Below are 57671 nucleotides of genomic sequence, written 5' to 3'. Positions count from 1 at the left end.
TCATATCCTCATTGGAATTGAAATCGTCGATGAATGTATCGAACTCGGATATAAATTCCGGCGTCCAGACGTTCATCGTCTGATTGGGAACATCGACGGTGAGGAGGACAATTCCGTCCGCATCTGTATCTAGTGTGAAATTATTATATTTTGCCATTGTCTTGTTCTCTTTTTCTCAGGCTTAAACGCGTTCGATGATTGTAGCTGTGCCCATACCGCCGCCAATGCAGAGCGTGACGAGGGAGGTTTCCTTATCCGCGCGTTCCAACTCGTCCACCATCGTGCCGAGGATCATAGCGCCTGTCGCGCCGAGGGGATGACCCATCGCAATCGCGCCGCCATTCACGTTGATATCGGAGTGGTCGATGTCGAGCGCCTGCATGAAGCGCAGGACGACCGCCGCGAATGCCTCATTAAGCTCATAAATGTCAATATCATTGACGTTCATGCCCGCGCGTTTCAGCGCTTTCTGTGCCGCAAATTCAGGCCCGGTCAGCATGATTGTCGGCTCTGACCCAATAGAGGCCATGGAGCGAATGCGAGCGCGAGGCTTAAGGCCTAACCGCTCGCCCGTTTCCTTGTTCCCGATGAGAAGCGCAGCGGCTCCGTCCACGATGCCGGAGGAGTTGCCCGCATGATGGACGTGTTTGATCTTTTCGACTTCCGGATAACGTTGGTTCGCAACATTATCGAAACCAAAGTTTTCACCCATCATTTTAAAGGATGGATTCAGTGCGCCCAGCGACTGCATATTTGTCTCAGGACGGATTGTTTCGTCATGATCAAGGATTGTCATGCCGAGAATGTCTTTCACGGGAACGATGGATTTGGCAAAGCGGCCTTCATCCCAAGCGCGTTTCGCACGTTTGTGGGACTCAACCGCATAGGCATCAACATCATCGCGGGAGAAACCGTGCTTCGTCGCGATCAGGTCAGCAGACACACCCTGCGGCACGAAATAATTCGCAATCGCGACAGCTGGGTCGGTTGCCATCGCGCCGCCATCTGATCCCATCGGTACGCGGGACATATGCTCGACACCGCCGCCAATGGCGAGGTCGCATTCTCCCGCCATAACTTTTGCTGCCGCAATGTTGGAGGCTTCGAGACCGGAGCCACAGAACCGGTTGACTTGAATGCCAGACGTTGTTTGCGCGTAACCCGCTTGCAAAATAGCGGAGCGCGTGATGACCGCGCCTTGCTCGCCCACTGGGGAAACGCAGCCCATCGCCACATCTTCGATTTCCGCAGAATCGATCCCGTTGCGATCCCGTACAGCTTCGAGGACTTGCGCCGCGAGGTTGACCGGAGTCACCTCATGCAAGCTACCGTCGGATTTTCCTTTGCCGCGCGGTGTGCGCACGGCGTCATAAATATAGGCTTCGGTCATGGTGTTTCCTCTTGCGATGGTCGCCGACTTGTTTGCGTTGGCTTAAATACGTTTTCTGCGGGCAGGGGCAGGCAAAAGGCCGAACACCCTGTATTCAGATATAGGGTGCAGTTAACGTTCACGTTAACGTAACGCAAGGGCCGATGCGTCAATTTGGTGTGATTGAAACCAATAAATTGTCGAGGATTATATATATGGGCCGGTGAGACTGCCGCCCATAAACCTTGACACTCCGCACCCATCGTCTATCTCGCGCGACACGTTAACCCGATGGCTGCGGACCGTTTCTCCGCCGGCATCCCAAGGGCCCTGATAGACGGGCCAGGAGTCATAAAATGCACGCTTTCCGTTCCCACACTTGCGGTGAACTCCGCGCTTCCGACGTTGGATCAACCGCCAAACTCTCCGGCTGGGTCCACCGCAAACGCGAACATGCCAATGCGCTGTTCATCGATTTGCGCGACCATTACGGCATTTCCCAAGTTGTCGTTTATCCGAATGAAGAGTTTTACGAGACGGCGAAGCGTTGCCCGTCCGAATCCGTTATTACTGTAACGGGTGAAGTCCTTGCTCGCGATGCAGAAGCCGTAAATGCCGAACTCGCCACGGGTGAAGTTGAGTTACGCGCCCAAACATTCCTGATCGAGAGCCAAGCCGACCCGTTGCCGTTGCCCGTCTTTGGCGAGCAGGACTATCCTGAGGAAATCCGCCTCAAGCATCGCTATCTCGACCTACGGCGTGAGACCTTGCACAACAACATCATCCTGCGTGGACAGGTCATCAACTCCCTGCGTAGCCGTATGATCGCGCAAGGCTTTACCGAATTTCAAACACCAATCCTGACGGCGTCATCGCCAGAAGGCGCGCGGGACTTCCTCGTACCGTCCCGCCTGAACCCGGGTAAGTTTTACGCCCTCCCGCAAGCGCCGCAGCAGTTCAAACAGCTGCTCATGGTCGCGGGCTTTGACCGTTATTTCCAAATCGCGCCGTGTTTCCGCGATGAAGATGCGCGCGCCGACCGCTCCCCGGGTGAGTTCTACCAGCTCGATGTCGAGATGAGCTTCGTGACGCAAGAAGATGTCTTCCAGGCGATCGAACCCGTCATGGCGGGCGTGTTTGAAGAATTTGCCGATGGCCGTAAAGTCCAGACGCCATTCCCACGCATCCCGTACAAGGAATCGATGGAAAAATATGGCTCCGACAAACCGGACCTGCGTATTCCGTTTGAGCTCACAGACGTCTCCGAATTCTTCCTCGATGAGAGCAAGACGGGTTTTGGTATCTTTGCGAAAATTACAAAGGGCGGCGGTAAGGTTATCGCCATTCCCGCACCGGGCGCGACGGACAGCCAGTCCCGTAAATTCTTCGACTCCATGGATAAATGGGCGAAGAAAGAAATGCAGGCCCCCGGTCTCGGCTATGCGCGTTTGCGCGAGGAAGACGGTGCCGTTGTTTCGCAAGACCCTGCGCTCAAGAATTTTGAGCCGAAATTGCTCGCCGCGCTTCTCGACAAGATGGGCTTGAAAGCTGGCGACGGTGTGTTCTTCTCGGCGGGTAAAAAATCCGCAGCTTACAAACTTGCAGGTGCTGCGCGTAATAAAGTCGCCGCAGACCTCGGTCTAATCGACGAAGACGCCGGGTTTAAATTCTGCTGGGTCGTGGATTACCCGATGTATGAGTGGGACGAAGATAATAAGAAAGTCGATTTCTCGCATAACCCATTCTCGATGCCGCAAGCCCCCGAGGGCAAAACGGCTATGGACGTGTTATTGGAAGCGGATACGGATGAGAAGAAACTCGACATCCTCGCCTATCAATATGACATCGTCTGTAACGGGATTGAGCTGTCTTCCGGCGCAATCCGGAACCACAAAGCCGACGTCATGTATAAAGCCTTTGAAATCGCGGGTTACGGCCCTGAAGTCGTGGACGATAAGTTCGCGGGCATGATCAATGCGTTCAAATTCGGCGCACCTCCGCATGGTGGGATCGCACCGGGTGTGGACCGCATGGTCATGCTCCTCGCGGGCACGGACACCATCCGCGACGTCATCCTCTTTCCGATGAACGGCAATGCACAAGACCTGATGATGAACGCCCCAGCGGAAGTTGATCAATCTGCGTTGAAGGAATTGAACATCAAGACGGTCGCGCCTGCGCCGAAAGATTAGATAAGATTTATCTTTTTTGGGTTCCCGGGCTTTACCCGGGATCCATGCGAGGGCTTTACGTTTATCTTGATGCTTGATGGGGACATCGATGTTACGGTTACAACCTAATAATTTAATTCAATTTTGAGAGTTTATGCGAATGGGTCCCGCCCCCAATCAAGTTGAGGGTAAAGTAGCCCGGGAATATCTACCGTTCCAGTGCCATCTTACTCTGCACCAAATCACTATGAATACGCTGCAACCGTGTCCGCAGCACCCGGTCATTTGCGCCAGTCGCTGCGAGTAAATTCTCAACATCGCTAATCGCGCGGTCGATCCGCCGTGCGGCGATGTCCAATTCCGCGCTCATTCCGCTATGGTCATGCTCTGCGGTTTCGCTTTTCGCGCCTTCGCAATAGGGGACGGACATGCCGACGGGCAAACGCGTTCGCATGTCGCCGCAAGCCGTGTCCAACTGTGCCTGTTTCAAACCCTGTGAGGTGAAGAGGTCCGCACCCGACAAATCTGCACCATCAAGAACGGCATCGGATAATATCGTTTGGTCAAACCTCGCGCCCTTAAAATCTGTATTCGTAAAAACCGCACGGGAAAGATCGGCGCGGCTGAAATTGGCCTCTGCGAATTTCGCATCCGGGAGGTTGGCTTCGGTCAATGTCGCATCTTCTAAAATCGCGCGGGGCATTTTCACGCCTGCGCCTTGGACGCGGTACATCAGGGCACTGCGGAAATGCGCGCCGGACAGGTCGGAGTTATCAAGCCGCCCGCCGGACAAATTAGAATTATTGAACGAACTGCCCGCCATATTGGCATTGTTCAGGTGAACGCCGTTCATGGACTTGTTGGACAGGTCGCAGCCTGCGCAGGACCCGCTGCTCATCTGGATGCGGGCATCCACGCGAATCTGCGCAGTGGCCGGTGTGGCGAGAAAGGCCAGCGGTAAACTGCAAAGAAGGATTTGTCTGAGCTTTGTCATCGACATGTTTTACCGCTTGCAAGTCGCGTACCCCAATTAAAATAGCTGTAACCTTTCGATTCAATGCAGTTGTGTGACCGCGAAGCCACAATACGGGGCTCAATATCCGCGCTTTGGCGAAACCACATCCGGCATTTCATCCGTGTCCAGAAAGGCGCGGATATTTGCTGCGGCAATCGGCGCAGCGGTTTCGGGGCGTGTAGTGGCTGCGACATGGGGTGTGACCGTGACATTGGGATGCTGCCAGAAAGGATGAGCCAAGGGCAGAGGCTCTTCGCGGAAGACATCCAGCACGGCGTGACCCACCCCTCCGCCATCCAGTGCCGAGAGGAGGGCGGCATCATCAATTAGCCCGCCACGCGCGACATTGATGAGACTGGCCCCCTGTTTCATTTTCGACAGAAAAGATGCATCGACCAGATTTTCGGTCGCGTCCGTCAGGGGCAGGAGCAGCACCACCATATCCGCGTGGGAGAGAAGGCGGGTCAATCCATCCTCGCCGGATAGACACGTCACGTCCGCAATGTCTTTTTGCGAACGTGCCCAACCCCAGACCTCAAACCCATTCATGGCGAGTTGCTTTGCCGTGACTGTTCCGATTTCACCCAGTCCCAATACACCAATGGTACGGCTTTCCGGCAGTGGCACAGTGTGTTGAACCCATTCTGCATGGGCTTGCTGTTTTGTATATGTCGGGAAATCACGATGCAGGGTGAGCGCAGCGGTTGACACATATTCCGACAGGGTCCGCGCCATATCCGGATCAACCATTCGCGTCAGGCCGATATTCCGCGCAGCGCATTGGTCGACAATGCCGTTTACGCCCGCCCAAAGATTTTGCGCCCAGACGAGGTTTGGAAGGGCGTCCAAATCGTCAGACTTCGCATCGCCCAATACGGCAAGTGTCGCCGTGGCCTTTTCCCTTTCAGATAGGTTGCGCAGAGGACGCAGCGTCAACTCGGGTGCGGCCAATGTAAAAGCGTCAATCCAGACGGCCTCGCGCGCTTGCGAGAGTTGGTGGAGAAATGGAATAAGGGTCATGTTGGGCTCTTAAAAAATCGGTTGCGCTTCGTATACTCTGACAGTTCCGGCCATAATGCACCCACATTCGCGCTTTACCGAGGGGAGTGCGGGGCTTACTACGCCCTTAGATATTTTGCTTCCGGAGTCGGGTTTTGGCCTTTTTCAAACGTCTATTCACATGGTGGAACGGATCCACACTCGGTACGCAGCTGCAAATCCGCACCAAAGCCGTGAAGGTCGGTGAGGATGAGTATGGCAACCAGTATTTCGAGAGCACAAAGCTGGCCTATGACGGGCGGACCCGTCGCTATGTGACCTATTCGAATTATGCCGAAGCGTCGAAAGTCCCACCCGTCTGGAGTGGCTGGTTGCACCACACTTATGACGAACTCCCCGAAGATATCGATATCAAAGTGCATGGTTGGCAGGAAAGCCACATCCCGAATCTGACCGGAACGCCGCTGGCCTATAAGCCCAAGGGCAGTCTGGATCGCGGCGGTGTTCGCGATAAAGTTGCGGCGGATTATGAAGCCTGGACACCGGGCGATTAGATCATGCGCGTCGCTCTCGCTATTTCCCTAACCCTTATGTCCGGCGTTGCCGCGCAAGCTGCCAATATCAAAGGCACGGCGGTCGTCCTCCGCGCGCTTGATAAAGTCACGGCGACCACGGAAGATTTCACGGTCGAGATTGGCGACAGTCTCAGATATGGCAGCCTGACCGTTGACGCTGTGCATTGCGAAAAACGCCCACCCGAAGAATTACCCGAAACCTTCGCCTTCCTGAAAATCCACGAGGCGAAACTTGACGGCAAGGGCGATCAGTCCGAACCGGAAACTGTCTTCTCCGGTTGGATGTTCGCGACTCGCCCTGCGCTCTCCGCACTGGATCACGGGGTCTATGATGTCTGGGTCATCGGTTGCAAAACGCCGGAGATTAAGCTGCCGGACTTTGATCAGTAAGGCTTTGCGCTTTTAATCCTGCGAAAGTTATCAGCGCTCCCGCAATCACCAGATTTTTAAAAAACAGGCTCAGTTCCAGCGTTCGCATGGGGTCTTCCAATTCCCAGAATTTGTGAAAAACAGCATTGGTTGCCAAGGTAAAGAGGGCCAGCGCGATACAAGTCGCGATGAAGATCTGTCGCCCCTTCCCGAGAAGCAGGATAAGCCCACCGCCAAATTCCAGCGCGATGACGAGGGGGAGGAGCCCTCCGGAAAGACCCGCGCCCTCCATCTGCGAGATGGTGCTGCTATAAGACGTGAGTTTGTTCACCCCCGCCAGAACGAAGAAAAGCCCCGTCACGAACCGACCGGTCGCGACGGAGAGTTGGGGGAGGTTCATTCTTGTTCTGCCGCATATGTTTCATTGGCGAGTGCCACGACGCGTTCCGTCGCGCCGTCTAGGAAGGGCGCAATATCGGATTTCACAAATCGGGCGACGAAGGGCCGTTTGAATCCCGCATCCGGTTTCAGGGAGTAGCTCCATTGCAGGCGTGTCTGTTCGTCTCCTACGACCGTGTACCTTTGTGTGCCGAGGATGTAATCGACATTTTGTCCGGCACCGGACGTTATATTCCAGATCTGATACTGGAAAATCTCCGGGGTATTTTTGACAACCCGCTCTAACACGAAATGACCATCTGCGGTTTTGACGCGGCGGACCGCCCCGACTTTCGGCCAATTATCATCAAGGTAGACGGTCTCGACCGGTTTCTTGATATTTTCCGTCTCCTCCATCGCATTGACGAAATGTGTATCCGACTCCAACCAAGTGCGCAGCCAATCTCTTGGCGTTTCAAAGACAACGTCAACTTCATGGGTGGCGTAACCCTTATTCGTTATGTCCGGATAGGACGCGACATCAGCGGGTGGAACGGCAGGTGGCTCAACCGTTCCGCAGGCGGCCAAGGACAGGGCCGCAACGAGAATAAACGATTTTTGAAGGACTTTACGCATGGGGCATAGCTCTCTAGAGTTAATACGAATATCGCATTATATATTACGAATTTCGTATTAAGTAAAGGCATAGGCATCATGCAGAAATCGAATAGGTCTGATGAGGAACGACTTCTGGAGGCCGTGAATACATTGCTGAACCTGTTTCTTGTGGACGAAACCCAGTTCTCTCCGGCGGAAGGGCGGATGAAGTATAATCCTGTGGACTTTCAATGTTTGCGCTATGTGGATCAGAATCCGGGGACAAAGGCGGTGGATATTGCGCAGTCATTAGGGGTTGCGTCGACAACTCTACAAAGTGCTTTGGACCGGCTCGTGAAACAAGCATTAATGGTCCGCGCGCGTCATAAGGAAGATGGTCGCGCCCGCGCCTATCACCTGACGGCAACTGGTCAATCATTGCGGGACGCTATTCACAGACAGGATATCGTCAATATGGGGGCAATGCTGGCCGCGGTGGAGGCCGACAAACGAGATGTGGTTCTGGAACAATTGGACCGCGTTGCGACTGCATTAAAGGCGAAGGTAGATTAGTTCAGTCCAGTGAGTATGTGATTGAGGAGTGCGGCGAAACGCGGCTGCGCCTGTTTCACAACATCCCAAATTTCGACTTCATCGACAACGCCCTGTGTGCCGATATCGGTGACCACAGGATTGACGATGAGGCTTAAAGCCAAGATTTTCATGTCCAAATACCGTGCCATGACGGCTTCGTGGATTGTCGACATTCCAACCATATCCGCGCCGAGCATCCGTAGCATGCGGCCCTCTGCTGGCGTTTCGAAATGAGGTCCGGCCAGGCAGGCATAGATGCCGCGTTTGAGTCGTCCTTCCGGGCCCTTATTAGCGAGGTCGAGTAAAGCCTCATGATAGGTCTGTGTCAGGTTGACGAAGGGTGAGCGGTTCGCATCCTGTCGCCCGACCAATGCGCCTTGTCCCGTCAGACCCGGGAGATAGATATGATCGGACAGGGCGATGATCTCACCTGGTTTGTAATCAGGGTTCAGACCGCCGGAGACATTGGTGAGAATGATTGTTTTTGCGCCGAGGGCATTTGCAACCTCGACGGGGAAGGCGGCGTCCTGCGGACTGTGCCCTTCATAGAGATGGAGACGGCCCTGAAGGATGACGACTTTCTGTCCGCGGTGTTCGCCAATGTGTAACACGCCTTTATGGGCCGGTGCTGTTGATTGGGGGAACCCGTCAATTTCCGCATATGGGATGGAAACGCCGTCGAGACCCTCCGCATAATCGCCAAGACCGGAGCCGAGAATAACCGCGATATCCGCAGTGAGGTCTGTTCGCTGACGAATACTTGCCAGCGCGCGGTCCAGCCGCGATTTAAACATCCACAGCCTCTACGAATTGGGCGTGTTCCTGAATATACTCATAACGCAATTCAGAGCGTTTCCCCATCAATGTCCCGACGAGGCTCTCTGTCGTTGCCATTTCATCCGCGTCCAGCGTGATGCGGGCGAGGGTGCGGGTGGCGGGGTCCATCGTGGTGACTTTGAGCTGGGCGGGGTTCATCTCGCCGAGGCCCTTGAACCGTCCAATTTCGACTTTGCCCTTACCCGTGAATTCAGTCTGCATGAGCTCTTCGCGGTGCAGGTCATCGACAGCATAAATCGTCTTATTGCCCTGCGTCATTTTATAGAGCGGCGGCATCGCCATGTAGAGACGGCCCGCCTCGATCAAACCGGGCGTGTAGCGGTAGAAGAAGGTGATCAGCAGCGCCGCAATATGCGCCCCATCCACATCCGCATCGGTCATAATCACAACGCGTTCATAGCGGAGATCATCAAGATCGAATTTCTTACCGAGACCCACGCCCAGCGCGACGGTCAGGTCACCGATTTCGGCATTGGCCTGAATTTTCGCCATGGTCGCAGACTCAACGTTCAGGATTTTACCCTTGAGCGGCAGGATCGCCTGCGTTTTCCGGTCGCGCGCTTGTTTAGCCGAACCACCCGCGGAGTCGCCCTCGACGATGAAAATTTCCGTATCCTCGGATCCCTTTTGCGAACAATCGGCGAGCTTGCCGGGCAGGCGGAGTTTTTTGGTTGCGGACTTCCGTTTGACGTCGCGGGCCTTCCGGCGTTTGACGCGTTCATCCGCGCGTTCAATCGCCCATTCAAGGAGCTTGGTGGCGTCCTTCGGAGAGCTGGCCAGCCAATGATCGAACGGATCGCGCATGGCGGTCTCTACGAGGCGGGAGGCCTCGGAATTAGATAATCTGTCTTTGGTCTGGCCCTGAAATTCCGGCGACTTGATGAAGACGGAGACGAGGGCGCCTGCGCCAAACATCACATCATCCGGCGTCACATGGCTGACCTTCTTGCCCATGCCCGTCAGATCGGCATAGGCGCGAAGGCCCTTCGTGATGGCTGCGCGTAAGCCCGCCTCATGCGTTCCGCCGCCGGGGGTTGGGACGGTGTTACAATAGGACCGCACAAAACTATCCGCTTCGCCATAGCCTTCCGGTGACCAACTGATCGCCCATTCGACGCGGCCGTGACCGCTATCTTTTTTCGATTTGCCAGAGAAGATTGTATCCGTGATCGTGGCCTTCTTGCCGAGGGTCTCGGAGAGATAATCCGCCAACCCGCCGGGGAAATGGAAGACGGCCTGTTCCGGAATATCCGGTGAGTTCTTCAATTTCTCCGGTGCGCATTTCCAGCGGATTTCTACGCCAGGTTGGAGATAGGCTTTGGCGCGCGACATATTGAACAATTTTGCTGCGCGGAATTTCAACTGCTTGCCGAAAATCTCTGCATCTGGATGGAAGCGGAGTTTGGTCCCGCGACGATTATTGATCGCGCCCATATTCTTGATCTTGCCAATCGGCTTGCCGCGTTCGAATCGCATGGCGTGGAGTGTCTTGTCCCGTGCGACTTCGACTTCCAACACGTCGGACAAGGCATTCACAACCGACACGCCAACCCCGTGTAGGCCGCCTGATGTCTCGTAGGCCTTATTCGAAAATTTCCCGCCGGAATGGAGCTCGGTCAGGATGACTTCCAGCGCCGATTTCTTCGGGAATTTCGGATGCGGGCCAATCGGAATACCGCGCCCATTGTCAGAGACGGAGAGATAACCCTCCGCGTCCAGCTCGACCTCAATGCGGGAGGCGTGACCGGCGACGGCTTCATCCATGGAGTTGTCGATGACTTCGGCAAAGAGATGATGCAGCGCTCGATCATCTGTGCCGCCAATATACATACCGGGGCGCAGGCGGACGGGTTCGAGGCCTTCCAGAACTTCAATGGAACTGGCGTTATAGCTCTCAGAGGCGGCATCTTTCTTACCACCGAACAGGTCTTTTTTCTTTGCTGTAGCCATGTCGCGCAGGTCGTTCCTAAAGAAGTTCAAGTGGCAATATGCGGGGTTTGAGTCGCCCTGCAAGGCGATTCGCATCCGCTTTTACAGCTTATCCCAGATTATTGGCGCCGGGTCAGGATGTTCACCCTGTTGAATATCGGTAAAGAGGATGTCTGCCGCAGATTGGACGCTGTTTTGAAGCTGTTTGATGAGCTTGGGTTGAACCCGGTCAGTTATAAGGCTCTCGAACCGGTTCGGTGTTTCGGCCAGCGTTCGACCTTTTAGACCCAGTAACCGTTCCCAAATCTGCAAATCGCGCCATGCGTCCGCAGCTGGCGCCAAATCGTTAGGGGGGAGTTCGCCTAAGACGGCATAACTGGACAGGAGGAAGTCCGCTTGCATCAATCCGCCTTCGCGTAATTTGCTGCGCCAGACGTCCGGCGGTGTGTCGGTGATGCGTTCCGCGCGGATGCGTTGATACATGGACCATGCGTCAGATAGAAATGCGTCGCGGTTTCTGGGACGGGTCAGGATTTCGGATTTTATCGCTATAACCTGCTGACCTAAATCTGTGTCACCTGCCACAATGCGAGCGGGGGCGAGGGCAATATGTTCCCATGTGTGGGCGCGGTTCACGTGGTGGTCGTAAAAGGCGGAGAGTTTGACCGCGGGCGGCCCGGACCGACCCGATGGGCGCAAGCGCATATCGAGTTCGTAGGCGATGCCCTCGCGCAACTTCGTCATTAGTGTCGTTCGCAACCGCCTGACGACCTGTGCGGACAGGTCCGGATCACAATCATCTGCAAAAAGAAAAACGAGGTCCAGATCGGATTCTGGCGCCATTGTCGAGGTCCCCATTTTTCCGAGGCCCAGAACTGTCAGGGGAATATGCTCGACTTCCAAGTCATCCGCGACGATACGAATAGAAAGAGTAAGCGTCAGTTCCGCGATGGCTGTCAGTTTGGCTTGTAAAGCAGCGGCATCACTCTCGCCGTTCAGGAAACGCGTATAGGCGCGGAAAAGTTGTTCATTCACGAAACGGCGGAGGGATTCCAGCCGACGCTCATAATCCGGTGAGGAGAGAACAAAGGCGGATTGTGCCTCCAGCGTTGCAGCTGCAGGCGATAGGAAGATATCTATAATGTGTGGCGATTGCCGCAGAATTTCTGTCATATGCGGACTGTGCAGAAGCGGCGTCACGAGCGTATCAAGGAGATTGGGGTGTCGTGCTAAGAGTGTAAAATATTGCTCGCTCCGTCCCAATTGTTTCAGAAACGCATCAACCGTTTGAAACGCATCAGGGCTGTTCTGGCGTTGAACACGCGTCACCAATTTGCGCCCCAGCTCCTGAAAATTCCGGCTGATGGCGGGGGCTATTCCGTGGTTGGAAAACCCCTTGCTCCAACTTCGCGCAATCTCTTTGGACGTGCCTTCCAGTTCGGCAAGATCGACGGAGGTGGATTCCGTTTTTGCCGTCTCGAATAATTTGGAGAAAACCGCATGTGTGCTTTGGCGACGCTTATAGATATCAGCATCGAAGTTTTCGGGATAGTTCAGGAGGCCGAGTAGATTTTCCTGATCCTGTTCCGCGGGAACAATGTGTGTCTGTTCATTATTAAGCATTTGCACAGAATTTTCGAGATCGCGGAAATGCGCATACCGCTCCAATAAATCCGCCACAATTTTCGAAGGTAGCAGACCTTCTTCGCGCAATTGTCGCAAAGCTTCGCGCGTATTTGTCGTGCGGAGTGCGGGGCGTTTGCCGCCATGCACCAATTGCTGCGCATTGGCGATGAATTCGATTTCGCGGATGCCACCGCGTCCAAGCTTGATATTAAATCCGGCCGCTTTTGGTGTGATCGGGGCGGGCGCTTTTCGCTCGCTCTCCAAGCCGGGATGTTCATCATTAATGCGCGATTTCAGCGCCGCCAATTCGTCCAGCATGGTAAAGTCCAGGTTGCGCCGCCAGATAAACGGCTCCAGGGCAGCGAGGAAGTCTTCTCCTGCGTTCTTATCTCCGCCGACGACCCGCGCCTTCATCAAGGCGAGGCGATGCCACGGTAAGGCGCGGAAGAAATAGAACGTCTCCGCCTTGGTCGTACTCATCGCCAGTCCCGTGCCGGAACTTTCGGGACGAAGTCGCCAATCCACCCGCCAGACAAAATCCGGCGCGTGGCGAGGCTGCAGGATTTGCGTCAGGTTCTTGCAAACTTCAGACGCAATATAGGCCTGACCTTTTGTGGCCGGTACGGGCAGCGTTTCGGGATCGTAAAAGGCGAGGAGGTCGACATCGGAGGAAAAGTTCAGATCTAGCCCGCCCAGTTTGCCCAGACCCAGAATGAAAAACCCTGATGGTGTGCCCTTGGTTAGACTTAGGCGATGTCGTTTTGAGGCGATCTGCCAGGCCAGAACGGATGCCCGGTCAATCGTGGCATCGGCAAAGCCGCTCCAGATGCGACCTGCCTCATCGAAACCCTCAAATTTAGTCTTTGCAAAAGCCAGTGCAAATCGGGCTTTTAACTCGGTTAGGTCATCAGCAGAAGCCTGCGCGACTTCAGCTAAAATATCCGCGCAAGTTCCGGGCCTCGCGAAACGGGTTGCGAGACCGGAGAGGTAGTCGCTGTGGCGCAGATGCGCCGACACGCTAGAACAGCAGACGGATAACGATGCGGCCCGTATGACGAATAAATCCGTCCCGAATGTCGCTGTCGAAATCGAACCCGATAGATGAGTATTCGGACCCTGCCGCAACTGTGAAGCCGAGGAGAATCCCTTCATCCGGGAAGGCAAGACTGCGCAAACGTGCAAGCTCAGAGTCAAACACTTCGCCATCTACGTTTTGCAAACCCTGGAAACGGAATGCCGTTTCTACCGGATCAGAGATGAACTCGTTACGGTAGCCGACGCGCACAGATGGACGAATCCATGTTCGCTTACCCTGGAAGTTGGCCCCGAAATCAATCATCGCCGTTGCCGACGCCGTATCTGTTCTGCGGCCATCAACACGAGTCCGGAAACCCTGTGTTCCTGTTTCTGTATGACCATATTCATTGAGATATAGGTAATCGAGCGAGGCACGGGGTCTGACCCAATATTTCTCTGAAAGAGGGATCATATAACCCGCCCTCAGACTGGCATTGGCGAGGAACCCGTCCCAGTCGCCCTGTGCAACACCCAAGAAATCTCCGACGGAAATCCGGCGGTTTTGTTCGAACTGGTTATAACCGATACCGCCATAGGCATCGATGCTTAAGCCACCGCTTTCGAACCCGGCATAGGTGCCGAGCGTGTAGGTGCGGACGTCCAATGGATCATCAATGCCAACGACATCTTCAACTTCCGTGCTGGAAAAACCTGCACTCACACCCACGGCGTGGAAGGGCCCAAGGGCGGTATCCAGACCTGCGGTAAAGCCGAAACCTTCCCCGCGATATTGCTCTGACAAGCCGGCAAGTTCACGGTCCGCAAAATAGAAGAACTCCTCCAGCCAAGCGCCACCAGATTTATCAGGGGAGCGACGGGTGGTGTCCAAGTGAGAGCCGACGGCCCCCACAGCGCCGTCAACATTGGCGAGAACGAATTGTTTTGCCGCGCCCGAAAACTCAGGAAGTACTTGATTGATCGCGGCGTAGAACTCTGCGGATTCTGTAATATTGGCAAAAGCATTACCCAGCTCAGGCGTTGCAGCGAGAGCTTGGAAGGCGGCGCCGGCCTCAAAACTACGATTAGCTCCTTCACCAACAAATTGACCAAAGGCCGCAGCTTGGACCGAATCTAAGCCAAGGCCACCATTTTCGAGAGACGCATTCGGATCGCGCAAATCCAAGGTGATGACCAATGTATCTGTGCCATCCAAACTCAATTGAGAGTCAAAAAGGAACGGCGAGACACCACCGCTCAAGCCAGCCAAATCACCAATCGTGATATTGCCTCCTGTTGCGAGCTCAAAACGCTGGGTGTCGCCACCCGCATCATTGTTCAAAATGGAGCTCAGGATCGGATTAATGGTCGCGCCCGACTCGAACGTAATCTCGCCATCGGAGATCAGCGTAGAAGCCCGGCCTAATGCACCGTCGACCACGGGCCGATAGGTTGACCCATCGCCGAATGTCGCGCTTTCAATATTGATGTCTTCCGCAGATCCGAGCGCAAGCGTCGCCGTGTCTGTGACCGATAGTGTCAGGCTGTCCGTGTTCGTCACCTCGCCGGAGAAAAAGGCATTGCCCGACAGTGTCAGCGTATCATTACCACCGCCAAAGTCGAGATTACCTTCAATGATTCCCGCATCGGCGATCAGCGAGTCATTCCCGGAGCCGAGATAAATATCCCCGGCCACGCGGGATGTGACGCCTTCAATGTCAGAGGCCGTCTGCGTAAAAGTAAAATCCTCGGTTAGGGCACTGACATCTAAGGCGATGAGGTCGAAATTTGTTTCTTCCAAGTCAGCTTGATCAGAGGAGGATCCTAAAGACGCGATAATACCATTATTTGTGACAGATCGTAGCGTACCTGACGCATCGCGGATGGCAACGGCTTGTCCGTCCCGTCCAACCACAACAGCCGTAATTGTCCCGCTATTGACTAAATCTGTAACGGACGCATTTTCACCGATATCAATGCCGACAGCCAAAAGTTCGCGCGGGGCGAGAATATTGTCACGATCAAAAAAGACTTCATCGATTGCTTCAGAGGCGGTTGCGACAATGACGCCGCTATTATTGATCCGTTCAACAATTGCGTTGTCTCCAAGAACGAGGACACGTGCCGTACCATCACCCTCTGTGCCCTCGCGTTCAGTTGCGGCCCGGAAGGACGAAGCTGTCAGGCTTCCGGAGTTGCTGAGCCCACCCGTCAGAGTCGCATTCGAAATAGAAACAGCCGAGGCGTCAATATCATCGAAAAGTCCATTCGCCGCGATGGTGCCTTGATTGATGAAGGCGAATTGTAAGTCTTCGTCAAAATCCGCATCTTCCGGATTGGTGATCTCTGCGATCAATCCAACACCTATTGGATCACCATCGCGTCCGATAATAACAGCGGGTGCGCCGCCAAATTGTGAAATGGAGCTGCTGGACGTCGTTGTAAAAAGCTGGTTTCCATCATCATCAAGGACGGGGTCACCTGCGGCATCGACGACTGCTGACTGACGCTGACGCAGGAAGATACCTTCGGAGACGTCGCCGCTAATGCTGAGGGCGGAACCAGCTTGTGTGAGATCTTCTGCGCCCAGGTCTTCGCGGCCGGATGTTGTATCGCTGCCGCTAAATCCGGGGCGCGTGTTGAAGCGGAAGCCCGTTGCCGAAATGCTGCCTGCATTGACAAAGCCGCCCTGAATATCTGCATTCACCGCATAACCTTGCGCATCTTCACCGCGCGCTGTGATAACCGCGTCATTGATAAGGTCGCCTGTCACGCCGGACCCGATATTCACACCGACAGAGCGATCACCCACGATATTAATGGATCCGTTTGTCGCAAGATTGCCCGTCAGGCCCTGCATCATCATCGGCGTGTTTTCGAGATTGATGGCGTAGCTGTCATTCCCTTCGACAAGAATACTAGACGTTCCCGTGAATTCTATATTGCCCTGAAAAGGTGACGCGCCCGAGATCAAAATACCCGTGCGACCAGAGCCTTCGGCGACACCGCCATCCGTAAACGGGTCATCATCCGTGTCCGTGGGGGTAAAATCCTCCGTCAAAGAGACAGACCCCGTTTGGATATAGCTGCGATCTTCACCGCCCTGTAATTCGACCCCAACGGAACCTGCCGCACCCTCTTCGATAACGACATCGCCGCCATTGCGCAGGGCGTTGGAGGAATCAAGAACGACAGCGGGATTGCGGTTATCAGCATCCACGGCACCTGTGCCCGTGATTGTAGGTCTGCCTTCAGTCACATCTTCGGTGGCGGGGTCATCACCAAGAATGACGTCAGACGGTCCGCCGTCAGGCCCGGCGGTCGAAGTGCGGATTTGCTGGTCCGTATCGTCTTCGATAACGACCTGCGCGTGGGCAGTTGTGGACAGCGCCCCGATCAGGGCGAGTGTCGCTGTACCCTGCAGGGCGAGGAGCTTAAAATGGCGCATGCGTGTCGTTTCCCGCGAATCTATAGGCCTCGCACAGCTGTCGCGGCACGAAGTTTCAGATTGGGTTTAACGAAAAGGGGCGTGGGGGCCAATGAAAACATGGCAATTTTACAGTCAGACACATGGATTGCCTTCAACGGGTGAAACTGGCACAGGCGCGATCATGACTGATGCTGATAAAAATGCGCCCAAAAAGGCTATTCCGGCCAAAACATTTGCCATTTTCGGCGGAGTTTTACCCGCCATTATGGTGGCGCTTGATCAGCTCTCTAAATGGGCGACGACGCGCTTTTTCGATCAACCGTTAAATGTATGTGAGATTTCAAACCCCAATTTCACGCATGAACTCTCTCCGGTCATGGATTTATCACTACTTTGCAATCGCGGCATCAGTTGGGGGCTGATGCAGGGTGATTCCTCAATTAAGCGCTGGGGCCTTACAATTTTCGCTTTCGTGATGGTTATTCTCCTTTTGAGCATTCTGCGACAAACTCATGACCGTATCGGGCGTTTGGCGCTCTCATTCTTTGTGGGCGGCGCAATTGGTAATGCGATTGATCGTCTGTTTTTCGGGGCCGTCACGGATATGATCGATTTCAGCGATATCGGCTTCAATTATGTTTTCAATGTCGCGGATAGTTTCATCACGATCGGGGTGATGATGCTGTTCCTCAGCATGTTTCTCGAATGGCAGGCAGAGAAAGCCGCCGCGAAAGACTAGGCTGGCGCCAGCCTAAAGATTTGGTCACATCCTGTTTTGGTGACTTGGCGTCAGGGATTTTGCGGGCTAGACCGCTTGAAAGTTTAAATACGGGATTTGTTGCTATGCGCACTACCACAGTTCTGACATCGCTTGCTGCGACCGCTCTTATCGCGACGGGTTGTACTTCCACCTCCCGCGCGCTGGGTCTCCAGAAATCCGCGCCGAACGAGTTTAACATCCTGACCAAAGCGCCGCTCGTCGTGCCGCCGGAATTTAACCTCCGCCCGCCCGCAGTTGGGGCATCTTCGGCTGAGAATAATTACAGCCAACGGTCTGCACGTGAAGCATTGCTGGGTGATATTGATGACGCGGAACCCAGCCGGGGTGAAATTGCGCTCATGGCGAAAGCTGGTGTGAACCGCGCAAACCCTGAAATTCGCCTTGAAATTGACGGAGCGAATTCCGTTGAACGTAAGAGCGGCGGATTCGCGAACCGCATTCTCTTCTGGCAGAATGGTCAGGTCGTGGACGCGCAGGGCAATCCCGCACCGCTGGACCCTGAACAGGAAGCGCGTCGTCTCGAGTCGGTCAATTCCGCGACAGGCGGCGGTCAGGCTGAAATCACACGCCGTCCGGGCGGGGCGAAATTGCCGGGTCTCTAAGCCCTCAACAAATCGCAGTTGCTCCACTAGCCCGCTGAGAAGCGGGCTTTTACATTTATAGGCCATGACAGCCGTCCCCCACATGATTCGCCGCCTGCCGGCGCAGACCGTCAACCGCATCGCGGCGGGCGAAGTCATTGAGCGTCCGGCTTCTGTCATCAAAGAACTCGTTGAGAACGCGCTCGACGCAGGCGCGACGCAAATCGATATTCGTTATGAAGACGGGGGCCGCACGGTCATCACCGTGACCGATGACGGGAAGGGGATGGATACGGCCAATCTCTCCCTCGCGGTAGAACGCCATGCGACGTCGAAATTGCCCGATGATGCAGACCTCCTGAATATTGCGACCATGGGATTTCGGGGCGAGGCCTTACCCTCGATCGGCTCTGTCGCGCGGCTCTCCCTGACCTCGCAGACTGAAGCGGATGACAGCGCGTGGGAGTTGCGGGTCGAAGGTGGCGCAAAAGCGGAGCCACGTCCCGCGCCAAGGTTCGGCCTGCACGGCACGCGGGTCGATGTGCGGGACCTTTTCTACGCCACGCCCGCTCGCTTGAAATTTTTGAAATCCGAACGGTCCGAGTCGATGGCAATTTCCGATGTCGTGAAACGCCTCGCTATGGCCAATCCCCATGCAGGCTTCACCCTGTCCAATGGCAACAGGACGAGCCTCCGCATGACAGGTACGCCGCTGTCAGAGGATGGCCGATTAGTCCGTCTGTCCAAAATACTCGGCGATGACTTCGGTGCAAATGCGGTCTCTGTCGATGCGGAACGCGAAGGAGTCATCCTGTCGGGTTTTGCCGGCCTGCCAACATTTTCGCGCGGGAATAGTGCGCATCAATATCTCTTTGTGAATGGCCGTCCTGTGAGGGATAAACTCCTCCACGGCGCCGTGCGGGGCGCTTATCAGGATTTTCTCGCGCGAGACCGTCACCCCGTCGTCGCGCTCTATCTCGACCTCCCGCATGAGCAGGTCGATGTGAACGTCCATCCGGCCAAATCCGAAGTCCGTTTCCGCAATCCCGGCCTTGTGCGCGGGATGATTGTCAGCGCCCTGCGCAATGCCCTCTCGGATGCCGGTCACCGCGCTAGCACAACGGTGAGCGATTACGCGCTAGGCCGCATTCAGACGGAACAACAAAATTACGCCTATCAAGGGCGATATGGAGGCCCGCCCAGAGGAATAGGGAGAGGCTACGCCCCGCCGCCCTTCACCAATGATCCGTCGCTGCAACCGTTAGTCGATGGCATGTCAGGCCGTGTCGAAGAGACCGCCGACCCGTTTACGCCAGTCCCCTACGGCGAACCGTCAACACCTCCACCCAATTACCCGCTCGGCACGGCGAGAGCACAACTCCACGAAACTTATGTTGTCGCGCAGACGCAGGACGGTATCGTCATCGTCGATCAACATGCCGCCCATGAACGGCTCGTCTATGAAGAGATGAAGAAGAAAATGGAGGGGCAGGGCGTTCCGCGTCAGGCGCTCCTCATCCCCGATATTGTCGAGCTCGGCGAAAGTGACTCCGCGCGGATTTTAGCGCGCAAAGACGAACTCGCCGAAATGGGACTAGTCATAGAACCCTTCGGGCACGGCGCGATTTGCGTCCGCGAAACCCCGGCACTGCTCGGCGAAGTCAATGTCCAGGGATTACTGCGCGACATGGCCGACGACCTCGCCGAATATGACGAAGCGCTCAGTCTGAAAGAACGGTTCGAACATGTCTGCGGCACGATGGCCTGTCATGGCAGCGTGCGGGCAGGGCGGAGACTAAACGGCGACGAAATGAACGCACTCCTCCGCCAGATGGAAGCGACCCCGCATAGCGGGCAATGCAATCACGGGCGTCCGACTTATGTGGAACTGAAACTGGCCGATATTGAGCGGTTATTCGGGCGGCGGTAAGATTGTGGGGCTGTTTTCAAGAAAGAATTTGAAACTCGCCATCACTGATTATGGGCCGATGCTGTTCGGCCTCCGCATTCCCGGATTTATCCGCATTCACATCCGTTACATTTTCGGAAATCCTTTCGTCTGGGCGGTCCTGTTTCTCGCGCCTTTCGTCATCGGATTATTCACAGTTTCCAGTTTCGCGCGGAATGTCCTGAAGTTCGAGATGAATGGCTGGCAGGTTTTCCTGACGGTCCTTTTTCTTATCGCGCTGGCTTTTTATTTCGCGGAACGAAACCGAACCTTCCGAAAAATCTATGTCCGGGCCATTCCGGCGATGATCCTGATAAACGGCGTTTTTATCTATATTTTTGATATCGAGTCACTCTTTGGCGGATTAGTCGTGTTTGCGATTTTGGCGCTTCTCCCCGCATGGCTCCTCGGCAAACTCTCCATGGGGATGGGTTACCGCATGTTGAGCAATGGCGCGGATCGGCACTACCGCCCCGGTCGTGATCTCTACATGGCGGGTCAGTATGAGCAGGCGTTTCTGCATCTCGAACACTCCGCAAAACGCGGCCACATGAAAAGTCTCTACCTCATCGGCCACGCCCATGAACACGGAAACGGTCGAGACTTAGACCGCGTAAAGGCCGCGAGATTTTATGACAAAGCCGCGAAGAAGGGCTACCGAAAAGCCCAACCCGCCTATGAAAGATTATTCGAAGACTTCACGCCGGAAGAGGTGGCGGCGTTTGAGACTGATTTGAATATGTCCGGGGTGAATGATTTGTTTTGAGGGTTAGGGTTTTTTGTTGACCATGAAATCGTGCTAAATTGTTTCAATGTAAACTAGAGATCAAAAACGTAATTTTTTCCACTACATGTCAACTCTCGCGTTAATCGTATAGGTTCACTATCGACAATCAATCCTTTAGGACTCAATTCCCTCTCAATGGTCATCTTACCTTTGGCGGTACATATTGATCCAACCGCTGGGAGTGGCTCTTTGATAACTTCAACGCAGGGAAGGCGAATTACTATGCTTTGATTGCGCTCATTTCTTAATTCCATGTCCACATAAGTGTAGAGAACACCACAATGCGGTAAAGTTGGAGTCATTGATATGACCTCTGACTGTTTCAGCGCCCACGCATCTCCTTCGGAAACTTGTGAGCATCCAGCCAAGGCTATAGCGGCCATCAATAAATGAGCTGCGTTAATTGGAGATCTCCTTTTGTTTATGATTTTGGTCGATCTTAATTCGGCAACATAAGTGTGTTCGCCCTAAAGCTTAGCGTCAGGGTCGCTGCTCAATTTCTTTACGTACAGCCTGCGCAATAAAGGCGGACCGCGTCAGTTTCCTCTGCTTCGCCGCATCATCTAAACTTTCCAATAATCCTGCATCCATAGTCACATTCGCTCGGACCGTACGGCCCAAGATCGACACGAGTGGAACAGCCAAAATGAAAGCGCCTTCGGAAATGTCTTCTTCCGCAAGGTCGCGAATAGTTTCTATTTTTGAAGGTTCGGGCAGGGCTTCATATTCGGCGGAAATGGCGAGGGCTTCCATTGCGTTGGGAAGCAAGTCTTCCAGTTCGTCTGCCGCGCTAAAGCAGAGCGGCACATCCGGGAAGTGGATACCGTAAGCGCTATCCGGGTCTTTATGTACGATGCCGTAATAAATGCTCATTTTAATTTGGCTTGGCGAAGAATGGCTCTGACCGTGCCGGTCGGTAAATCCTTTTTCGGATGTGGTACCGGAATGGGGCGGTCAAAGTCAGGATGCATAAAGATATGATGCGACCCTGAAATCCTATCTAATGTCCAACCGTTCTCCTTGAGTAACTTAATTAGCTGCCTAGAGTTATTTTTCATAATGTTTCACATTTGTATTTTAAAAGCGCGGCGCATGAGTCAATCCTTTCAGCCCTGTTAGTGGCTGGTTCCTTTAAGGATGGGTATATGATGTGAACCGCTACGCTCTCTGTGTGTATATATATGCGTATTATATCTTCTTAGTCAATCCCAAAAATAAAACCCGCGCCGCGCCCCAGGTCTTGTCGTCCAGCACCTCATAGCCGCGCGGGTCTATTTCGGCTTCCGCGCCTTCTTCCAGAATCACGACGCCGCCCTCGGCCAGTAAGGCTTGCGTTCTGATCCGTTCCAATACTGGGCGCCAGAGGCCTTTATTATAGGGCGGGTCCATGAAGATGTGGGTGAATTTCCCGCGCAGGTTTCCAGGGGCGATTTTCAGGCGAGTGGCGTCATAGCGGTGGAGGCGGGTGATCTCTGACAGACCCATTTTGTCAATATTCTTGCGAATTGCAGCGCGGGCTTTGGGCTCCGTTTCCGCGAAGAGGCAGAAGTCTGCCCCGCGCGAAATGGCTTCCAAACCGAGCGCGCCGGAACCTGCAAAAATATCGGCGACAATCGCACCGTCGAGGGAGGGCGACCATGTCGCGTGTTTGAGGATATTAAAGATCGACTCGCGCGTTTGATCGCTGGTCGGGCGGGTGGTTTTTGTGGGCGGAGATTCGATGTTACGCCCGCGTAAACGACCTGAGACAATTCTCACTTTTTCCCCCGTCCCTGACCGCGTGGCGCGTATTTTCCCTGAAACTTTCCGCCCGGTTTGCCGGTCGCTTTGACCCGCGGCTTGCCTTTGGATTTCGCGAATTTCCCGCGGCCTTGGGGTTCGGCCTTTTTCGCGCCGGATGTTTTTGTCTCGCCCGGCTTTTTCTGGAACCGTTTCGCACTCGCATGGCTGCCGCGTTTCGGGGCGCGGGTCTTCGGTTCAGGCAGGTCTGGAAAATCCATCAGGTGACCGAGCTGTGTCTGGATAACGCTATATTTGACTTCATCCGTCTCGCCCGGATTTAACTCGCCGAGCATAAAGGGACCGTAACTGACTCGGATCAAGCGGTTCACTTTCAGGCCGAGATGTTCCATCGCACGGCGCACTTCGCGGTTTTTACCCTCGCGCAGGGTGACCGTGATCCAGCTATTATCGCCACTCGTGCTGTCGAGAACGGCTTCAATCGGTCCGGTCATGATGCCGTCAATTTTGATGCCGTTTATCAGGGAACTGAGCTCCGCCTGCGTGACCTTGCCATAGGCGCGGGCGCGGTAGCGGCGGGAAAACCCGGTGGAGGGATGTTCCAAATGTCGCGCGAGTTCGCCGTCATTCGTCAGGAGCAAAAGGCCTTCGGAGGTGATGTCCAAACGTCCGACGGAGATTACACGGCCCAGCTCTTTTGGCAGACTGTCAAAAACGGTCGTCCGGCCTTTCTCGTCCTTGTGCGATGTCACGAGCCCGTCAGGTTTATGATAGCGCCAGAGTTTCGTGTGGACCTTGCCGCCAACCTCTGCATCGTCAAATTCGATCCTGTCCTTCGGGCCGACTTTCGTGGCGGGCGTGTCGATGACCTTGCCGTTCACTTTGATGCGGCCTTCCGCGACGAGTTTTTCCGAATCCCGGCGTGAGGCGACACCTGCACGGGAGAGGAATTTAGCGATACGTTCTGTTTGAACCGTGTCAGTCATAAGGGCTTTCTTGACGGCGAGGTCGGGTCGGTTGATAGGCAAAATTATGACCGATGATATCCACTATATGCGGCTTGCGCTGGCGGAAGCCAAGGGCGCAGCCCGTCGCGGCGAAGTGCCCGTCGGCGCGGTGCTTGTCAACGCGGAAGGCGAGGTCGTCGCGCGGACGGGAAATGCGCCGATTTCGATTTGTGACCCGACGGCACATGCGGAAGTGCTGGCACTGCGGGACGGGGCCTATGCCACAGGGAATTATCGTCTCGGCGGGATGACGCTCTATGTGACATTGGAACCCTGCACGATGTGCGCAGGCGCGATTTCCAATGCGCGGATTGCGCGGGTGGTTTACGGCGCGCGTGATGCGAAAGGCGGCGCGGTGGAAAATGGCGTTCGTTTTTTTGAACAGCCGACCTGTCACCACAGGCCGGACGTAACGGGCGGCGTTTTGGCGGATGTGTGTTCCGATCTGTTGAAATCCTTCTTCCGCGAAAGACGGCGGACATGAAAACGAACCTGCGTGAAACCATGTCTGCCCCGGTGCTTTCTGACGCAGAGCAGGGCGAGGGCGCAGTCTGGGTTGGCATTGTCCTCGGGACGATCGCGGCGGTGCTCTACTCGCTGAAAGCCGTCTTCGTGAAACTTGCCTATCTGCCGACGGAGGGTATCGAACAGGTCCCGCCGATTACCTTGATGATGTTGCGTCTCGGTTTCTCTTTCCCCGTCTATCTCGCCATTCTCTGGTGGGTTTGGCGGCGGACGGTGATAAAACCGACTGGCCAGCAAATCGGTCTCGCCATGTTGGCGGGGGTCTTGGCCTATTACCTCTGCACGCTGCTCGATTTTACGGGCCTCCAATACATCACCGCACAGTTGGAACGGTTGCTGCTCTTCACCTATCCCGCTTTTGTCATCCTGTTTGGCGCACTGTTCTTTGGCGGGCGGTTGACGGGGTCGGGCATTGCCGCCGTGGCGCTGGCCTATAGCGGCTTGGCCGTCGTGTTCCTCGGCGGGGATATCACCGAAAGCTCGAACCTTTGGTTGGGTAGCGGTTTGGTGCTGGCGTGCGCCATGTTGTTTGCGTTGTTCCAACTCATCGCGAAGTCCTTCATCGACCGGATTGGCTCCTCTCTTTTTACCTGCCTCGCCATGCTGGGTGCGGCGACGGCGATTTTCTTGCATTTCACGATCGCGGCCCTGACGACGGATGGCATTGTCGCGGCCTTCGACCTGCCGCCGCGTATTTACGCCTTGGGCCTGACGATTGCCGTCTTCTCGACGCTCCTGCCCAGTTTCTTTATGAACATCGCGATTGGCAGGATTGGGGCGCAGAAAGTTGCCATGCTCGGCATGTTCGGACCGCTGGCGACGATTATTGCGGCGATCCTGATCTTAGATGAACCTTTCGGAATTTGGGACGGTGTCGGAACACTCGTCACGATTGCGGGGATTGCGCTTTACATGCTCGTCAGTAAATCAAAGCCGCGCCAGACATAAATCGCCCCGACCCCGGTGACGAGGATTCGCGTGTATTTTCGGAAGCCGACATCCGAGAAATGCTCCAGCAATGACGTCCCGATTTTCGTGCCGAGGATGACCGCAGGCACAGCCGCTGCGAAAACCCACCACGGCGGAAGGCCCGCGAAATCTCCGAGGAGGAAAAGCGGAATCCCGAAATATCCGATCTTGACCAGATGGCTTGCAAACATCGTAACGGCTTTCGTTGCGACAATCGCCTTACGGGTGAGGGCGGTTTTGACGTAGAAGAAATCCAGCGCCGGACCGGCCACGCCCGCACTCAAATTCAATCCCATGACCATGGCCCCGCAGAGTATCGCATGGGACGGTTTCTCCGCATCCCCGGCCAGCCAGCCACGCGGCAGCCAGAGCAGGAGCGGGAGAAAGCCCAGCGCGAGAAAGAGCTGCGCCTTGTCCGGTTTAAAGGCCAGCATCAGCATAATCCCGACCGCGGGCACAGCACCGACCAATTGCCAGCCCAGAATATCCCAGCGGATATGTTCACGCAAAATGGCGGAGCGTGACCCGTTCGAGACCGACTGCACGACGCCGTGGACCACCATCGCCGCCGACACACTCATCAGGCTGGCGATGACGCCCATAAAGACGAGCCCGCCAGCCATACCGAACAAGCCGGAAATCACGGCACACAACCCTGCCGTGACTATTATCAAAATTCCCGAATTCATTAACGTTTTGCCTGCTTTGTTAAGACCCGCTTAACCACGTCATGGTTACCAAAACCTTATGTGGGATCACCCGGGCTGGGCGATTCGAAGATTATGCTGAGGGTTGATATGCGTCTGTTCAAGAAAGAAACTGTGGCACCGAAAACGGATGTTCGCCGCACGAGCTCGCCTTTGGTCGCCAAAGTCACAAAGGGCACAGCCGGCGCGGAAGACATCAAGGCCGCACAAGACACGGTCCAAGCGATTGCCGCCGCCTTGAAATCCGGCGCGGATGCACAGGACCAAGCTGCAAAACGTCTCTCCGGCCTGACAAAAGCTATGACGAAAATGGATGCCAGCGTCCGCCATGCAACACGACTGGAAGCCGAGACGGAGCGCCTGAACACGGAATTGGTCAAGGTCCGGGCCGACCTTGATAAGAAACGCGCTTGGGCGCAGGAGCAGGGGGCGAAACTCGCGACCGTTCAGAAAGATCGCGACGCCCTTCGCCGCGAAGTCGAAACAAATAAAGCTGAAATCACACAGGCCAAAGACCGCGCCGCCGCCGCCCGTGAAACGGAAATCGGATTGCGTCGCGAGACGGATTCCCTGACGCGGGAACTGACACAACGCACCGAACGGCTCGAAGATCTCGCGCTCACACAGCAACGTTTGCAGGACGAATTGGCGCAAGCGAATACGGCAGTTTCCGCGAAAACACATAAATTGCGGGAAGTGGAAAATGCGGTTGAGGAACTGACTGTTCGCTTGGACGAGAAAACAAAATCCGCCGACGCCGCGATTGCGGCCCTCCGCGATTTGCGCCTCGATCATCACGCCGCGAAGGAACAACTCGTCGCCGCGACCTCGCGTTTGCAATCTATTGAATATGAGCAGACGAGCCAAAAGTCCCTCCATGAAGATACATTAAAACGTCGCGCGGATGAAATTCTCGCGCTGAAAACCCAGATCGAACAATTGACAACTCAACTCCGCATCAAGGACACGATGGGCGCGCATTTTGACGAGGAGACCTCAGGTCTGCGTCAAGCGCTGGAAACCGAGCGTGAGCGCAATGCCGTCAATGAACAACGCATCCGCAATCAGGCCGAGACGGAAAACCGTCAGTCACGGGCGCTCTCGCAAAGCAAAGCCGAGTTTGATGCGCTCAATGCGAAATTCGTCGACGCCATGAAAGACCTCGATGCCCTGCGTCAGGTCAATCGCGTGCAGGCGCAAAAGCTGGAACGCTATGCGGATCTCAATAAAGCCCCCGCGCCGAAACGCGAACGCGATTACGCGCCGCTGGTCCGCAATGAGGATCAGGTGATTTTGAAGGCTGTTAAATAGGGAGCTTTCAATACGCACTCTTGTTGTAACCCGCACGTGATGCGTAACAAAGATATTTGATTATCAATCAAATCTCCAGAAATCGAAGGGCAAGGCCCTTCGGGGCAATACCTCCTTGTTACCCCGCACAAGAGCGAAGCTCGCAGATGCGGGGCCTGTCGTTTGCAGAACGCAGGTTTAAGAGAGCAGGCGATAGGTCCCGCATCTCCACTGCGTTGCGTGCGGGATGACAGGCGGAGTGAAACCGTTGGTTTTGTTATCCTCGGAAGCCTCTGCTTCCTGTATCTTTTAGTTGTTTCCGTTTCACTTCTAATAAAACGGGATGTTCGCGTGGGTGGTCAGGCTCGGGTCGGAAACCCAAATTAATATATAGTTTTCGAGCCCTCCCGACGCTTATTGTCAGAAAGCCCCACGCGACGGCGCCTTTTTCCGCTACCGGCCGAACCATTCAGTCTGGGAACGATCAGCTCTCGATAGGCCACCCAACTCCACCGACATTACCCGGTTTCGTCCAACGACAAGCACCGCTTCTTTCCGGTCCGTGCATTTCTGTTTTTAAAATAATGCGTCGAAAAATGGGTAAGCTTCACCAAATTTTCGACACCTCATCAAACAGAATTGCACTGGCCAATGTGCACCTGACCGCCCTGTGAAAGAAGACACTGTAAAGATTGCACAACTCTCAGGGGGTGTGGACGCAGTTTTTGAAATAAATCTCAATCCCCGTTTATCCCGTCCAACCCAGCGAAAGCTGGGGTCCAGAGCGTTAATCGCATAACGGCAACTAACTCACTGAAATCATGATTAACTCTGGATTCCAGCTCATGTTGTTTGCAAGCAAACAACGGGCTGGAATGGACGGAAATTGAGGAGAAAGTTCTTTGCCAATCCACGCTTTCAAAATTGGCATAAGCGAGGATTATCTTTTTCGATGAAGATATTTTATCTCACCGTAGAGAGGTTCTCGCGCCGAACCGTTACACGGTTCGGTTCCTTGTCATTTGATTGTCAATCAAATGCCTACGTCATCCCGCACTTGATGCGGTGTCTATCGTAACAAAACGCAAGTTTGAGAAAACAGTCGACTGGTCCCACACCTCCACTTGGTAGCCTACGGGATGATAAATTGGATTATGTCGTGGCCCCGTCTAAGCGCTTTGCGGCGGCGGACCGGTGCGAATCCACTGCGAGAAGAGCCATTTTTCGCCGGAGATTGGTGGCAACCCGGCATGGAGCGTATTTGGATCAGGCTGACCCTGATGATCCACATTCGCAAAGAGGAGCGCTCCTCCTTTCTGGCACCGGAATTTCTGGCTGATCTTGGGAAATGCCGTTTCGGCACCTTCAAAGTCGTCATTCAGATAGACGAGACAGGTTGCCAAACGTTGGCCAAATCGGCGTATATCCGCAGCATGGGCGGGTTTATTGGGATCAAGATAATCGTGGTGCGGTCGAAATTGCTGTCCGACTTTGTAGTGAAGGACACTCGAATTTTCCATGAGGAACACGGGCATGTCCGTGAGTTTCGAAATCCGCGTTTGGATTAAAAGCAAAATGAGGTCGAGTTCCAAGAGACCGAAACTCACGGATGAATTCGTGCGACTCTCACTCTCTCGTCCGTCCGCCACGGTCGCGTCATAGGTGCGCGCGCGGACAAGATTAGGACGGGCTCTCGCGATCATCCAGTCGCAAAACCGGGGCGGCAAAAAGTTTTCACATTTTCGAATACGGGGGTTTTGACTGAGGATTTGTTTTTCGGGCAGGCGCAATAAAGCCTCAATATCGATTTGTTTTCGTAACGCGATCAGGTCGGCTTGGCTCGCATTCCAAGTGCCATCTTTATCCATTTGGTCAGCAAAAACTGCAAGCTGTTGAGAGGCCGGCTCCCAACCCAGAAGCGCCGCTTCCGCCAAATAATCTAGCGCTTTGGGCCAGTCTTGCTGGCCGCGCAGGCCTGCGGCATGGATAATCGCGATGAATTGGGCGGCCTCACCACTCCCCGCCTCATGCGCTTGTTTTAAGAATATTTGACCGTCCTCAAATGCTTTGCGCGATGTGGGTTTGGCGACCATTTGTTGTCCCAGCGTGGTCATCGCGGCTATATTTCCGCGCGAGGCTGCCGCTTTTAAATGTTCCGGGCTTTCATATTGGCTCACGTCAATTCCTCGATACGCATTGCAAGATGCGACTAACTCTAGTCTCTATTTAACGAAATGGCTTTCATATTTGAGGGCAGTCAATGAGAGTCTCAGGGGGCGAGAGTCGTATTTTGGCGTTAAACTCAAAATGCGCTCTAAGCCGGACAAACCGCCCCGGTATCAATCCACGCCTGCGTTAATGCCCCGAACTCCGCCTGCGTGCCCGGTGCGGGTTCACGGCCTTCGCCGGGGTTCCATCCCCAGCCGACCAGGCCGTCTTCGGCATTATGTTCGTGCAAATCTTCAAGTGTACGACCACCATTGCGGTCTTCATCTTTTAATTGCTCGCAAATTTCGCGGACGCTGAGGCCCTGCCAGCCCATTTCAAGTGGGGCGACGTGCCAGGGCGCGTGACCGGGGATGGAGCCTTCCATGCCGACATAGCTGACATTTTCCGAGCCGTGACAGGTCGAGCATTCCATGGCGGGCGCGCCGAATGTGTCTTCGCCGCGCACGATCATTGGCTGATGCGGGGTCATGTCATCGCCTTGCGTGATTGAGCCTTCGCGCGGATGGCAATTCATACAGCGCGGATGCCCGATGACTTTGAACATTTCATCAAAGAGCGCGGCGGACCGCTCACGCTCATTCGTGATCGCATTAAATGAAGCAGGTGCGGCGAGTGTTTCGCCCGAAACCTGCACGCGTGGGGCAGGGGTTGAAACTGTTTCTAACGTCCCTGTTGAGGCTGTGTCGCCACAGGCGGTCAAGAGAGCGGCGGCTGCCGTGAAGATAAATAAATGTCGCATGATTACACACCTACCGGATCGTTCAGGCCAATAATGGGCAGACTGTGATGACGTGTACCGTCCAAGCGACGCAGAGCATTGGCAATGGCGGGTCCGATGGGCGGCGTGCCGGGTTCGCCGATGCCTGTCGGGTTTTCGTCACTGTCGATAATCGCGACCTCAATCTGCGGCATTTCGTGAATGCGGAGTGAGCGATAATCGTGGAAATTGGATTGGTCGACTTTGCCGCCTTGGCCCAGCGTGATCTCGTCAAAGAGAACCGCGCCGAGGCCGTAACCAATGCCGCCTTCAATCTGCGCGCGGATGACGTTCGGATTAATCGGTTGCCCGCAATCCACGGCACACCAGACTTTATGCACTTTCGGCTTACCGTTTTTCATAGAGACCTCTGCGACCTGTGCGCAATATGTGCCAAAGCTCTTATGCACGGCGACGCCCAGTTTGCGCTCCGGGTTCATTTTGCGATTGAAATTTGCCATTTCCGCGACACGCGCCAGAACGGCTTTCTCACGTGGATCTTTGAGCAGACGCATCCGGCCCGATACAGGATGAAGGCCCTGTTTCTCCAACATCTCGTCAATCATTGTTTCCATGACATAGGCCGTATGGGTGTGCCCGACAGAGCGCCACCAGAGCGGCGGGACGCCGATATCGACCATATGCGCGGTCAGGCGATGATCCGGCATCTCGTAATAGGGCTCCTTAATGCCTTCGATCATAGTCGCATCGACCTCTGCACCCGTGTCGAAAGGTGTGCCTTTGGTCAGGGATTGTGAGGCGACTGTCTGTTCCCAGCCGAGGATGTCCCCGGATCTGTCCATGGCCGCGCGAACCTTGTGGGTTGCGATGGGGCGGTAATAGCCGCCCTTAATATCATTGGTCCGCGTCCACATGAATTTCACAGGGCGGTCCATGCCGGACGCTTTGAAGATAGCGGCGGCTTCGGCGGCGAAATGTGCCGTCGGCGTCGCGAGCCGGCCAAAGCTTCCGCCTGCCAGCATCGTGTTAAGCCGGATATTTGATTGGTCCATGCCCAGCACAGCCGCGAGCGTGCCGTGGTCAATCGTCTGTATCTGTGAGCCCATCCAGACATCGACGGACCCGTCTTCCGCGCGTTCCAAGACGGCATCGAGCGGTTCCATCGTGGCATGGGCGAGGAAGGGGAAGTAAAACTCCGCCTCGTGGATAAATGTGCCGTCTTCTTCTGCAGCGGCGAGGGCGACGGCGGCATCACCCGTTTTTGCGGCCTCAATCCCGTCCGTGCGGGCCGCGTCGACGAAGAGTTGACGCAGGGCGGCAGAGTCGCGCGTCTCCGCACCGTCATCCGACCAATTCAGGACAAGCTTGTCGCGGGCCTTAAGTGCAGCAAACGTGTTCTCAGCCAGGACGGCGACGCCCTGTGGGACGGTGACGATATCGACGACACCTTTGACGTTTCGGGCTTCCCTATCGTCCATAGAGGCGAGTGTGCCGCCAAAAGCGGGCGGATGCGCGGCAACGGCCACCAACATATTCGGGCGGTAGAGATCGATTGTGAATTCCGCCGTTCCGGTGGACTTCCTGAGACTGTCAATTTTCGGCCTGTCCGTGCCGATAAATTTGAAGTCCTTTTTGGCTTTGAGCGTTGGCTCGACGGGCGGTTCAATTTTGGATGCCGCTTCGGCGAGTTCGCCGAATGTTGCCGAGTTGCTACTGCCGCGAACGATCCCGTCCGATACTGTAATCGCGGAAGGCTTCATGCCCCATTTTTCCGCCGCTGCTTGGACGAGCATGGCGCGGGCCGTCGCGCCCGCTTGGCGCATTTGCGTGTAACTGCTGGCCATAGCGGTGGATCCGCCCGTGCCTTGGACTCCGAACAAAACATTGGCATATTTCGTCACATCGGCGGGCGCATGTTCAACGCGCATTTGGTCCCAGTCCGCATCCAATTCTTCGGCAACAAGTGTGGCGAGTCCGGTCCAAGGGCCTTGACCAAATTCGATATGTTTCGACAGGATGGTCACGGTATTGTCCGGTGCGATGCGGATGAAAGCATTGGGCGCGAAAGGATTGCCGGAGGTTTGCGCGAGGACTTTCTTGCCTTTTAGGGGAAGGGCGAGACCGAGCACAAGAGCGCCACTGCCTGCAAGAACGCCGCGGCGGGAGGGATTAAATACGGTTCCCATCTTAAACCTCCTTCGCCGCGTTTTTGATCGCTTGGCGAATACGGACATAGGTCGCGCAGCGGCAAATATTGCCGTTCATCGCGGTGTCGATATCCTCATCAGACGGGTTCGGGACTTTCTTGAGCAGGGCGACGGCGCTCATGACCTGCCCGGATTGGCAATAGCCGCATTGCGGGACGTCGATACCCGTCCAGGCCTTTTGCACGGCGCTGGCTTCCTTGCCCTCAAGCCCTTCAATCGTTGTAACCTCGCTGCCTTCCATGAACTTCACGGGGGTTACGCAGGAGCGGCGGGTCTCGCCGTTTACATGAACGGTACAGGCCCCGCATTGCGCCATGCCGCACCCGAATTTCGTCCCTGTGAGTTTCATTTCATCGCGTATCACCCAGAGGAGGGGCGTGTCGGGATCGACGTCAGTTTTGACCGTCTTCCCGTTTACAGTCAGTTCAATCGCCATAAGTCTCTCTCCAAATCCGTCGTCCCGCAATTCCAATAGCACATTTACCAGGCAAGCTCCAATCGCTGACTTTATCTCAATCATATTTTGCGGTTTTCAATGGGTAACACCCGGCTTTAGTTGCGAATGATTATTATAAGCATTTAGGATTGACCTGCGTCTTCCACTTTGGCAGAGAGACGGCGATATAAAAAGGACCTGTTCAAATGTCTCCGAAACTTCGCAAATATCTCATTCTGGCTCACCTCTGGGCGGCTGGCTTCATGGCCCCCGCTTTTGCGCTTCATGCGATTTCCGGCGGGCTTTATCTCATGAATATAAAGGGTGACTTTGCCAAACAGGAGCTGGTCCTTCCGGCAGGGGCGACTTTAGATTTTAAATCCGAGACGCTGGAAACGGAGGTCCGTGATCTTCTTGTCCGCGCGGATGTTGATTATAATTTTGAATATATTCGCAATCGCGGCTCAGTCATCCAACTCCGGCCAACCTCGCGGGAATATATCGAATTTCGTCAGACGCCCGAAGGTCTGGCTGCGTCGACAGTGACGCCGGATACGGTAGCCGCCTTTATGGAACTCCATAAAGGGCACGGGCCGACCGCGTTTAAGACATATCAAAAAATCGTAGCGGTCATGCTCTTACTTGTGGTGTTGGGTGGTATCTTGGTTGGACTGCTAGCCAAAGCCTATCGCCGTCAAACGATCATCGCGACGATTGCAGGTACGGCTATTTTCATACTCGTAGGGTTCCTACTCTAGCCGATGAAAACGATCGGCCTGATTGGCGGCATGAGCTGGGAAAGCTCTGCGGAATATTATCGTATCTGCAACGAAACGGTTCAATCGCGTTTGGGCGGGTCGCACTCGGCAAAGATCATCATGTGGTCGGTTGATTTCGCGCCGATAGCGGACCTTCAACATGAGGGGCGCTGGGACGAACTCTCGGCAATTCTCTCTGATGCCGCCTTATCGCTTGAAAAGGCAGGCGCGGATATGATCGTCATTTGCACGAATACGATGCATTGCTTGGCCGATAAAATTGCAGAGACGGTCAGTATTCCACTTATTCACATTGCGGATGCCGCGGCTGCGGCCGTCAAGTCAGATGGCCTTAAGGCGGTGGGGCTGCTCGGTACATCTTTCACAATGGAACAGGGATTTTATCGGGACCGTATCGAGAAGAATTACGACCTCGATGTCATCATCCCGAATGCGGCGGATAGAGATAGTGTTCACACTATTATTTATGAAGAGCTGGTGAGGGGGATAATTTCTGAAACCTCGCGTCAAACCTATCAAGAGAGTGTTGCGCGCTTGGTCGCCCGCGGCGCGCAGGGCATCATTCTTGGCTGTACCGAGATAGGGTTGTTATTGCGGCCTGAGGATTGTGATGTCCCGCTTTATGATACGGCCAAAATACATGCCCTAGCGGCAGTTGAGGCCGCGCTAAAAACCTAGAGCGTTTTTCTCACGCCGGGGTCCTGCATCATCGGGGCAAGGCTGGGGTCGTTGATGAGTTGGTCGGCTTTGGCGGTGAAATAGATCGCTTCGCAAATATTCGTAGCGTGATCGCCAATTCGTTCCAGATTTTTCGCGACAAATAGCAATTCCGCACAGGCGGGAATGGTGCGGGGGTCGCCCATCATCACGGTGACGAGTTCGCGGAAAATCGAGTTATAGAGATCGTCAATATCGCTATCGGCTTGCCAATAATGCAGCGCAGAAATCGCGTCTTCTTTCAACAGCGTGTCGAGCGCACCGGAAAGTTGTTTGCGCACCTGTTTTCCCATCCGGTAGACCGATTTCGACATATCAATGCGCGGTTCCTCATTCAGGAGCAGGGCGCGTTTCGCAATCCCTTCCGCGAGGTCGCCAACCCGTTCGAGATCTGACGCAATACGCGTCGCCCCGATAATCCGACGCAGGTCCTGCGCGACGGGATTGCGTAGTGCGATGATACGTTGGACGTCTTCATCAATTTTGTGCTGGCGTTTATTGGCATCACTGTCGCGGGCAATAATTTTTTCGGCGAGGACACTGTCGCGTTTTTTAAACGCCCGCATTGCGCCTTCAACCATTTCAGAAACCAACGTGCCAAGGTCGGTCAGGGCGTGGGTCAGGCTTTTAAGGTCTGTGTCATAACCGGAAACGATATGCGTGCTTTGATCTCTCATAGATGTCTACCTTAACCCGTTCGGCCCGTGATGTAATCCTGCGTACGCTGATTATCCGGATTTGTGAAAATCTTCTCGGTATCGTCATATTCGATCAGGTCGCCCTCGTAGAAGAAGGCGGTTTTGTCAGACACCCGTGCGGCCTGTGCCATGGAATGGGTGACAATAATGATGCAGTAGCGGGTTTTTAATTCCTCGATCAGCGCTTCCAATCGCGCTGTCGCAATCGGGTCGAGGGCGGAGGCCGGTTCGTCCATCAGGATAACCTCTGGCGAAATGGCAATGGCTCGCGCGATGACGAGGCGCTGTTGCTGCCCGCCGGACAGGTCCGTCCCCTGTTCCGTGAGGCGGTCCTTGACCTCTTCCCATAATCCGGCGCGGCGGAGGGATTTTTCGACGAGGGAATCCAGCTCCGCCTGTGTTTCCGTGAGGCCGTGAATGCGCGGGCCATAGGCGACATTGTCATAGATGGATTTCGGAAAGGGATTGGGTTTTTGAAAGACCATCCCGACCCGTGCGCGCAGCAGGACAGGGTCAAGTGATGGGTCGTAAATATCCTCACCATCCATCAAAATCTGACCCGAAAATTTAGCGCCGCCAATCGTCTCATTCATCCGGTTAAATGCGCGGAGAAAAGTCGATTTTCCGCAGCCGGACGGACCGATAAAGGCCGTGACGCCGCGATCTGCAATGTCGATATCAATCCCGTGCAGGGCTTCCAGGTCGCCATATTGGACGCGCACATTGCGGCATTTGAATTTGATCTTATCCGTCATCTCACATCCTAACGTCGTTTTCCAAGGCGTGAACGCAACCAAATCGCCAAGGCATTCATCGTCATAAGAATGGCGAGGAGGATTAGGATAGCCGCAGCCGTCCGCTCTGACCATGCGCGTTCCGGGCTTTCCGACCAAAGAAAAATTTGCACGGGCAGGGCGGTTGCAGGGTCGGTCACCGTTGTTGGAATTTCCGTCACAAAGGCGACCATCCCGATCATCAGCAGCGGCGCCGTCTCGCCAAGGACGAGGGCTATAGACACGATCGACCCCGTCAGAATGCCTGGCATGGCCTGTGGGACTTTCTGCTGAAATACGGCCTGTACATGGGACGCGCCGAGGGAGAGCGCCCCGTCCACCATGGCAGGCGAGACACTGCGTAGGGCGGCGCGGGTGGCGATGACGATGGTCGGGAAAGCGCGTAAGGCGAGGACCATACCACCCACGAGTGGGATGGAGCGCTGGAAGCCGAAAATATTGATAAAGACGGCGAGGCCGAGAAGCCCGAAGATGATAGACGGTACTGCTGCCAAATTATTGATATTGATTTCGACCCAATCGCGGAGTCGATTGCGCGGCGCAAATTCATCCAGATAAATCGCGGCCCCGACACCGATGGGCAGGGCGAGGATAAAGGCGATGATGACGATCATCACCGACCCCACAGCGGCAGACGCGATGCCCGCCAGTTCTGGATCGCGACTGTCGGGGTTGAAAAACAGGATGGAGTTAAATTTCTTTTTTATCGCGCCGCGGGCTCTCAAATCATCCAGCCAGAGGATTTGTTGATCGCTGATTTGGCGGCGGGCTTCGGGGACATTCCGGTCAATATGCCCTTTCAGGAGTTGGTCCACTTGATCGGAGGTCGGCACAGTCATCACTATTTTTGAGCCGATAATATCAGGATTTCGTACAACGCGTTTCCGGAGATGGTCGGTCGCACCGGATTCGGAAATCAGCGCAAAGAGGAGGTCTTTTTCGCCTGCTGTCCTCACGTCTGGAAACTTTGCTTCAATGGCATTTTCAACGATGGATTTGTAGTCCGCGATACGAAGGGTCTCGACACTGCGTTGGTCGGGCGGCGCAAAAGCACTCACGGTCATCTCGGCTTCCAGCGTGACGTAATGTTCCTGAAAGGCCGTCAGGCCCGTCGCGAAGAGAGACAGAAGCAGCCACCCTAATGAGGCAATGGCGAACAGGACTGCGGACAATCCGTAAAAGCGGAACCGTCTTTCCTTCGCATAACGCGACTTGAGGTGCTTGCGGGCCTTGTCCGACATGTGCTGCGACACGTTCATGCGAGGGAGACCTCACGATATTTTCGCACGGTGCGCAGCGCGATAATATTCAGGATGAGCGTGATGGCAAAGAGGACGAGACCGAGTGCGAAAGCGGCGAGTGTCTTCGTGCTATCAAATTCCGGACCTCCCGTCAGCAGGGCCACGATTTGCACGGTCACAGTCGTCACAGATTCAAACGGATTGCCCGTTAGGTTCGCGGCCCGTCCTGCCGCCATGACGACAATCATAGTTTCACCAATCGCACGGGATATGGCCAGCAGAAAGGCCGCCATGATACCGGGGAGGGCGCTGGGAAAAATGACCTGTTTCATTGTCTCCGATTTCGTCGCGCCCAGCGCATAAGCGCCGTCGCGTAGGGATCGAGGTACAGCATTAATAACATCGTCCGATAGCGACGAGATCAACGGAATGATCATCACGCCCATCACGACGCCTGCGGAAAGCGCGGATTGTGTTGGCACGGCAATGCCCAGCGCATCGGTCAGATTGCGAATGGCAGGGCCGACTGTCAACAACGCGAAAAAGCCGAAGACCACCGTTGGAATTCCGGCCAATATTTCGATGATCGGTTTCACAATTGCCCGCATGCGCCGTGACGCATATTCGGAGAGATAGATCGCGATCATAAGGCCGACGGGTCCGGCAACACCTATTGCAATCGCCATAATCATGAAGGTTCCCAGCAGGACGGGTACCGCTCCGAAAGCACCGGAACTGCCGACCTGATCCGGACGTAATGCGGTCTGCGGTGACCATTTCAAACCTGTCAGGAAGTCAAAAAGCGGCACATCGGCGAAAAAGCGAAGCGATTCAAATATCAGGGAAAAGACGATTCCGAATGTCGTCAATATGGCTAGCCCGGAGAGCGCCAAGAGTGTGGTTTTGATGAACCGTTCCGTGTAAATCCGCGCCGGGAAGGCGGGTGCAATTTTCTTAAAAACAAGCAAGCCGGCCAAGCTCGTTCCCAGCAAAATCGAAACAGTTTGCAGCGCAACTTGGTTTGGGAAAACCAAATTAAAGATTATGAACAAGCCGAAGCCGACCAGTGCCACTGACCAACCCGTCAGATATCCGTGATAATTGGGATGGGAATGCCACCGTGTTTCTGCTGGCCCGCTCTGTCGCAACGCTCTTACACTGGCACGCGCGACATTGCGATTATAAGCAAAACCGCCAATGCTCAAAACACCGATCAGCAGGAGGGTATAGAGTTGGATAATTTCCACGATGTGTTCACTTCCCCTTCGCCTCAACCGTGTAGGTTAAAGCCAGGTGCGCCTCAAGAGTCTCACGTCAAAGATTGGACGCCGAAAGGTGTGCGACGGCCTCGCGCATATCCAGGCGTTCACTCGGCATGAGAGGAACAAGACCAATCTTTTCGAGATAGCCGCCGGGTGCGGACGCTTCATCAGAGACGAATTCCATCGCAAAATCATGCAGGCCGGGCACGCTGCCCATCTTGTCGCCTTTGACATAGACGTAGAGCGACCGCGCGACGGGATAATGGCCCGTGGCGATATTTTCGAATGTCGGCTCCGCCCCGTTAATCCGCGCGCCTTTCACCTTGTCCGTGTTCTGGTCGAGGAAGGAGTAGCCGAAGACGCCAATCGCGGTGGGCGTATTTATGAGGGTCTGAACGAGGGCGTTGTCATTTTCACCGGAGTCGATCCAGTGACCGTCTTCGCGCAATGTGTGCGCGGCGACGCGGAAATCGTCAGAGCCTAAATTGGCGAGGCAATCCAACGTTTTGGCACCGCCTTCCATGGAAATCTCGACAAAGGCGTCGCGTGTGCCGGAGGTCGGGGACGGGCCGTAAACTTCGATTTTCGTATCGGGAAGGGACGGATCGATCTCGTTCCAAGTCTCGTATGGGTTCTCTACCATCTCGCAATTCGCATTGGGAACAAGTTTCGCGAGGCCGAGATAGAGCGTCGACAAATTCATATCCATTGAGGGTGAATCAATCGCATTGGCGACGACAATCCCGTCATAGCCAATTTTAATTTCAACCACATTCTCAATGCCGTTACTTTGGCAGAGTTTGGACTCGGAGGGTTTTTGCGGACGGGACGAGCTGGTGACATCCGGTGTGTTGGGGCCGATACCTTCACAAAAGGCACGATGCCCGCCGCCGGAACCTGTCGATTCCACGACAACATTCCATCCGGTTTTGTTTCGAAATTCCTGCGCGACTTTGGTGGAGAACGGATAAACGGTGGATGAGCCGACGACGCGGATGCTGTTTTCCGTCTCGACGCTTTCCGGTCCGCCATCCGCGCAGGCGGATAGCGCAAGCGCCGCTCCCACTGCAAATGTCCAAACCCGACCCGACATCCGAATCATCCTCTTCTATCATCAGAAAATAAGGACCCGGCTATGGAAGTCGAGTCGGGCGTCCTATGCCCGACTCCTGTGACGCTTTAAGAGCGGTTTTCTGACAGTTCCGTGACAGTTTCGCCTATTTCACGGCATTGGTGATATAGTTCTCCAACATCTCCTGACGACCTGAAACAGGGGCCGGGGAGGTGTTTTCCGAGAGCGCATGATCTGCGACCTCATCCAGCGACGCTTCGCCAGAGAGCATTTTTGCACCGAGGCCGGATCTCCATCCGGCATAACGCTCATCTTTAAACGCTTGCAGACGGTCTTTTTCGATCATTGCCGCCGCGTTCATCAGCGCGCGGGCGAGGAGGTCCATCCCGCCAATATGACCGTGGAACAGATCGGCGGCGTCATTGGATTGACGCCGGACTTTCGCATCGAAATTTGACCCGCCATTTTTAAATCCACCTCCCTTGAGGATGTAATACATCGCCGTGGTCGTCTCGCGCAGGTCATTCGGGAATTGGTCGGTATCCCATCCATTTTGCGGGTCGCCACGGTTAAAATCAATGGAGCCGAAAATACCAAAAGCGTTGGCCATTTCAACTTCATGTTCGAAACTGTTTCCGGCGAGGGTCGCATGGTTGGGCTCTATATTGACGCCAACTTCGTTCTCCAGACCATATTGTTTCAGAAAGCCGTAAACGGTCCCGACATCGCGGTCATATTGGTGTTTTGTCGGCTCATGCGGTTTGGGTTCGATCCAGATATCGCCCTTAAAGCCGATCTTGTGCTTATGCTCGACGGCCATGGTCAGGAAGCGACCGAGTTGTTCCATTTCCTGCCCGACATTGGTGTTCAGAATGGTGTCATAACCTTCACGACCACCCCAGAGCACATAGCCCGACCCGCCGAGGCGGTGCGTCGCATTCATACATTCGCGGACCTGCAGCGCGGCAAAGGCGGCGACATCCGGATTGGGGTTGGTCGCGGCACCCGCCATATAGCGAGGATGAGAGAAATTATTCGCCGTGCCCCAGAGGAGTTTCGTGCCGTGTTTCTCAATCTTGGCTTCGACCTTATCGATAATCTTGGCGAGGCTCTCGACATGCTCTTTCGGCGTTTCCGCAGCAGCCATGATATCAACATCGTGGAAGCAGAAAAAAGGCTGACCCAAACGGTCAAAGAAGTCGAAGGCGGCGTCGAGTTTGGCTTCGGCTGCGGCTTGGTCATTCTGCCCGCCATGCCACGGACGGTTAAACGTCCCGCCGCCAAACACGTCAAACCCGTCCCAACAAAAAGTGTGCCAGTAACAAGCGGCGACACGGAGATGGTCTTCCATCGTCTTGCCCATGACCTTTTTCTTGGCGTCGTAATATTTAAAAGCGAGGTCGTTTTCACTCTCCGCGCCCTCAAATTTAATCGGATCAATATGGTCGAAATAGCCGCTCATGAGGTCAGGTCCTTGGTAACGTTATAAAGTTTGGAAAATGTCTCCCGACGCTCTGCATAGAGGTCAACGAGATTGGAATTGGGTTGAATAATGTGGTCAATTGGCGGTGGTGTGCAGATATCGCCAAGACTGTGCTCATTCAGACAGAGTCGTGCCAAACGCGCCGCGCCAAAAGCCGGGCCCACGGCTGATGCGGTTCGGTAGGTGAGGGGCAGGTTCATCGCCGAGGCGATGACTTCGCCCCACCATTTGGACCGTGATCCGCCGCCAATGACGGAGAGGCTGTCAATTTTCGCACCCGTCTCTTTCAACACGTCCACACCGTCGGCCAGCGCGAAAGCGACGCCTTCCAACGCTGCCTGCGCCATGGAAAGCGGCGTGTCCTCATGGCCCAGACCAAAGAACGCGCCTTTGGCATGGGGGTCATTATGGGGTGTGCGTTCACCGGAGAGATAGGGGAGGAAGATCGCGCCCTTTCCGGGCGTCCGTGCATCCGCCGTTTGGTCATAGAGGTCGCCTTCGGTCTCAAAACCCGCAATGCGCGCAACGAAATCGACGGCACTTGCGGCGGAGAGAATGACGCTCATTTGGTGCCAGAGTTTGGGTAGGGCGTGGCAGAATGTATGGACGGCCCCGTCCGTATTCGGGCGGTATTGGTCATCCGCGAGGAAGACGACGCCTGACGTGCCGAGCGAGACAAAGCCTTCGCCCGCCTTGACCACGCCGGATCCGACCGCGCCTGCCGCATTATCACCGCCACCCGCTGCGATAGGAACGCAGGACATGCCCCAATCATCCGCGACGGATTGGCTAAGCGTGCCTGTCGCCTCGGACCCTTCATAGAGTTTTGGCATGTGGTCGCGGGTCAGTCCCGTCAGCGCCAAAACCTCATCCGACCAATCGCGCCCGGCCACATCCATCCAGAGCGTGCCCGCACTGTCGGACATGTCAGACGCGAAATCGCCGCTCATCAGGAAGCGGACGTAGTCTTTTGGCAGGAGGACTTTGGCAACGCGCCCGAAATTCTCCGGCTCATTCTCGCGCATCCATTGCAGTTTTGGCGCAGTGAAGCCCGGCATGGCAAGGTTGCCCGTAATGCTGGTCAGGGACGGCATATCCCCCATCATTTGCTGGCAAACATCACCAGCGCGGCCGTCATTCCAGAGAATGGCGGGGCGGATAATTTGATTGTCTTCATCCAGACACGTCGCGCCGTGCATTTGACCGGACAAGCCTATGGCTCTCACGGCACGGCGAGCACGGGTGTCTAATTTGCGCACAGCCGCATCCGTGGCCGTCCACCAGGAGGCGGGATCCTGTTCGGACCAGAGGGGTTGCGGGCGCGAGACGGAGAGCGGCGCGGAGGCTTGGTCCACGACGGTCTGCGCATCATCCACGATGACGGCTTTTACGCCGGACGTCCCGATATCAATGCCTAGATACATGACTATTTAACTTCGAGTGTCACGGTCTGCAAATTCTGCGAACTGTTTCCCACCATCACGTCAAACGCACCAGGCTCCACAACGCGGTTCATATTGATATCGTAGAAACGCAGTGCTTTTGGTCCGATGTCGAAACTCACAGTTTTTGTTTCGCCCGCCTCCAAGGACACACGTTCAAAGCCTTTCAACTCTTTGACAGGGCGCGTGACGGAAGAAATTTTATCGCGAATATACATCTGCACGATTTCATCTCCTGCGACATCACCGGAATTTGTGACATCGATAGAAACGGTCGTTGTGCCATCGGTGCCAATTGTCGCGTTGGAGAGTGTCGGTTCTGACATTTCAAAACTTGTATAGCTCAACCCATGCCCGAACGCATAAAGCGGGGAGGCATCGCCAAAGGCGTAACCGCGGCGGGCTGTTGGCTTGTGATAATAGAAGGCCGGAATCTGCCCGACTGTGCGCGGGACCGAGACGGGCATTTTGCCCGACGGGTTCACTTTGCCGAAGAGAATATCCGCGACCGCCGTTCCCGTTTCCTGTCCCAAAATCCAGCCATAGAGAATGGCGTCGAGGTTGTCTTCGACATTGCTCAGGGCCAAGGGACGCCCCGAAATCACGACTCCGACCGTCGGGATGTCGAGCGTGCCAATCGCATCGACGAGGTCTTTCTGTTGCCCGATGAGCGTGATCTCGTTCCGATCACCGGGATGGGTTTCCGACCAGGCTTCGCGAGACGTCGACTCGTCGCCGCCAATCGCGAGAATGACGAGGTCGGCCCCTCTGGCGACAGACACAGCAATGCCGATATCGCGCATATTCTGTTCCGGGTCGATCAGGTTGACTTCATCATCCCACCACGAGCGGTTATCGGTCAGTGTAACGCCCTGCGCATTGACCACATCAATCTCGTCGCCGACTTCGGCCTCAATTCCGTCAAGGATGGAGATGGTTTGTTTTGGTTCATCCGAATATCCGCCGAGAACTGTGATGGCCGCATTCGGGCCAATCACGGCGATGCGCTTATATTTGGACCGGTCCAGTGGGAGAATGCCATCATTTTTGAGGAGGACGGGCGCTTTCTGCGCGGCTTCCAGCGCAACGGCACGGGCTTCTGCGTTGCCTGTAATCTCCGTCGCATAATCCGCATCGGCATAAGGCGTCTCAAAAACCCGACCGCGTTCTTTCATCGTCAGCACACGGCCGACAGCTTGGTCCACATAATCGACGCTGTAATCGTCCGCCTCAATCCGCTCTTTCAACTCATAGAATGCCACACCATCAGGCAGTTCCATGTCGACTCCCGAGCGTAGGGATAGCGCCCCCGCATCGCCGATATTGTCGACAATCCCGTGACGGCCCTGCAATTCATTGATTGCAAAGTAATCGGCGACAACGGCGCCATCAAAGCCCCATTCATCGCGCAGGACATCGTTGAGCAGCCAGCTATTCGCATGGGAGGGCACGCCATCAATTTCGTTATAAGACGCCATAACAGAGGCGGCTTTGGCTTCTTGGACAGCGGCCTCGAATGGCGGGAAGAACACTTCGTATAGGGTGCGGTCCGACACATTGGCCGGGCCGACATTCATGCCGGCTTCGGGCTGTCCGTGACCCGTCATATGTTTGAGGGTCGTCAGGACTTTGTCATCCGCAATAGGGAAATCATCACCTTCGCCCAAACCTTGAAAGCCTTTCACGGCGGCGACGCCCATGCGGCTCACGAGATAGGGGTCTTCGCCAAAGGTTTCCTCGATCCGACCCCAGCGCGGGTCCAGCGCGACATCAACAACGGGGGAGAGGACGTGATGCACACCGCGAGCGCGGATTTCGCGGGCGGTGATGGAATAAATCCGCTCGGCCAGTTCATCATCGAATGTCGCGGCGAGGGCGATGGATTGCGGGAAGCTTGTGGCTTCAAAGGCCTGATAGCCGTGCAGGCCTTCCTCGTGGAACAGCGTCGGAATGCCGAGACGAGTATTCTCAATATGCCATTTTTGAATATCATTGACGAGCGCCACGGTTCCCGCCGGATTACGACCCGTCATGGAGCGCACGACGGTCGCGTCATTCACACCCTTGCGCTCAATCTCGCGCTCCATGCCCTGCGTGTCTTGTGGACGGGCGAAACAGCCAATGCCGTGCGGGTGAATCTTCTCCATTTCCTCCGGTTGGAAATTGCCCTGATCGTCAAGAAAGTCGCCCTTTTTGAGCCAGACACAGGAGATTTGCGCGAGTTTCTCGTCCAGCGTCATTTCCGCGATCATATCTTCAACGCGGGGACTGAAAGTTTGACGTTTGAACGAGTCAGCGGTGGAGACCGGAGCGCTGTTGTCAGACGTCAATTGTGCTGCAGGCTGACAGGCCGAAGCCGTGAGCAAGGCCAGCGCGGAAACGCAGAGGGTGAGCTTTTTCATGGTAAATGTCCCGAACGATATTTTGTAACCGAGTCTTACCCGGTTTTTTTGTTGGATTTGTCAAATTATGACAACGTTGTCAAATTGAAAATAGGCTGCTAGTCATGGAGTGCAGAATCTCATAGAGAGACGCGAACTTGGCGTAGGAGGGGTGAGCATGCCGACAATTATCGACGTTGCCCGCGAAGCCGGTGTCTCTTTCAAAACCGTGAGCCGTGTATTCAACGGCGAAGATACTGTGCGGCCTGTCACACGTGAAAAAGTGCGGGAAGCTGCGCGGCGCATTGGCTATTCGGTCAATCCTGCGGCACGGGCACTTCGCTCCAAAGCCTCTAGGAAGATTGGCTTGCTCCTGAATAACCCAAGCCTGTCCTACTCGGAGACTGTCCAGATCGGCGCATTGCTCGCGATGCAATCGGAAGGCTATCAGCTCGTGATGCTGGACGGCTTGACCGCGTTCCATGCGGAGGAGGGATTGGCAGGTCTTATAGCGTGTCCGCCGCTCGCGAATGATCCTGATATTCTGAAGGCTCTAAGCGAATCCCATTTACCTTTCGTGCGCGTTGGGGCGGAACGGGTTAGTCAGATCGGCGACAAGGTGGGCATTGACGACCGCGCCGCTGCGCGGGAGATGACGGACTATCTTATCAAACTTGGACACCGCCGGATTGGTTTTATTGAAGGTGCAGCGATTTATGATGTCTCCCGCCGCAGGCTCGCAGGATTTAATGATGCGATCCATAGAAGCTCCGGCGCGGTTCAATCCATCACAGCTTCTGGAGATTTCTCATATGCGTCCGGATTGCGGGCAGCGGAAGACCTCCTCTCTAAAGACAATAGGCCTACCGCCATTTTCGCCGCGAATGACGAGATGGCTTCGGCCTGCCTCGCGGCAGCCTATAAAATGAACCTGCGCGTGCCGGACGAACTCTCCGTCGTCGGGTTTGACGATTCGCCTGTCTCCCGCGCGGTCTATCCGGCTATTACGACCGTGCGGCAGGGCGTCCGCGATTTGCTCTCCGCTTCCGTCGATATTCTCTCGGGTCGAATGAGTGGCGATACGCGCCCTGCTCATGATATTATCCATGCGCATGAGGTCATTGTGAGAGATTCTGCGGGTCCGCCGTCGGAATAAAATTGAGGGAGTAATTGACAACGCTGTCAGTCTCGCGGCAAAGACGACATAACGAGTCTGGGTACACGGACGATATATATAAAGGGGACGGCCATGGCCGACACACATGTCACAAATACAAAGGAAGATGCCAATATTGGCTTTATCATCCTGATTAGTTTGGTTGCCACATTGGGCGGATTTCTCTTCGGGTTTGACTCCGGCGTTATCAACGGAACGCTGAAGGGACTGGAAACGACTTTTGCGTCGCAAACTGCGACGTCTTCTTTTGCATTTTCTTCAATGCTTTTGGGCTCGGCTGTCGGCGCTGCATTTGCAGGAACGATGTCGGATAAATTCGGTCGCAGAAACATGATGATTGTTGCCGCCGTTTTCTTTGCAATTAGTGCTTATGGATCTGGTGCCGTTAGTTCGGCATTTCCGTTTATCGCATATCGTATCATCGGCGGTCTGGCCGTTGGTGCCGCATCCGTTATGGCACCCGCTTACATCTCAGAAATTGCACCCGCACGTATGCGTGGCGCACTCACATCTATTCAGCAAGTTGCCATTGTTGTTGGCCTGACGGCGGCCTTTTTCTCCAATTATTATTTGGCTGAAAAAACGGGAGGAGCCTTAGGCGAAATCAATGGTATTCAAACATGGCGTTGGATGTTTTGGGTCGAATTGCTGCCTGCAATCCTGTTTTTTGTTCTGCTGTTTTTCATACCTAAAAGTCCTCGTTATCTCATGGTCAAAGAAGATGAAACGGGAGCGTTGAAAGCATTAACCCGACTCTTTGGCACGGATGCAGCGGCTTCGAAAATTATTGATATTCGGGCGTCTTTAGCAAACGATCACAAACCAAAGCTCTCCGATTTGCTGTCCAATGGTAAGCTGAAGCCTATCGTTTGGGTCGGTATTGGACTGGCCGCGTTTCAGCAACTCGTCGGTATAAACGTCATCTTCTACTTCGGTTCTGTTGTGTGGGAAGCTGCTGGTTACACTGAAAGCGACGCGTTAAAACAAAACGTCATTATGGGTGTTTTGTCACTCGTAGCTGTTGGTATCACACTGGCACTGATTGATAAGGTTGGACGCAAACCCTTCTTGGTCATCGGTTCCATTGGTATGGCGATCACCTTGGCAATTGTCGCTTATGCTTTCTCAACCGGCGAAGTCATTGACTTGGCATCCCGTCAGATCGATCTTGATCCAAAAATGGGTACCTTGGCTCTTTATTCAGCTATGGCTTATGTGTTCTTCTTCAACATGACTTGGGGACCTGTGATGTGGGTTCTGCTTGGCGAAATGTTCCCTAATCAAATCCGTGGGGCCGGTCTTGCAGTTGCCGGTTTTGCTCAGTGGATTGCCAACTTTATTGTCTCTATGACATTCCTGCCTCTTCTTGAAACGATCGGCTTGGCTGGCGCTTTCGGCATCTATGCAGGGTTTGCATTCATCTCGATTTTCTTCGTTGCGAAAGCTGTCAAGGAAACGCGAGGAATGGAACTCGAAGACATGGTCGGTTAAACCCCGTGCGATGTTTAAACCTAATCAAGGCCAGCCTCATCGGGCTGGCCTTTTGCGTTTCGGGCTGTGGAAAGGTTTCTTTTGATGACAGTGGGACCATAAATGTCCAATGGCTTGGTCGTCATGGACCTGTCGAGAAGAATGAACTCTATAAAAACGATAGCCTTACCTTAACCGTCGACGGAGAGAGATTAATGGGGTGGCCCGGAAGCGGTGTCGCCTTCAGTTTTGAAGGAAATTACGCGACGATTGCTGTCACAGATGGTGGTGCGGGGTTAATGGATCTTGTTGTGAATGGTGAACATAGCGTCATCAAACTGGAGCCAGGAAAAAACACTGTTCAAGTTGGTGATGGCACATTCGGAACGTATTATGCACGCCTAACGAGGCGATCAGAATTCTATGATACTGGATATTTTGGGATTTCCAGCCCCACCCCAATTTCATTCGGAGGTGATGAAGGTAAGGGTTTTCTTTCGACAAAATACTCTGAGCGAAAAATACTCTTTCTCGGCGACTCCATCACAGCGGGCTTCGGGGTCGGCGGATTTACTAAATCTTGCGGCAACACGCCCGCACTTCATGCGCCATTGGAGAGTTATGCCATGCTCGCGGCAGACGGCCTAAATGCCGAGCCGCAATTGATCGCAATTTCGGGGCGAGGGGTGGTTCATAACTGGGACGCTAACCCCGCTCCCGTCATGCCTGCGCAACTCGATTTTGCCTTGCCCGACAGTCCCGATACATCTTGGGACCATGCGCAATTTATGCCGGATGTCATCGTGACACTGCTCGGCACAAATGATTGGTCCGTGATCGACCCGGGGCGGGATAAATTTCGCGCGGGTTACCGCGATATGCTCTCCGGTCTGCGGGAGCGCTTTCCCAATGCTCATATTGTGACGGTGTCCGGTCCGCTATTGGACGGAGAGCAGGGCGCGGCGATACGCGACGGTATTGACTGGGCGATGTCTGATTTGTCGGATGAGAATATCTCGACACTGGACCTTAAACTCGCGGATTTCGGCTATGTCTGGAGCTGTAACAGCCATCCAGGGCAGACCTCCATGAAGGTCATGGCGAATGATTTGATGCGTCATATTAAGACTGTGACGGAATGGGACTTCGAGCCAATTGAGACTCAAGTCTTAATAAACCCGCCAGATATTCTTCCCGTAGATGGAAAAATGCATTTCAACACACGCGTGGCGGAAATCGCCGATTTTCCGCAACAGGACGGCGGAACACTCCTCATCGGGGATAGTATTACAGAAGCTTGGCGCGATACGCCTTTTCGGCAATCACTGCTGCCGCAGGACCTGAGTAATCATGGTGTGAGTTGGGACACGTCCAGCGGCGTTATCAGACGCCTTCCGCAAATCCTCACCAATGAACCTGACCGCGTCTTTCTAAAAATAGGGACGAATGACATCTCATTAGGTCGGACGGTTGAAGAGATTGCTCAAGATGTCAGCGCAGTGGTGCAGGCGATTAGGGACAGGCATCCCAAAACAGATATCTATTTGCAATCCGTTCTGCCGCGCGAAGCTGATAAGTTGGAACGAGTTGCGGCGGTCAATCAGAAATATGCTCAGATTGCTGCGGCAACAGGCGCGATATACATCGACCTGACGGATAGGTTTGCCGCACAGGATGGAACATTACGGCCTGATCTCACATATGACGGCTTGCATTTGACCAATGAAGGCTACGCTGTTTGGGCTGAGGCGTTAAAACCCTATTTTAACCGCTAGTCGAGCTTCTCCAAATTGATACAAAATAAGACTGGCGAAAATTTCCCTTTACGATTAGGAAAGTAGTATGATCGCTATTGTAAAACAGTTCCTATTGGCGATCGTCATGTTCATGCTGGCACTTCTAGGCCTTTAAACAGACGATCTTTTCTAGTTTACCTGAACAGGTGAAACGCATCCATTCGAGTGCGTTCACATGGTCTGTCTATTTCATGTAGGGTGATGCATCCGCGCCTTCACCCAAATTCATCACATAGAACTGTCCGAATTCAAGTGTCTGTTTGGCCTTTGCGAGGTTGAAGACGATTTGACTTTTTTCCGCAGAATAATCACGGCTCGCAGTGCCGGAAATATGATGGAGTTTCCACTCTGTTCCCAGATCAAATCTTTTCTCAAGGATGGAGTCATAGGGTTCAACATTTCGCTGGATCGCGACGAGAATATCGCCTGTCTCGCTACCCTTTGGCGGTTTCTCTGTTCTAGCCCAGAATGACATGAGGATAACATCACCTTTTTCGACGTTTTCAGTCATCGGGATGCGTGTGGCTGTGTCCCAAGCGTTTCGCTTCGCCTTCTTGACTCTGACTTGATAAGCCATACCACCTGGCGCGCCTTCGGATTTGACAACAGCATCCTTTTTATCAGACCCATCCGTGCGCCATTGAATATCATAGGGGTTATTGATCAGCTTCCCCGGCAATTGTGCATCAAGGGCGACAAGAGCTTCTTGGATAGCGGCGTCGTCTTGCGCCATTGCAGAAGGTGTTGTCGCAATGGCGACAAAAGCTGCGCAGGACGTTGTGATAAAGGCGCGTTTAAACATGATTTAGATCCCCAAATTTTATAATTATGGAAATTTAAAACGTAAAAGACAGCGTTGTCAAATTGGACCAACAGTCAGTTTGAATTATGGCCTAATTCGGTTCTCCCAATAGGTTTGTGAGATAACTGACTTGCCCCTCAATCTCTTTCTTGGCTTCACATCTTCTACAGCGATTTGCGATTTTTGTCAGGGATTTGAACTGTTTCTTCGCTTCATCGACATTGCCGGCTTGATATTCAAGCAGGCTCAAACGAAAATGGGCGTCATAGAGTGTTCGCTTGATCTTCGTCGCGCGGGAGAAGGCTTTCTTAGCGTCCTCTGTTTTGCCGAGTTGCAACTGTGACATGCCCATCATGTAGATTTGGTAGCCGCGATCTGCGCAAGTCCGCTTTTTTGTATAATTCTCTTTTTCAAACCCTGATGTATTTACCGAAAAAGAGGGCGTAATCGCAGGCGTTGTTGAAACCGAAACATTTCCTCCCGCGCCGCCACTGGGTTGTGGCGCCGTGTTTATATCGCCCGCGACATCGGCCTGAATGGAACTGTCACGGGCAGCTTCCAGACCGGCTTCGAAATTGCGTTCTACACGGTGGGCGCAGACGGCGTTCTTCTCGAACTCAATTTCCGCTGTCTCAAAATCTCCGGCGAAAAAAGCGGCGAGGGCCGGGTCGACCCTTTTGGTAGCGTTCGCAACGACAGTGTCTTCTTCAGCTGCATCTTGCGCACCAGCAGGCGCAGATAAGATCAGAATTGATGTTACAAGAGCCTGGAACAAATATTTCATAGGGTCACCGAGAAACTACGCACACGAACGTACATACAGGATATTTAGAAAATCACCTAATTCATATCCGCTTTACAATTCGCATTGATGAAAGATTGATGCTTGGGCATCTTATCGAGGCAAGCCTGCGTAACCCGTTCTAACTGATCCATACGATCTAAAAGCGTCGCCTCTGGCAGAGAATTCGCCATAGGGTGGTAACGCTCAGGCATAATGCCTTGACCATGCATGACTGCGAACCAGCTCGTTTCTCCGAAAATTTCATTGTCATGACGATAAAGGCGGGCGGTATCCTTATAAATCGCGATCCGCTCTTTCAGCGTGTCAGGGATGTCCATATTCTTACAATAGCGCCAGAACGGTGTGTCTTCGCGTTCTGTCGCATAATAATGCAGGATGAGGAAATCCCGGACTTGTAGATATTCCTGACGGGTCTTTGTATTGAAATAATCAATATTGGACTGTGCGAAATCCTTATCCGGGAAACACTGCATCAGTCGGGCAACTGCCGTTTGGATCAGGTGAATAGAGGTCGATTCAAGCGGCTCCAAAAAGCCTGCAGCCAGTCCAAGGGAAATAACATTCTTATTCCAAGTCTTCTTTCGAATACCCGTCTTGAACCGCAAGAAGTTAGGGTCCGAGATCGGCTCCCCGTCAAGACCTGCAATTAGGCTCGCCAGTGCGTCGTCATCACTGATATATTCAGAGCAATAAACGTGCCCGTTGCCGATGCGAGATTGAAGTGGAATGCGCCATTGCCAGCCTGCGTCTTTGGCCGTGGCGCGTGTATAGGGCGCGGGCTCGCCGACGGACTCGCATCCGCGTGCAACGGCGCGGTCACAGGGCAGCATGGCGCTCCAATCCTCATAGCCCGTCTTCAAGGTTTGCTCGATTAGGAGCCCGCGAAACCCGGAGCAGTCGATGAATAGATCACCTTCATAACTCTCGCCATTTTCGAGCGTTACAGACTCAATATGACCGGTTTCAGGATGTTGACCAGCTTTCGTAATTTTGCCCTCAATGCGTTTAACACCACGGCTTTCCGCAAACTCCCGCATAAATTTGGCGTAGAGCGAGGCATCGAATTGAAACGCATAGACGATTGAATTTAGAGGAGAGTTTTTGAGGCTCATATCCGGGCGCTGGAATTTCCCCTGTTGCGCGGCCAGGATTTGCAGACAGTACTCATCAACAGAGGGCGCTTTGCCCAGCGCGTTATAGCGGTGCCAGAAATGGTGGAAGCGAAGCCCCTCCATATTCACACCGTAATCCCCAAACGGGTGAATGTAGCTCTCGCCCAGTTTCCCCCAATTTACGAATTCAATGCCCAGTTTAAATGTCGCATTCGTTTTCTTGACGAAGTCGTTTTCATCCAAACCCAACAGACGATTGAAGTAATTAATATGGGGGATCGTCGCTTCGCCGACACCCACTGTGCCAATCGCCTCAGACTCAATCAGGCGGATATTCACCGTCTCGTCATTGATAAGCCGTGATAAGCCCGCCGCGACCATCCAGCCCGCAGTCCCGCCGCCGACAATGACGATATTTTTAATTTTCTGATCGGACATTTAAACCGCCGCGCCATAGCGTTGGAGGAATTCTTCGTGAGTCGGCATATTTTGCGCGACTTGCTGCATAGCCCCGCTCATGGATTTTAAGCTGTGATCGACTTGCGCTTTTGGCAGTGACGAGACGATGGGGTCTGTGACGTCCGGAATAATATTCTGGCCAAGAAAGACTGCGATCCAGCTTTCTTTGGAAAAGAGTTCGTCATCATAGCGGAAGATCCGTCCGGCCTTGTCAAATAAGTCCATTTTGCTTTTAAGACTTTCCGGGATGTCCATCGTCCGGCAATAATTCCAGAACGGACTGTCGTCACGCTCTGTCGCGACATAATGCAGGATAATGAAATCCCGAACCTGATGAAACTCTTTACGCATTTGCTTGTCATACTCGGTCCGAACGACGTCAGAGACGTCCGCGCTGGGGAATAGGCTGATAAAGCGACTAATTCCCTGTTGGATGAGGAAGAGGGAGGTCGATTCCAACGGTTCCAGGAATCCTGCTGAGAGACCAAGCGCGATACAGTTCTTATTCCATAACGTTTCACGACAGCCTGTTTTAAACGAAATCTTGCGAGGCTCGCTCAGAGGCTGGGTATCCAGCCCTGCCATCAGGATGTCTTTGGCTTCCGCATCATCCATGAATTTACTGGAATAAATATGCCCGTTCCCCGTGCGGTGTTGGGTCGGAATACGCCATTGCCAGCCCGCCGTTTTCGCCGTCGCTTTTGTGTAAGGAATAAGGCTGCCAACCCGCTCTGTCGCGACCGTTTGCGCACTGTCACAGGGTAGCCAATGGCTCCAGTCTTCAAAAGGAACATCCAGTATTTTTTCCGTTAGAAGAGATCGAAAGCCCGTGCAGTCAAAGAAAAAATCGCCCGTGATTGTTTGGCCATTTTCCAATGTCAGTGTTGTGATATCGCCGGTCTCATTTTGCTGATCGACCCGTGTCACCTTGCCTTCAACGCGTGTCACGCCCCGCTTTTCCGCATAATTGCGTAAATATCTCGCGTAAGCTGTTGCATCGATGTGATAGGCGTAGCGGAGGTGAGAGAGGGGCGATCTGGGGTTCGGGTCGGGCAGGGTGAACTTTCCGTTTTCCGCTGCAACGGCGCACATGCTGTAATTCTGCAGCGGTGCGGAATTGCCGGAGGACCGATTATGCAGCCAATAATGATGGAAATCGATACCCTGCATATCCACGCCGATACTGCCGAACGGATGTATATAGCTGTCGCCTAATTTTCCCCAATCCTTGAACTCAATACCGAGTTTAAATGTGCCATTCGTCGCTTTCAGGAATTCCGCTTCATTAATGCCCAACATGCGATTGAAATTGATCATGTCAGGAATCGTGGCCTCGCCCACACCGACTGTGCCGATTTGGTCGGATTCGATTAGAGTAATTCGTGTCACATCGGGGGAGAGCAAACTCGAAAGGGCCGCCGCCGCCATCCAACCTGCAGACCCGCCGCCGAGAATGACGATATGTTTGAGAGGCGCATGTTGTGTATCAGACATTTTGGTCTTCCAAATATTTTATCAGGCGGGACATATAGACATCATGAGGGGGTAATTTTTTTGCCATCACATCAATCGCATGGCGCATTTGTTCAAGTTTCTGCGTCAGTCCGGGCAGGGACACGCGGTCGGCCAGCGGATCATAACGTCTCGGCAAACGTCCCATGCCTATATGGAGCAGGGTCCAGTCTTCGCGGCTGAAAGGCTCATAATCATATTGCACCAGCACACCGCGGCTTTCGAATTGCTCGACCTTGTCCTGCAAGCGTTTCGTAAGCGGGGTTGAACTTGCAGCGACCCAGTAGGGATGAGCACCTGTTTTCGATGTGCTGAAAAACGCGCGTTGGAATAGATCCGCGTGGCTATAATCATCATTGAAACGTCGGTTATATTCGCGACGCTCAACCGTCATATTTTTTGAGACAGGGATGAGTTCGATAAGCCTATCAATATCACGTTCGAGCAACCGCATTGGTGCAGAGGTGAGGGGTTCAAGGCTGGCCGCCCCATGACCGAATGTCAGACAATTCCCGATCCAGGGCGTCTCTGTTCGACCTAATTGCACTTTAAAAGGTGTATGATCAGGTGTGCCATGAGCTTTCAATGCCGCACGCTCTGAGTTTGGATCATAAACCGTCAATCGATGAACCTGATTTTGAAGTGTCGTTTCCGACTGCCAGCCATAATCGGCTGCCCTTACAGTCCGGTAGGGGTGTCGCTTGCCCGTTTCAATGTTATGCGTTTCGGCCGCGCAGATTTCCCGTGTTCCAACCCAGGATGTGTCGCTTGGCGATTTCAATTTCGAGTTTGGGCCTGACGCATCAATAAAGAAATCTGCCTTAATGATCTGCGCATTATTCAGGGTTAGGCCCGTCACTGTCTCACCGCTGCGCTCAACTTTCGTCACGTCGGATTGAAGGCGGGTCACCCGTTTCGATGACAGCTTGCCCGAGAAATACTCCAGCCAGTCTTTGGGTGAAAACTGATATCCATAATCCATATCCGCAAGCGGCGTTTTTCGGTCTTCCGGGGGGTGCGCAAACCCGCCAGTCTTTGCAGCCTGTGTCGAGATGATATAGTCTTCGAGGGAGGCTTTCTTCTGGGCGGTTTTTTGAAAACGTGTCAGGTAATGCTGAAATTCTACACCATTCAGAACGGGCAGAGGTTTGTAAAAACTCTGTATCCAATTTTGACGTGTGGGCCCCCAATTCTCAAATTTCGTCCCCAATGAGACACCTGTTTGCGTGTTCAGAAAGAGGTCCGGTTCGGTGAACGCTTTGTCTAAGAGAAAGTCGTAAGTTGTGGGCGAGGTGAGGGTCCCGAAGAAAATATCCGTGGCTTTGGCAGCATCGGTTTCGATCAGGATAAGTTGAATGTCCCCGGGCAATGTCCGGTCTAAGGCACAGGCACAGACATAGCCTGCTAACCCGCCGCCATAGATGACGATAGTTGTGAGGGGCGCCGACGCCATGGCCCTAGCCCGCTCCCATCTCTGCCGCGGCGCCATATTGCGCGAGGAAGGCCGCGTGGTCGGGTGTTTGCGTAACCGCAATTTTACTCTGCTGTTTGATTGTGTCGGTTACTGAGACAACCTCGTCCAGTGTTTTGCGATTAACCCGCAGATCATATCCATCGGGAATGAGGTTCTGTCCCGCCATCACCGCGACCCAGCTCGGTGGCAGGAAGACGCCCTGTTCATAGCGGAGGAGGTACCCGCGGCTTTTCCAAGCCTCCATTTTTTCCTGCAAACTCTCCGGTAGCGTCATGTTGCGGAAATATCGCCACATCTCACTGTCATCGCGCTGCGTGGCGACATAATGTAGGAGGAGGAAATCCCGCACGCGGTCAAAGTTTAGGTCCATGCGGCGGTTATACTCCTCCGCGTCTGACGTTTCGAACGACTTTCCGGGAAATAATTCAATCAGGGCCGTTATGCCCTCTTGGATGAGGTGAATAGACGTTGATTCTAAGGGCTCTAGAAACCCACCGGACAATCCAATCGCGACAACATTCTTATTCCAAAGCTTCCGTCTTTTGCCCGTTTTAAAGTAAAGCTGTTTGGGCTCTGAGAGGGGCTGGCCTTCTAACGTGCTCAATAATTGCTCTCTGGCCGCGTCATCTGAAATAAACTCGCTGCAATAGACGTGTCCATTACCAACGCGGTGTTGGAGGGGAATGCGCCATTGCCAGCCAGCCTTTCGGGCTGTTGCTCGTGTAAACGGCACGCTGGGCCCTTTGGTTTCGCAAGCGACGGCGATGGCCCGGTTACAGGGGAGCCATTCGCTCCAATCGTCATAGCCTGTTTCCAGCTCTTGTTCGATCAGGACGCCCCGAAAGCCGGAGCAATCAACAAAGAGATCGGCTTCAATCGTCTGTCCGCTTTCCAAAGTAATGGAACTTATGAAGCCACTTTCAGGGTCGCGTGACGCTTTGACGGCTTTCCCTTCCGTACGCGTGACGCCGTTTTTCTCAGAATATTGGCGAAGCAACACCGCATAGCGGCTGGAGTCAAATTGATAGGCATATCCGAAATTAGAGCCGATTTTACTGACATCCTTGCCTGGAAGTTGGAACTTCCCGGCTTCTGCGGCGAGAATCGGATAGGAGTAATCATCCAGTCTGGAATTGTGTCCATTCTGCAACAGTCGCAGCCAAAAATGATGGAAGTCCACACCGTCAATTGGCTCGCCATAATCACCGAACGGGTGGATATAACGATCACCCTGACGGCCCCAATCGCAAAACTCGATCCCTAATTTGAAAGTTGCGCGGGTCGCTTTCATAAATTCCCGCTCATCGATTCCGAGGCTTTGATTGAAAAAACGAATATGCGGCAGGGTGGCCTCGCCGACGCCCACAGTGCCGATTTGCTCTGACTCCACCAACTCTATCTCTATACCCAAGCTTTTGTATTTATTGGATAATCCGGCAGCTGTCATCCAGCCGCTCGTCCCGCCGCCGAGTATGCATATTTTTCGAAGTCTCATAAATTCCCCTGAACTCATGCAAAATCATGTGTGTCATATGCGATGTCGAGACAAGGCTTCTCTCCATCCTGCGACGTTTAGTGCGGCCTAGGCTTTCGAACATTGTGATTGGGAGGAGCTCAGAAAAACCTGTACTGATAAAAACGTTATATGAATGTTAGATCGTGTTTGACAGCGCTGTCAAACTCCGCTTATGACGATTCCGTAACACTACAATAATAGCTCATAATGGGCAGTAACATGCCAAAATTGGCAAAAAAGGGGATACGATCGTGAAATCACACTCGAGCACAGCTGTAGATCGGCTTAGCAAATTATCACTGTTGGGAACGACAGCATTGATTGCCAGTTTTGGCTTTGCGCCAATGGCCTTTGCGCAGGACAATACAACATCTGTTGATGACGAAGATGTCGTCGTCTCAACCGGTATTCGTCAGTCTCTCAAGGAGGCTCGTGATCTGAAGCGCGATGCGGATACGGCTGTTGACTCGATCACGGCATCTGATGTCGGTGCTCTACCGGATCTTTCTGTCGCTGAAGCTCTGTCTCGCATCCCGGGTGTTGTGGCCCAGCGTTTTGATATCAACAATGATAATGGAGGGGATTTTCCGTCCCCCGAAGGTGGGGGTAACCTGATTCGTGGTCTGACATTGGTGAGAACCGAGTTTAATGGTCGAGATGCTTTCTCCGCAAATGGAGGGCGCGCGCTTGATTTTGGCACAATTCCGCCTGAACTTATCGGTGCTGTTGATGTTTTCAAAAACACCACGGCGGACATGATTGAAGGTGGTATTGGCGGTACAATCAATCTTCGCACGCTTGAGCCATTTGATCGTCAAGGGTTGGTTGCTGTCGCATCAATTGATGGCACT

The 57671-nt window shown here is 54.0% G+C and carries 50 protein-coding genes (2 of these 50 running past the window's edge); 17 read left to right on the top strand and 33 right to left on the bottom strand.

All coding sequences use genetic code 11. The annotated features are described in order from the left end of the window. Positions 1-157 carry the 5' portion of a 3-hydroxyacyl-CoA dehydrogenase NAD-binding domain-containing protein gene (locus ACP9M6_RS12605; protein WP_427451616.1) on the bottom strand. Its footprint begins 2219 nt before the window's first position, so 157 of the gene's 2376 nt are visible here — the first part of the coding sequence; the start codon lies at positions 155-157; its stop codon lies off the left edge, out of view. 24 nt (positions 158-181) lie between these two features. Next, entirely contained in the window at positions 182-1390 is a 1209-nt protein-coding gene (locus ACP9M6_RS12600) for an acetyl-CoA C-acetyltransferase (RefSeq protein ID WP_427451614.1), read from the bottom strand. A 335-nt stretch (positions 1391-1725) separates the two neighbouring features. Here ACP9M6_RS12600 and aspS point away from each other — a divergent pair, with 335 nt between their 5' ends. Further along, the gene (gene aspS / locus ACP9M6_RS12595) at positions 1726-3561 is read left to right on the top strand and encodes an aspartate--tRNA ligase (protein WP_427451613.1); all 1836 of its coding nucleotides are present in this window, start codon (positions 1726-1728) and stop codon (positions 3559-3561) included. 187 nt (positions 3562-3748) lie between these two features. On the opposite strand, the gene ACP9M6_RS12590 is transcribed toward aspS, so the two are convergent. Beyond that, complete coding sequence (locus ACP9M6_RS12590) at positions 3749-4534, bottom strand: pentapeptide repeat-containing protein (protein ID WP_427451611.1); 786 nt, start codon at positions 4532-4534, stop codon at positions 3749-3751. Between the two features lie 99 nt (positions 4535-4633). Then, complete coding sequence (locus ACP9M6_RS12585) at positions 4634-5575, bottom strand: 2-hydroxyacid dehydrogenase (RefSeq protein WP_427451609.1); 942 nt, start codon at positions 5573-5575, stop codon at positions 4634-4636. A gap of 134 nt (positions 5576-5709) precedes the next feature. Between ACP9M6_RS12585 and ACP9M6_RS12580 the strand changes: the two genes are divergently transcribed. After that, positions 5710-6108, top strand: a complete 399-nt coding sequence (locus tag ACP9M6_RS12580; protein ID WP_427451607.1) for an NADH:ubiquinone oxidoreductase subunit NDUFA12 — start codon at positions 5710-5712, stop codon at positions 6106-6108. 3 nt (positions 6109-6111) lie between these two features. Beyond that, positions 6112-6519: a DUF2155 domain-containing protein gene (locus ACP9M6_RS12575; RefSeq protein ID WP_427451605.1), complete on the top strand. Its 408-nt coding sequence runs from the start codon at positions 6112-6114 to the stop codon at positions 6517-6519. On the opposite strand, the gene ACP9M6_RS12570 is transcribed toward ACP9M6_RS12575, so the two are convergent. Both ACP9M6_RS12570 and ACP9M6_RS12565 read right to left on the bottom strand, forming a co-directional pair. Then, on the bottom strand, positions 6494-6898 hold the full coding sequence (locus ACP9M6_RS12570) for a DoxX family membrane protein (protein WP_427451604.1): 405 nt from the start codon (positions 6896-6898) through the stop codon (positions 6494-6496). The genes ACP9M6_RS12575 and ACP9M6_RS12570 overlap by 26 nt on opposite strands. Beyond that, entirely contained in the window at positions 6895-7512 is a 618-nt protein-coding gene (locus ACP9M6_RS12565; protein ID WP_427451603.1) for a hypothetical protein, read from the bottom strand. The genes ACP9M6_RS12570 and ACP9M6_RS12565 overlap by 4 nt, the downstream gene beginning before the upstream one ends. A 78-nt stretch (positions 7513-7590) precedes the next feature. Here ACP9M6_RS12565 and ACP9M6_RS12560 point away from each other — a divergent pair, with 78 nt between their 5' ends. Then, entirely contained in the window at positions 7591-8046 is a 456-nt protein-coding gene (locus tag ACP9M6_RS12560) for a MarR family winged helix-turn-helix transcriptional regulator (protein WP_427451602.1), read from the top strand. Here the strand turns inward: ACP9M6_RS12560 and ACP9M6_RS12555 are convergent. The 4 genes from ACP9M6_RS12555 to ACP9M6_RS12540 all read right to left on the bottom strand — a co-directional run bounded on the left by ACP9M6_RS12555 (position 8043) and on the right by ACP9M6_RS12540 (position 16921). After that, the gene (locus ACP9M6_RS12555) at positions 8043-8861 is read right to left on the bottom strand and encodes a purine-nucleoside phosphorylase (RefSeq protein ID WP_427451600.1); all 819 of its coding nucleotides are present in this window, start codon (positions 8859-8861) and stop codon (positions 8043-8045) included. The two genes, ACP9M6_RS12560 and ACP9M6_RS12555, sit on opposite strands and share 4 nt — an antisense overlap. Next, positions 8854-10854, bottom strand: a complete 2001-nt coding sequence (gene parE / locus ACP9M6_RS12550; RefSeq protein ID WP_427451598.1) for a DNA topoisomerase IV subunit B — start codon at positions 10852-10854, stop codon at positions 8854-8856. The genes ACP9M6_RS12555 and parE overlap by 8 nt, the downstream gene beginning before the upstream one ends. An 81-nt stretch (positions 10855-10935) precedes the next feature. After that, the gene (locus ACP9M6_RS12545; protein ID WP_427451596.1) at positions 10936-13476 is read right to left on the bottom strand and encodes a hypothetical protein; all 2541 of its coding nucleotides are present in this window, start codon (positions 13474-13476) and stop codon (positions 10936-10938) included. Position 13477: 1 nt separating this feature from the next. Beyond that, positions 13478-16921, bottom strand: coding sequence for an autotransporter domain-containing protein (locus tag ACP9M6_RS12540; protein ID WP_427451594.1), 3444 nt, complete (start codon positions 16919-16921; stop codon positions 13478-13480). A gap of 91 nt (positions 16922-17012) precedes the next feature. Here ACP9M6_RS12540 and lspA point away from each other — a divergent pair, with 91 nt between their 5' ends. The 4 genes from lspA (at position 17013) to ACP9M6_RS12520 (ending at position 20979) form a co-directional block, all read left to right on the top strand. Further along, positions 17013-17642: a signal peptidase II gene (lspA, locus tag ACP9M6_RS12535; protein ID WP_427451592.1), complete on the top strand. Its 630-nt coding sequence runs from the start codon at positions 17013-17015 to the stop codon at positions 17640-17642. Positions 17643-17746: 104 nt separating this feature from the next. Then, positions 17747-18286: a DUF3035 domain-containing protein gene (locus ACP9M6_RS12530; RefSeq protein ID WP_427451590.1), complete on the top strand. Its 540-nt coding sequence runs from the start codon at positions 17747-17749 to the stop codon at positions 18284-18286. Between the two features lie 64 nt (positions 18287-18350). After that, the gene (gene mutL / locus ACP9M6_RS12525) at positions 18351-20195 is read left to right on the top strand and encodes a DNA mismatch repair endonuclease MutL (protein ID WP_427451588.1); all 1845 of its coding nucleotides are present in this window, start codon (positions 18351-18353) and stop codon (positions 20193-20195) included. Continuing rightward, a complete protein-coding gene (locus ACP9M6_RS12520; RefSeq protein ID WP_427451586.1) occupies positions 20170-20979 on the top strand; it encodes a tetratricopeptide repeat protein in 810 nt (269 codons plus the stop codon). Before mutL ends, ACP9M6_RS12520 begins: the two co-directional genes overlap by 26 nt. A gap of 501 nt (positions 20980-21480) precedes the next feature. Here ACP9M6_RS12520 and ACP9M6_RS12515 read toward each other — a convergent pair. The 4 genes from ACP9M6_RS12515 to ACP9M6_RS12500 form a co-directional block, all read right to left on the bottom strand. Continuing rightward, on the bottom strand, positions 21481-21873 hold the full coding sequence (locus tag ACP9M6_RS12515) for a YlcI/YnfO family protein (protein WP_427451584.1): 393 nt from the start codon (positions 21871-21873) through the stop codon (positions 21481-21483). Further along, a complete protein-coding gene (locus tag ACP9M6_RS12510) occupies positions 21870-22058 on the bottom strand; it encodes a type II toxin-antitoxin system HicA family toxin (RefSeq protein WP_427451583.1) in 189 nt (62 codons plus the stop codon). Before ACP9M6_RS12510 ends, ACP9M6_RS12515 begins: the two co-directional genes overlap by 4 nt. 130 nt (positions 22059-22188) lie before the next feature. Next, entirely contained in the window at positions 22189-22758 is a 570-nt protein-coding gene (rsmD, locus tag ACP9M6_RS12505) for a 16S rRNA (guanine(966)-N(2))-methyltransferase RsmD (RefSeq protein WP_427451582.1), read from the bottom strand. Further along, a complete protein-coding gene (locus ACP9M6_RS12500; protein ID WP_427451580.1) occupies positions 22755-23768 on the bottom strand; it encodes a pseudouridine synthase in 1014 nt (337 codons plus the stop codon). The genes rsmD and ACP9M6_RS12500 overlap by 4 nt, the downstream gene beginning before the upstream one ends. Positions 23769-23772: 4 nt before the next feature. Here ACP9M6_RS12500 and tadA point away from each other — a divergent pair, with 4 nt between their 5' ends. Beyond that, the gene (gene tadA, locus ACP9M6_RS12495; RefSeq protein ID WP_427451578.1) at positions 23773-24231 is read left to right on the top strand and encodes a tRNA adenosine(34) deaminase TadA; all 459 of its coding nucleotides are present in this window, start codon (positions 23773-23775) and stop codon (positions 24229-24231) included. After that, entirely contained in the window at positions 24228-25220 is a 993-nt protein-coding gene (locus tag ACP9M6_RS12490) for a DMT family transporter (protein WP_427451576.1), read from the top strand. Before tadA ends, ACP9M6_RS12490 begins: the two co-directional genes overlap by 4 nt. Here the strand turns inward: ACP9M6_RS12490 and ACP9M6_RS12485 are convergent. Next, on the bottom strand, positions 25181-25930 hold the full coding sequence (locus ACP9M6_RS12485) for a TSUP family transporter (protein ID WP_427451574.1): 750 nt from the start codon (positions 25928-25930) through the stop codon (positions 25181-25183). The genes ACP9M6_RS12490 and ACP9M6_RS12485 overlap by 40 nt on opposite strands. 93 nt (positions 25931-26023) lie before the next feature. Here ACP9M6_RS12485 and ACP9M6_RS12480 point away from each other — a divergent pair, with 93 nt between their 5' ends. Further along, positions 26024-27259 (top strand): hypothetical protein, encoded by a 1236-nt coding sequence (locus ACP9M6_RS12480; RefSeq protein ID WP_427451572.1) that lies wholly within the window; start codon positions 26024-26026, stop codon positions 27257-27259. A gap of 1148 nt (positions 27260-28407) precedes the next feature. Here the strand turns inward: ACP9M6_RS12480 and ACP9M6_RS12475 are convergent. From ACP9M6_RS12475 to ACP9M6_RS12460, 4 genes are all read right to left on the bottom strand, one after another. Further along, positions 28408-29415, bottom strand: a complete 1008-nt coding sequence (locus ACP9M6_RS12475; protein ID WP_427451570.1) for a 2OG-Fe(II) oxygenase — start codon at positions 29413-29415, stop codon at positions 28408-28410. Positions 29416-29552: 137 nt separating this feature from the next. After that, the gene (locus tag ACP9M6_RS12470) at positions 29553-30206 is read right to left on the bottom strand and encodes an Isoquinoline 1-oxidoreductase subunit (RefSeq protein WP_427451568.1); all 654 of its coding nucleotides are present in this window, start codon (positions 30204-30206) and stop codon (positions 29553-29555) included. A gap of 2 nt (positions 30207-30208) precedes the next feature. After that, the gene (locus tag ACP9M6_RS12465) at positions 30209-32371 is read right to left on the bottom strand and encodes a molybdopterin cofactor-binding domain-containing protein (protein ID WP_427451566.1); all 2163 of its coding nucleotides are present in this window, start codon (positions 32369-32371) and stop codon (positions 30209-30211) included. Between the two features lies 1 nt (position 32372). Beyond that, positions 32373-32828: a (2Fe-2S)-binding protein gene (locus ACP9M6_RS12460; RefSeq protein ID WP_427454791.1), complete on the bottom strand. Its 456-nt coding sequence runs from the start codon at positions 32826-32828 to the stop codon at positions 32373-32375. Positions 32829-33034: 206 nt separating this feature from the next. On the opposite strand from ACP9M6_RS12460, the gene ACP9M6_RS12455 reads away from it, so the two are divergent. Next, complete coding sequence (locus ACP9M6_RS12455; RefSeq protein WP_427451565.1) at positions 33035-33586, top strand: hypothetical protein; 552 nt, start codon at positions 33035-33037, stop codon at positions 33584-33586. Positions 33587-33589: 3 nt separating this feature from the next. Further along, positions 33590-34285 (top strand): aspartate/glutamate racemase family protein, encoded by a 696-nt coding sequence (locus tag ACP9M6_RS12450; RefSeq protein ID WP_427451563.1) that lies wholly within the window; start codon positions 33590-33592, stop codon positions 34283-34285. Here the strand turns inward: ACP9M6_RS12450 and phoU are convergent. The 8 genes from phoU to ACP9M6_RS12410 all read right to left on the bottom strand — a co-directional run bounded on the left by phoU (position 34282) and on the right by ACP9M6_RS12410 (position 44718). Next, entirely contained in the window at positions 34282-35001 is a 720-nt protein-coding gene (gene phoU / locus ACP9M6_RS12445) for a phosphate signaling complex protein PhoU (protein WP_427451561.1), read from the bottom strand. The genes ACP9M6_RS12450 and phoU overlap by 4 nt on opposite strands. Positions 35002-35012: 11 nt before the next feature. Then, positions 35013-35777: a phosphate ABC transporter ATP-binding protein PstB gene (pstB, locus tag ACP9M6_RS12440; RefSeq protein ID WP_427451559.1), complete on the bottom strand. Its 765-nt coding sequence runs from the start codon at positions 35775-35777 to the stop codon at positions 35013-35015. A gap of 8 nt (positions 35778-35785) precedes the next feature. Then, on the bottom strand, positions 35786-37075 hold the full coding sequence (gene pstA / locus ACP9M6_RS12435; protein WP_427451557.1) for a phosphate ABC transporter permease PstA: 1290 nt from the start codon (positions 37073-37075) through the stop codon (positions 35786-35788). Continuing rightward, positions 37072-38304 carry a phosphate ABC transporter permease subunit PstC gene (gene pstC / locus ACP9M6_RS12430; RefSeq protein WP_427451555.1) on the bottom strand — a complete coding sequence of 411 codons (1233 nt, stop codon included), beginning with the start codon at positions 38302-38304 and terminating at the stop codon, positions 37072-37074. Before pstC ends, pstA begins: the two co-directional genes overlap by 4 nt. 67 nt (positions 38305-38371) lie before the next feature. Next, entirely contained in the window at positions 38372-39412 is a 1041-nt protein-coding gene (locus ACP9M6_RS12425) for a substrate-binding domain-containing protein (protein WP_427451553.1), read from the bottom strand. Positions 39413-39536: 124 nt separating this feature from the next. Next, positions 39537-40853 (bottom strand): xylose isomerase, encoded by a 1317-nt coding sequence (gene xylA, locus ACP9M6_RS12420; RefSeq protein ID WP_427451552.1) that lies wholly within the window; start codon positions 40851-40853, stop codon positions 39537-39539. Next, positions 40850-42298: a xylulokinase gene (gene xylB / locus ACP9M6_RS12415; protein WP_427451550.1), complete on the bottom strand. Its 1449-nt coding sequence runs from the start codon at positions 42296-42298 to the stop codon at positions 40850-40852. Before xylB ends, xylA begins: the two co-directional genes overlap by 4 nt. Positions 42299-42300: 2 nt before the next feature. Next, a complete protein-coding gene (locus ACP9M6_RS12410; RefSeq protein WP_427451548.1) occupies positions 42301-44718 on the bottom strand; it encodes a glycoside hydrolase family 3 N-terminal domain-containing protein in 2418 nt (805 codons plus the stop codon). A gap of 157 nt (positions 44719-44875) precedes the next feature. Here ACP9M6_RS12410 and ACP9M6_RS12405 point away from each other — a divergent pair, with 157 nt between their 5' ends. The 3 genes from ACP9M6_RS12405 (at position 44876) to ACP9M6_RS12395 (ending at position 49119) form a co-directional block, all read left to right on the top strand. Then, positions 44876-45853 (top strand): LacI family DNA-binding transcriptional regulator, encoded by a 978-nt coding sequence (locus ACP9M6_RS12405; protein ID WP_427451546.1) that lies wholly within the window; start codon positions 44876-44878, stop codon positions 45851-45853. A gap of 93 nt (positions 45854-45946) precedes the next feature. Beyond that, on the top strand, positions 45947-47365 hold the full coding sequence (locus ACP9M6_RS12400) for a sugar porter family MFS transporter (protein WP_427451545.1): 1419 nt from the start codon (positions 45947-45949) through the stop codon (positions 47363-47365). 194 nt (positions 47366-47559) lie between these two features. Beyond that, on the top strand, positions 47560-49119 hold the full coding sequence (locus ACP9M6_RS12395) for a GDSL-type esterase/lipase family protein (protein ID WP_427451543.1): 1560 nt from the start codon (positions 47560-47562) through the stop codon (positions 49117-49119). Positions 49120-49324: 205 nt separating this feature from the next. On the opposite strand, the gene ACP9M6_RS12390 is transcribed toward ACP9M6_RS12395, so the two are convergent. The 6 genes from ACP9M6_RS12390 to ACP9M6_RS12365 all read right to left on the bottom strand — a co-directional run bounded on the left by ACP9M6_RS12390 (position 49325) and on the right by ACP9M6_RS12365 (position 56799). Then, a complete protein-coding gene (locus ACP9M6_RS12390) occupies positions 49325-49942 on the bottom strand; it encodes a carbohydrate binding domain-containing protein (protein WP_427451541.1) in 618 nt (205 codons plus the stop codon). 91 nt (positions 49943-50033) lie between these two features. Beyond that, entirely contained in the window at positions 50034-50726 is a 693-nt protein-coding gene (locus ACP9M6_RS12385; RefSeq protein WP_427451539.1) for a tetratricopeptide repeat protein, read from the bottom strand. 56 nt (positions 50727-50782) lie between these two features. Continuing rightward, on the bottom strand, positions 50783-52297 hold the full coding sequence (locus ACP9M6_RS12380; protein ID WP_427451537.1) for a tryptophan halogenase family protein: 1515 nt from the start codon (positions 52295-52297) through the stop codon (positions 50783-50785). Next, positions 52298-53812, bottom strand: coding sequence for a tryptophan halogenase family protein (locus ACP9M6_RS12375; RefSeq protein WP_427451535.1), 1515 nt, complete (start codon positions 53810-53812; stop codon positions 52298-52300). It lies immediately after the preceding gene. Further along, on the bottom strand, positions 53805-55283 hold the full coding sequence (locus tag ACP9M6_RS12370) for a tryptophan 7-halogenase (RefSeq protein WP_427451533.1): 1479 nt from the start codon (positions 55281-55283) through the stop codon (positions 53805-53807). Before ACP9M6_RS12370 ends, ACP9M6_RS12375 begins: the two co-directional genes overlap by 8 nt. Before the next feature lie 4 nt (positions 55284-55287). Further along, positions 55288-56799 carry a tryptophan halogenase family protein gene (locus ACP9M6_RS12365; protein ID WP_427451531.1) on the bottom strand — a complete coding sequence of 504 codons (1512 nt, stop codon included), beginning with the start codon at positions 56797-56799 and terminating at the stop codon, positions 55288-55290. 272 nt (positions 56800-57071) lie between these two features. Here ACP9M6_RS12365 and ACP9M6_RS12360 point away from each other — a divergent pair, with 272 nt between their 5' ends. Next, positions 57072-57671, top strand: the beginning of a protein-coding gene (locus ACP9M6_RS12360) for a TonB-dependent receptor (protein WP_427451530.1). It continues 2604 nt past the right edge of the window; only the first 600 of its 3204 coding nucleotides appear in the window; it begins with the start codon at positions 57072-57074; the stop codon falls past the right edge of the window.

The sequence above is a fragment of the Litorimonas sp. WD9-15 genome (assembly GCF_050271975.1).
GTDB lineage: Bacteria > Pseudomonadota > Alphaproteobacteria > Caulobacterales > Maricaulaceae > Litorimonas.
Note: the sequence above shows the minus strand (reverse complement) of the source record. Positions and strands in the feature narration are given on the sequence as shown.

What these genes read in the sequence shown, in the direction of transcription:
- ACP9M6_RS12600 (WP_427451614.1), bottom strand. Translation starts at nt 1,390, where the DNA reads ATGACCGAAGCCTATATTTATGACGCCGTGCGCACACCGCGCGGCAAA.
- aspS (WP_427451613.1), top strand. Translation starts at nt 1,726, where the DNA reads ATGCACGCTTTCCGTTCCCACACTTGCGGTGAACTCCGCGCTTCCGAC.
- ACP9M6_RS12590 (WP_427451611.1), bottom strand. Translation starts at nt 4,534, where the DNA reads ATGACAAAGCTCAGACAAATCCTTCTTTGCAGTTTACCGCTGGCCTTT.
- ACP9M6_RS12585 (WP_427451609.1), bottom strand. Translation starts at nt 5,575, where the DNA reads ATGACCCTTATTCCATTTCTCCACCAACTCTCGCAAGCGCGCGAGGCC.
- ACP9M6_RS12575 (WP_427451605.1), top strand. Translation starts at nt 6,112, where the DNA reads ATGCGCGTCGCTCTCGCTATTTCCCTAACCCTTATGTCCGGCGTTGCC.
- ACP9M6_RS12570 (WP_427451604.1), bottom strand. Translation starts at nt 6,898, where the DNA reads ATGAACCTCCCCCAACTCTCCGTCGCGACCGGTCGGTTCGTGACGGGG.
- ACP9M6_RS12565 (WP_427451603.1), bottom strand. Translation starts at nt 7,512, where the DNA reads ATGCGTAAAGTCCTTCAAAAATCGTTTATTCTCGTTGCGGCCCTGTCC.
- ACP9M6_RS12560 (WP_427451602.1), top strand. Translation starts at nt 7,591, where the DNA reads ATGCAGAAATCGAATAGGTCTGATGAGGAACGACTTCTGGAGGCCGTG.
- ACP9M6_RS12555 (WP_427451600.1), bottom strand. Translation starts at nt 8,861, where the DNA reads ATGTTTAAATCGCGGCTGGACCGCGCGCTGGCAAGTATTCGTCAGCGA.
- parE (WP_427451598.1), bottom strand. Translation starts at nt 10,854, where the DNA reads ATGGCTACAGCAAAGAAAAAAGACCTGTTCGGTGGTAAGAAAGATGCC.
- ACP9M6_RS12540 (WP_427451594.1), bottom strand. Translation starts at nt 16,921, where the DNA reads ATGCGCCATTTTAAGCTCCTCGCCCTGCAGGGTACAGCGACACTCGCC.
- lspA (WP_427451592.1), top strand. Translation starts at nt 17,013, where the DNA reads ATGAAAACATGGCAATTTTACAGTCAGACACATGGATTGCCTTCAACG.
- ACP9M6_RS12530 (WP_427451590.1), top strand. Translation starts at nt 17,747, where the DNA reads ATGCGCACTACCACAGTTCTGACATCGCTTGCTGCGACCGCTCTTATC.
- mutL (WP_427451588.1), top strand. Translation starts at nt 18,351, where the DNA reads ATGACAGCCGTCCCCCACATGATTCGCCGCCTGCCGGCGCAGACCGTC.
- ACP9M6_RS12515 (WP_427451584.1), bottom strand. Translation starts at nt 21,873, where the DNA reads ATGAGCATTTATTACGGCATCGTACATAAAGACCCGGATAGCGCTTAC.
- ACP9M6_RS12510 (WP_427451583.1), bottom strand. Translation starts at nt 22,058, where the DNA reads ATGAAAAATAACTCTAGGCAGCTAATTAAGTTACTCAAGGAGAACGGT.
- tadA (WP_427451578.1), top strand. Translation starts at nt 23,773, where the DNA reads ATGACCGATGATATCCACTATATGCGGCTTGCGCTGGCGGAAGCCAAG.
- ACP9M6_RS12490 (WP_427451576.1), top strand. Translation starts at nt 24,228, where the DNA reads ATGAAAACGAACCTGCGTGAAACCATGTCTGCCCCGGTGCTTTCTGAC.
- ACP9M6_RS12485 (WP_427451574.1), bottom strand. Translation starts at nt 25,930, where the DNA reads ATGAATTCGGGAATTTTGATAATAGTCACGGCAGGGTTGTGTGCCGTG.
- ACP9M6_RS12480 (WP_427451572.1), top strand. Translation starts at nt 26,024, where the DNA reads ATGCTGAGGGTTGATATGCGTCTGTTCAAGAAAGAAACTGTGGCACCG.
- ACP9M6_RS12470 (WP_427451568.1), bottom strand. Translation starts at nt 30,206, where the DNA reads ATGCGACATTTATTTATCTTCACGGCAGCCGCCGCTCTCTTGACCGCC.
- ACP9M6_RS12465 (WP_427451566.1), bottom strand. Translation starts at nt 32,371, where the DNA reads ATGGGAACCGTATTTAATCCCTCCCGCCGCGGCGTTCTTGCAGGCAGT.
- ACP9M6_RS12460 (WP_427454791.1), bottom strand. Translation starts at nt 32,828, where the DNA reads ATGGCGATTGAACTGACTGTAAACGGGAAGACGGTCAAAACTGACGTC.
- ACP9M6_RS12455 (WP_427451565.1), top strand. Translation starts at nt 33,035, where the DNA reads ATGTCTCCGAAACTTCGCAAATATCTCATTCTGGCTCACCTCTGGGCG.
- ACP9M6_RS12450 (WP_427451563.1), top strand. Translation starts at nt 33,590, where the DNA reads ATGAAAACGATCGGCCTGATTGGCGGCATGAGCTGGGAAAGCTCTGCG.
- phoU (WP_427451561.1), bottom strand. Translation starts at nt 35,001, where the DNA reads ATGAGAGATCAAAGCACGCATATCGTTTCCGGTTATGACACAGACCTT.
- pstB (WP_427451559.1), bottom strand. Translation starts at nt 35,777, where the DNA reads ATGACGGATAAGATCAAATTCAAATGCCGCAATGTGCGCGTCCAATAT.
- pstA (WP_427451557.1), bottom strand. Translation starts at nt 37,075, where the DNA reads ATGAACGTGTCGCAGCACATGTCGGACAAGGCCCGCAAGCACCTCAAG.
- ACP9M6_RS12425 (WP_427451553.1), bottom strand. Translation starts at nt 39,412, where the DNA reads ATGTCGGGTCGGGTTTGGACATTTGCAGTGGGAGCGGCGCTTGCGCTA.
- xylA (WP_427451552.1), bottom strand. Translation starts at nt 40,853, where the DNA reads ATGAGCGGCTATTTCGACCATATTGATCCGATTAAATTTGAGGGCGCG.
- xylB (WP_427451550.1), bottom strand. Translation starts at nt 42,298, where the DNA reads ATGTATCTAGGCATTGATATCGGGACGTCCGGCGTAAAAGCCGTCATC.
- ACP9M6_RS12410 (WP_427451548.1), bottom strand. Translation starts at nt 44,718, where the DNA reads ATGAAAAAGCTCACCCTCTGCGTTTCCGCGCTGGCCTTGCTCACGGCT.
- ACP9M6_RS12405 (WP_427451546.1), top strand. Translation starts at nt 44,876, where the DNA reads ATGCCGACAATTATCGACGTTGCCCGCGAAGCCGGTGTCTCTTTCAAA.
- ACP9M6_RS12400 (WP_427451545.1), top strand. Translation starts at nt 45,947, where the DNA reads ATGGCCGACACACATGTCACAAATACAAAGGAAGATGCCAATATTGGC.
- ACP9M6_RS12395 (WP_427451543.1), top strand. Translation starts at nt 47,560, where the DNA reads ATGGGGTGGCCCGGAAGCGGTGTCGCCTTCAGTTTTGAAGGAAATTAC.
- ACP9M6_RS12390 (WP_427451541.1), bottom strand. Translation starts at nt 49,942, where the DNA reads ATGTTTAAACGCGCCTTTATCACAACGTCCTGCGCAGCTTTTGTCGCC.
- ACP9M6_RS12385 (WP_427451539.1), bottom strand. Translation starts at nt 50,726, where the DNA reads ATGAAATATTTGTTCCAGGCTCTTGTAACATCAATTCTGATCTTATCT.
- ACP9M6_RS12380 (WP_427451537.1), bottom strand. Translation starts at nt 52,297, where the DNA reads ATGTCCGATCAGAAAATTAAAAATATCGTCATTGTCGGCGGCGGGACT.
- ACP9M6_RS12375 (WP_427451535.1), bottom strand. Translation starts at nt 53,812, where the DNA reads ATGTCTGATACACAACATGCGCCTCTCAAACATATCGTCATTCTCGGC.
- ACP9M6_RS12370 (WP_427451533.1), bottom strand. Translation starts at nt 55,283, where the DNA reads ATGGCGTCGGCGCCCCTCACAACTATCGTCATCTATGGCGGCGGGTTA.
- ACP9M6_RS12365 (WP_427451531.1), bottom strand. Translation starts at nt 56,799, where the DNA reads ATGAGACTTCGAAAAATATGCATACTCGGCGGCGGGACGAGCGGCTGG.